Consider the following 57671-nt stretch of genomic DNA (forward strand, 5'->3'; position numbering starts at 1 on the left):
ACACGACGCTGCCGATACACGGACGCCACCAGATCCATGAAGGAAAAGAAGTCGTCGCGTTTCCGGCTTGTCGTACAGCGTCCGATAACCCTTCCCGTACCGATATTAAAGCAGCCAAACAGGCAGCGTGTTCCGTTGCGCCTATATTCAAACTCGAATCTTGCGTCCCTTTGTGCTTGCGCCGGCTGAAGATCTCGAGCACGCGATAAGGCCTGCATGCCGGTCTTCTCATCAATGCACAGCACCGGCTCTCCGTTGGGACGCCGCACATACAGTCTTACAATCGCCCACATCTTCTTCTCATAATCCGGGTCATTGCTGTGACACCACATCTTGACCCGGTGTGGCTTGATCTCCGCTTCATCCAGGACCGCTCCCAACGTCGTGGTACTGATCTCGCGCACAAGATCAGCTGAAATTAGAGCTTCCCTCAGAGTTTCATGGGTCCAAATTGTACGATCGATTCCGAACTCCCGGGGAGAGCGACAGGCGGTAGCAATCACCTGATGACGCTCCGGAGTAGAAATAGTCTTTGGACGACCGCACCTCTCATAATCCTGCAGCCCCTCTACGCCGTCCTGCTCGAAGCGGTATAACCATTCGCCGACCCGTGTTCTGTTCGTTCCGAGTTGCCGCGCGATCGACGATTTGCTCTCACCACTCGCCGCCAATAACACAATTCGCGCTCGTCTGTATAGTCGGGCCTCACCACATTGGTGCCGGATCATCGCTTCCAGTTCTTCTCGGGCTTTCCGTGTGAGTCGCAGTGCCATGGATTTCCCTCCCAAGGCACCTTATACCACAATTCGTTAGACTGTACCAATACTTTCAGGGCGTTGCACTAGTATGGAATGGGTGCCTTACGCGGCAATTATGCGGGTTGCATGCGGGCAGGCCCTTGACAAGCAGGAGCTATCATGACTACGATTCGCCACATGGCGAAATAACCACAAGAGGAGACCCCCATGCGTGAGTTTACCGACGTCGCGAAGGCGCTATCCGATCCCAACCGCGTGCGCATCCTGCTGGCGCTCAAGGGCCGGGAGCTTTGTGTCTGCCAACTTGTCGATCTGCTCGGTCTGGCCGCCTCAACGGTATCCAAGCACATGAGCGTGCTGCGCCAGGCTTATCTCGTGGAGTACCGCAAAGAGGGCCGCTGGGCCTATTACCGGCGGACCGGGCGCGGCGGACCTAAGCGGGCGCAGACGGCGCTTCGTTGGCTGGATGCGTCCGTTGTCGGAGAATCGATCGTCGCGAAGGACGCCAAGCGCCTTCAAGTGATATTGAAAAGACCGGTAGAGGACCTATGCAAGATCACAAATCAAAGCTGAGAGTGCTCTTTCTCTGCACCGGCAACTCGTGCCGCAGCCAGATGGCGGAGGGTTGGGCGCGCGCCCTCAAGGGTGACACGCTGGATCCCTATTCCGCGGGAACCAAGATCCACGGTCTGAATCCCAACGCCGTGAAGGTCATGGCCGAGGCCGGTGTGGATATTTCAAAGCATCACTCCAAGCACGTTGATGAGTACAAATGTATAATCTTTGATTACGTCATAACCGTTTGCGACAACGCCCGCGAGACATGTCCGATTCTTCCCGGATCCGGGAGCACGATTCACCGCGGCTTTGATGATCCCCCCGCTCTCGCCGGAACCGCTTCGACCGAGGAGGAGGCACTATCCCACTACCGCCGGGTGCGGGATGAGATTCGAGCTTTCGTGGAGACACTCCCCGATGCTCTATTGATTGAGGAGGATTGAACCATGGCCGGCGACGCCTGCATCACAAAGGAACCGAAAGGGCTTGGGAGTTTCGAGCGTTACCTGACCGTCTGGGTGCTGCTCTGCATCGCCGGAGGGATCCTCTTAGGCAAAGTCGCGCCGGGAATCGCGCGGACCCTTGACGGATTGGCGATTCGCGTCGACGGGGCGCCGATTGTCTCCATCCCAATCGCTATTTGTCTCTTCTTTATGATGTATCCCATCATGGTAAAGATTGATTTCGCCGATGTGCTCAAAGCGGGACAAAGCATCAAGCCCGTGGGGCTGACCCTCTTTATCAATTGGGCCGTCAAACCTTTCACAATGTACGCCATCAGTCTTTTCTTCCTCGGAGTTCTCTTTCTGAAATTCATCGGCCCCGAAGCGGTGGATCAGGTGAAGATGCCGCTTGGGCTCGACCTTCCGGTGGGAGAAACCTACGGAGCGGGAATCGTGATTTTGAGGGACGGCATCAAGATGCTCGAGGTGCCTCTCTGGCGAAGCTACCTCGCGGGTTGCATCCTACTCGGGATCGCCCCCTGCACGGCCATGGTCCTGGTCTGGGGCTATCTCGCGCGCGGGAATGACGGGCATACGCTGGTGATGGTCGCCATCAACTCACTCACCATGCTCTTTCTCTATGGCCCGCTCGGCGGATTCCTGCTCGGCGTTGGCAAACTGCCCGTCCCCTGGCAGGCGTTGCTACTGTCAATATCCGTCTATGTGGCGCTGCCACTGATCGCGGGCTATCTCACCCGCCGATGGATCGTGACCGTGAGAGGAGACACCTGGTTTCGAGAGAAGTTTTTGCATCTTTTGACACCGGTGACGATCAGCGCATTGCTCCTCACGCTTGTGCTTCTCTTTTCTTTCAAGGGGGAGGTCATTCTCTCGAATCCGCTGACGATCCTTTGGATCGCCGTGCCCCTTTTTGTCCAAACGCTACTCATCTTCGGACTGGCTTATGAGCTTGCCCGCCGGCTCCATCTCCCCTACCGGGACGCCGCTCCATCAGCCATGATCGGCGCCTCCAACCACTTCGAGGTCGCCATCGCCACGGCGGTGATGCTCTTCGGGCTCTCCTCCGGAGCCGCTTTGGCGACGGTCGTGGGGGTTCTCATTGAAGTTCCCGTGATGCTGATGCTCGTTCGCTTCTGCCTCCGAACGCAGGGGGCGTTTCGAGCGGAATGAAGTTTACGGTGTCAGCGGCCTGGCGGATCTGCCAATTGGGTATTCAGTCGTCGCGCAGCCGGTCAAATCTCCAGGGGGCTCTGCCGAGAGTTAATACCCCGTAATGTCCAAAAACTCGATCGAAGTCCAAATTCCTCTCCAGATACCCATTCCGTCTATCAACTCAGCTGATTTGTCGTCGAATTAAGCCCATTTTCTGGATAGGCAACGGTTTGAATCGACCGATTTGACTTATTGGACGTATTTATCCCAGCGTTTATAAGTGAAAGATTTGGTGTCCGCAGTCCTGATCCCGATCAAGCGGCATCGCGGTAGTAGTATTTCAAGATGCCACCGAGTCTCTCGCGGCAGCGCACCTTTCCCATCCGTCTGTTGAGCGATTCGGGTGGGTCGATCAGTCGGTTGTCGAGACCCTGATGATTTCGTTCGCGGTGATAATGTTCGAGGAATTGCTTTACGGCTCGGCGGACGGAGCCCTCGCCGAAGAAGATCAATTGATACAGGCATTCCTCTTTGAGGCTGCGCATGAAACGTTCGATATAGGCATTCAGGTTCGGTGATTGCGGTGGGAGCCGCACGGGTTTGACTTGGGTTTTTCTTAACATTGAGCGGAAGGAATCGCAGAACTTCGTATCGCGATCCATGATGAGATCGTTCGGACCGGGGAGGAATCCGTCATCGGGATCGGTGAGATTTCTTCCGACCTGCTTGATCCATCCTTCATGAGGGTTTGTTGTGCAGCCGGCGAAATGAACACGGCGTGTGGAAAGCTCGATGGCGAAGAGAAGATAGTATGTGACGAGACCGCCCTTGGTCCAAACTTCGATCGTCGTGAAGTCAATGGCGGCGAGGACTTCCCAATGAGCTTTGAGAAAGGTCGCCCAGGTCATTTGGCGTTTGCGTTCAGGGGCTGGATCGATGCCGTGTTCTTTGAGAATATTGCCGATCGTTGTATCGCCGATCAGGTAACCCAAGTTTTCCAAAACGCCTTGAATGCGATCGCATCCCCATGTTGGATTCTCGCGGGCTATGCGAAGAATCAGGTCGACCACTATTTTTATAATCCGAGGCCGACCATGCGATTGTCGGCAATCGACATAATCCCATTTCCGCGCGATCAGCATGCGATGCCAGCGCAGAATCGTATCCGGCGAGAAGGCGGCGCCGATCTCTTTGAGTATTTTACGGCCGAGCGCTTTGCCTTTAACGGCGAGGCGCCGCCGCTGGTTGTCGTTGAGTTTGATCCGGCGCTTGCCGTGCGCTTCTTTGAGCACCTGATTTTCAGCGCGCAGATAATCGATCACGGCTTGCTGCTCGCGATTAACCCATCCGGCAAAGGCGGCCAGGAGAAGATGCCAAGGCTGTAAGATGAATTCCACCGATCTCTCCATCCGTCATTTTTCGACGGCAAAATCGGCCAGGATGGGAGAGAGGGGGTGGGGTTGTCAATGGGGTGATGGGCCGGAAAGGGGAGGGATGGGGTGGGGAGCCTCGGCGACAATGGGAGGAGACCTCAATGTGGGTGGGCTCAGATTCGTCGTCCCGGGGCAACAGGACTTTATAACTTATTAATAGACAGAAGGATAAGGAAGCTAGAATCCTTGAAAAGATTTGACTTGACTGTCGATCATACTCGAATAATTATTCGAGTATGATTTCAAACGAATACAGGCTCAGCTATCACGAATGCCGGGACCTGCTTGCCAAGAGGCTTAGCGAACCGGCACCTGGACGCATCCAATTACTGTCCGGACCCCGCCAGGTGGGTAAGACAACTTTGCTCCTCGAGTTGGCCGAGGGCTTAGAGGGACAAACTGTTTATGCAGCGGCGGATGCTCCAGAGGCGGCGCTCCCAGGGTTTTGGGAGAGAATGTTCGTGAAAGCAGAAGAGATTGCGGCTGATCAAGAGAAAGCGGTCATCTTTCTTGACGAAGCACATTTGCTTCAGGATTGGGCAGCCAAATTAAAGAGTTACTTTGACCGTTACCGGCGAAAGAAAACACCCATACATATTGTTGCCACAGGTTCTTCAGCTCTAAGGTTGTTTTCCGGTTCCCGTGAGACGCTTGCTGGCCGATTTGAGCGTTTAACATTAACCCATTGGTCTGCATCTTCGTTTAGCCAGGTTCTCGATATTGAAGAAATTGAGGCCGCCGAATTCGTCGTGAGGAAGGGATCTTATCCAGGTGCTTATCAGTATCGAGATGATTTGGCTCGATGGTCGGCATATGTCAGAGATGCGATTCTCGAACCGGCAATAGGACGCGATATTCTCGCTCTATCATCGATCCGTAGACCCGCACTGCTCCGACAAGTTTTCGGTATTGCAGCGTCCTCGCCAACGCAAATTTTATCTCTTCAGAAAATCCAGGGGCAACTACAGGATCGGGGGGCGCTCGAGACGATTGCCAATTATCTCCGGTTGTTGGAAGAGGCGTATTTAGTCGCGCCGGTAATGAAATATGCTGAGAGGGAGACACGGCGCCGTTCATCACCACCCAAGCTGGTGGTTCTTAATAATGCGTTAGTCGCGATTGCTGATTCGGACGGGGCGAGTGAAATTGATAAGGATCCGCGACGTCTCGGAACTTGGATTGAAAATGCTTGTCTTGCTCATGCCTGGAATGCCGGCCAGAGACTCTATTACTGGCGTGAGGAGCCGCTCGAGGCCGACGGTATTATCGAAGGAAGTTGGGGCAAATGGGCTATTGAGGTAAAATCGGGCAAGTACCAGATAGCTGATCTTAAAGGTCTCTTGGAGTTTGTGCGCCGCCATCCAAAGTTTCGACCGTTGGTCATCTGCGTGAAAGAAAATGTAAACGCTGCTAAAAGAGCCGGGATCGACTCCATAACATGGCAAGAGTTTCTACTTAAGGGACCGCCAGGATTATCCGCATAACAGAGCAAAAGGTCCGGATCCGACCAAACTAATGAGTAACGTTAGATTGGTCAGAATTCAGTCAATTCGCTATAAGTCCCGCCGAGCATCCTCCGCTTCGAATCACGAGCTCTTGCGCCGGTTGACTATTACTTCGCCCCGCAGTCCTTATGGGATTGTCTGATGTGCTACCCCAAAATCCAAGGGTGGAGCTGATCTTAGCTGTACACCCCTGGATTTCCTGCGCGGACTGGCCCGTACTCCGCGAAAACTCCATCCGCGAAGATAATGGCGCAGCGGAAGGTGCTGATCCGGATCCCTGGATCCGGCCGCCTCCATAGCGGATCCGCCGATTAATGTAAATGTTCCTATTTCCAGGATCGTGCAGGATGCTGCCTGATCGGGATTTCCGGTTGGGTTCGGGGGAGAGGTATGTCTGGGGAGATCGATCGGAGGGTATTATTGTGCAGGGAAGACGCCATCATGGACCGGATGAGTGGGGATTCGCAGGGGGGACAGGTCAGGAAAGGCTCTCAGAGCAGTCTTTTCAATACTTTCGAGACCGGTTATCATTCTGGTGGCTGCTGCGCGAGGGCGGGCTGGGGTAAAAAGGGGCGTTGGAATTTCCTATTGGCCAACCTGTTTTTGAATGGGTATTTCAGATTCTGTACACTTTTCCTGGAAACATTGAGCAGGTAAGCAATTTCTTTTGTTGTCTTTGCTTCGTATAGACAGCTTGACAATATTCTGAATCTTAGGCCGAATAAAAACGTATCCAGCCTGAATAGTTTTCTTTGGACAAGTAATCTTTTGAATGCCATGCGGTAATCCGCTAATTCAATAACTCTGGGATCGTAAATTCTAGACAGTCGGCAGGTTCGGAATCCACCATGTTGCCGGAGCGATTAGCAAAGGATAGCCGGCGTTTGTGAGCCGCTTGAATCCCTTTGCCTTTTCGACAAGCTGCACTGCAGGGACGCTCAACGCCGCCTGATAACGCTTTAAGTTTAATGATGGCGAGTCATCCCCAAATTTCGTCTCAATTAAAAGAAATGGTTTGCGGTTTTCAGATAGGAGAAAGTCTACTTCGCGGCCCTCTTTGGTTCGAATGAAATGCAATCCAAAGTCCCCGTATCCCATGTCATTCCAATTGGAAATAGCGCGATGCAACTCAAGAGCAACCATATTCTCAAACTTCGCCGCCTCGTCTTCAATTTGAGCATAGTTGAAGAGATAAGATTTTCGGTCTTTGTGGATTGCGCGTGTTATCTGGTTTGTCCAAGGGGTTATGGTAAAAGTCAGATAGAAGCGCTCCAAAATGGCGAGCCAATTCTTTACCGTGTTATACGAGACCTTTAGATCTGTCACGAGGCTCGGAATTGATAAGGACGATCCCACCTTTGACGGCAACAAGGAGAAAAGGATTTCCAAATCTTCAATGTTTCTGATATCTGTCAGATCCCGGATATCCTCCCGGATCAATTGCCTGTGATAAGTGTTTGTCCAGCGGCGGTATGTCGTCATCTTTGCCGCCAAATAGGGTTCCGGGAAGCCGCTGTAGGCGGCCAGCCGCTTCCATGTTGAATCAAAGGATGATGGATGGCTTTCACAGACCTGGACAGGATTCTTTCTGAATTGAGCCAGTGTTCTATTCTGGCTGTGTAGCTCTGCAAGGGTGAGGGGCCACAGATGAAACAGGTAGTATCGACCTGCGAGCGAGTCGCCCCCCCTCTGGTAGAGATCCAGCCGGCCGCTTCCCGAAACGAGGAAAAGATATTCATCATTGAATTTGTCGTATGCGCCCTTGAGATAGTTTTTCCAATCTTTGTATTTATGGATTTCGTCGAGAAGGATGAGGGGCTTCGAGTCATCACTCCGAACGATATTTTGGAAGAAGAAAGGATCCTCAATGAGTTTTTGCTTGTCGGTTAGGATGTCCCAGTTGAAATAAATGCTGTTCGTAAACCTCTCAGCGATCAGTTGTGCCAAGGTGGTTTTCCCGCATTGTCGTGGACCGGCGAGAAAGACCAGGCTCTTCTCAGCGGAAAGCTCATCCCAGATACGGCTATAAGGCTCTCGTCTAAGCATGTGACAATAATGCAATGCACTGAAAAATAGTCAAGTCTATATTTCAGTAGTGTGAAAAATGGGCGCGTCCATTTTTCAATGGACTGAAAAATAGACAGCTTTCGAAATATTATTAAAAGCTAGTCTTATATAGAATTAATCCTACTTGATTCGCACGTCTCCTCCCAGTACTGCCATTTGGGCACCCCATATCCGGTGCCCAGATCGTCGGGCTCCAGGCCCAAGGTGTTGATGTGGGATGCGGTGGGAGAAGGTCCTCCACGCCCCAGGATCGTCGATCGAGAAATCCTCTGACGATGGCGTGGATTTACATTCCGGCAAACCCATACCCGCAAGCGCGGGAATTATAGCTGTCTTTCCTGAAGCTCTCCATCGGTCGCAATCTCCACCTTCGTTGCGGCACCAAACCTGCATTTTCACCAGCCCATGCATGTTGACGCGCTCGCGGGCCTGATGAAGGTGATGGTGATCTGTATCCCTGGGTCCGGCCGCCTCCGTAGGGAACCCACCTGATTAACGCCGATGTGCCTCTTTCCAGGTTCTTGCTGGATGCTGGCCTTACCGGGATTTCCGGTCGAGTTCGGGGAAGAGGTCTGCTCGGAAAGATGGTCGGAGGGCGTATTGTGTAAGGAAGACAGCCCTGGCGGAGCGTTTGAGATGGGGTTTGTGGCGGGGACGGATCAGGGAAGGCTTACAAGGCGAGCTATCCGGCACCTTCGAGATCGGGTATCATCCTCTTGGTGGCTGGCGGGGGACAGCTCGGGCGTGAGGGGTGTTGAATGCTTATTGGCGAGATCGTCCGCGGCACTTTTGTCAACTTAGGTTGCAGCCAGCAGACAGAGTTTGTTCAACTTGCAGACCAGACCCGGAGGATGGCCAAGGTGCGAAAGAAATGGTGACTACAAGGCTCCCAGCACCTTCTGACAAGCCATCAACGGGTCTGAAAAAACGCCGGGGCCACCCTCTCAACAACGTCGCCAGAGAATTCCAGGAACACTCGTTTGTTCTCCAACCGAATCAGGGCGCGGCGGGCACCGTTCTCCATCGCAAACTTCAGCAGCCCCCTTGGGTCTCCCTAGTCCTCGACTCTTCCATCTCCAGTAGAGCCGGAATCCCCGGCGATGCCACCGGATGACGGTTTCCGCTTCAACGAGCACTAGCGCCTTGCGCCAGTCGTTCCAGAAGCCCAAGGCTTCCGGATTTTTCAGGTGGCAATAGTATCAGCCGGCGGTTCCTCCCCCAAATCCGGAAGCAAACTTCGATACAAACTCTCCAGCTCTTCAGTGCTCTCGGCTGGATGCAGGGATTTGTTCTCAACGACGCCGATCTTGAACGAAGCCGCCGCACAATCCTTCCCCGCGCAGACCGTTGCATCCGCGCGGCGGATGCATTCCCGCTCCCAGCGCCGATAACGCCATCGGCCGAACAGCGAACGATCCTGCTTCAACTCAGACCCGAGCAACGAATGTACAAGTATAGGATCCGGCAACCGTTTGACAACGCGGTTTCCCAGCAGGCCGGCCTGGTGCCCGTGGGTGTGTATCATCTCCGGCTGAAGCTGCGCCAGCAATCGAACAAGAAGCACTCCCGCCCAGATGCCGCGGAACGGGTGGGCGCCGCCGCTGAGTTCCTTCATCCGAAAAAGCCGGTAGCCGCCCGATCGCGCCCGGGCCCACAGCGCGCTATCAGCATCACGATCCCCACCCGCGACCAGAACAATCTCGTGACCTCTTCCGTGCAGCTCCTCGCAGGTTTTCACGACCCGCTCCGCCGCCGCGCACGTCTCGAGATCTTTAACAATATGGCAGATCTTCACGGGCGATCCGCACCCTCTTCGGCGATTCTTAAAAACAACGGCATCAGCGCCGGATCGAGATTCCCGCCGGATAGAACGACGCCGATCTTTGAGCTCGCCGGCATCGGAACGGCGCCCGACATCAACGCCGCCACGCCGACACAGCCCGATGGCTCCACGACCAGCTTCGCCCGCTGAAACAAAAAGAGCAACGCGCGCGCTATGGCGACATCCGTCACTGTTAGAATTTGATCAACCCTTTCCCGGATCACTTCAAACGGTTTGACACCGAGACTATGCGGCCGCAATCCATCGGCGATCGTGTCAGGCTCAGCGATGGTGACACGCTCCCCTTTCTCCAACGATTGACGCGCGTCATCCGCCGCTTCCGGCTCAATCCCAAAGACACGGCATGCGGGTTTGAGGTGCTTGATCACCGTGGCGCATCCGGAGATCAATCCGCCGCCGCCGATCGGCACAAGTATGGCGTCCAACGCCGAAACCTGGTCTAGAAACTCGAGCGCGACGGTTCCCTGCCCCGCCATGATGCGCTCATCGTCAAAGGGCGGGAGCATGACGCGCCCCGTCTCATCGGCCAGTTTATAGGCGATGGCGGCCCGATCGCCGGAACGGCGGTCATACGGATAGATCTCGCCGCCGTAACCGAGCACCGCCTCCCGCTTCGGGATCGGCGCATCGGAAGGCATGACGATGAGGGCGGTCGATCCGACCGTCTGAGCGGCCAGGGCGACACCTTGTGCGTGGTTCCCCGAGGAGTGCGAAATGATCCCCCGTTTCCGCTCTTCTTCGCTGAGGGTCAGGGCGGCGTTTGTCGAACCGCGGACTTTAAATGACCCACCCCGCTGCAAACCCTCCACCTTCAGCGAAACCTGATAGCCGACAAGGTCATCCAGAGCGCGGCAGGTGACCACCGGCGTCTTATGGATATATTTCCGGATCCGCTGATGAGCCGTCACAACATCTTGATACGCGAGCATGCTGTCATCCCTCGAAGAGGTTTTGATCCCGATGGCGCGCAGAATTCCCAATCCGTCTTGGTGAACAGATTACACCAAGCCCAGCAGCGGGCCAAATGCCGGAGAATGGAATTTGCTGAGAAACAGCGCCGGGGGTGGAAATGATCCTTGAGGAAGACCGTTTCATGCTCTTTATTTGCCTAGTCACGAGGATCGACCGCGGCCGGAGGATCAGGATGAACCTTTCCACATTTAATGAGGAGAATCTCACGTTTGATTTAGGTCCCTATACCAAAGGGATCGGCGAGGTCCTCGATGATATGGCGGCGGAGGAGATACTTCCGAGGATCTGGTCTTTTGATCATACGGTTTGGAAACCCGATCCCAGGGAGATCACCAACCGTTTAGGCTGGCTCCTCTCCCCCGCGGGAATGCGGGAAGCGATTCCCGGGATCAAGGATACCATCGGGGATCTTCGGCGGGATGGGTGTACGCATGCCATCCTCATGGGGATGGGCGGCTCGTCGCTCGCCCCGGAAGTCTTCGGCAAGGTTTTTGGAAATCATTCCCCGCTCTCGACCGTTCTCACCGTTGTGGATACGACCGATCCCGACGCCATACACCATGAGACAAAGTTGTACGATCCGGCGACAACCCTCTATATCGTCTCCACAAAATCGGGATCGACGGTTGAGACATTTTCACTCTTTAAACATTTCTGGCGGCACGCCGTCAAAAAGATCGGAACCGTCGCGGCGGGTGGACATTTCATAGCCATCACTGATCAAGGATCGATGCTCGAGGAGATGGCGACCCGACTCAAATTCCGGAGAATCTTTTTGAACGACCCGAACATCGGCGGGCGCTTTTCCGTCCTTTCACATTTTGGACTCGTTCCCGCGGCGATGGTCGGGGCTGATCCGGCCAAGCTATTGGACCGCGCCATCGATATGGCCCGGCATTGCGGCGCCGACGGAGAGACGACGTTTAATCCAGGCGCCCGATTGGGCGCGGTCCTCGGTGAGCTGGCGCGCCTCGGCCGCGATAAGATGACCCTCCTCCTATCACCGGTTTTGGCGCCGTTCGGCGCCTGGGTTGAACAACTCATCGCTGAAAGCACCGGCAAAGACGGACGGGGAATCCTGCCGGTCGCCTGCGAACCGGCCGGACCGCCGGAAATGTATAGTGACGACCGTGTTTTTGTGGAAATGCGTCTCGAGCACGAGCTTTGTCCCGCCGGAGGGTATGAGAAAGCCCTGCGGGAAAAGCATCCCTGGATCCGCATCCTATTGAAGGATGAATATGATCTCGGCGCGCAGTTCTTTCTCTGGGAGATGGCGACGGCCGTCGCCGGACATTGCCTGGAGATTCAGCCATTCGATCAACCCGATGTGGAATCGGCGAAAATAGCGGCGCGGGAAATGGTCGACGCTTATATGAGGGAGGGCGCGCTGCCGCAATCGGAACCTCTTTTACAGGAAGAAGGCCTTCAGCTCTTTGGTGATGGTGAACCCTGCGGTGGATGGATCGAGCATCTGCGCGGGTTTTTGATGCAGAGTTCACCGCATAGCTATATCGCTTTGCAGGCCTATCTTGAGCCGACCGGCAAGACAACACAGTTTCTGACCGACATTGCCGCACGCATACGCTCAAAATTCAATATGACCGTTACGACCGGATACGGACCCCGCTATCTGCACTCCACCGGTCAGTTACACAAAGGAGACCGGGGAAACGGCCTTTTTGTGCAATTCACATCCGACCCCCGTAAAGATGTCCCGATACCCGACGAAATAGGATCCGACGCCTCCTCAATTTCCTTCGGCGTTCTCAAGGCGGCGCAGGCCCTCGGCGACGGGGAAGCTCTTCGCAGGGCCGGGCGCAAGGTATTGCGTATCCACTTGGGAGATCGCCTCTTCGCCGGATTGGAAACGATTTTAAAAGGCCTGAGTTGAGATAGCGCCGCGTTGAAAACCGAATGGAAGACCCGCGTTTGACGGCCTCACGGTTGACCGGCCGGCCGCCATGTGATATCCTCCTTGCGTCTTCAAGGATATAAAACTTTCCCATTTCGTATTCGCAAAATTGAAGCTTGTTCCGGTTTCACCTGCTGTGTTGTGCAAGACCATGTCGACATGGAGGATCCTATGAAAGCGGCAATCCCAATTTTGTTTCTCAGTATGCTGATTCCGGCGGCACTTACTATGGAAGCGGCCGGCGACGCCCTTGATTTGGGTTTCTCCACCAATACGATCCTTATCGAAAGCGAAACGGGCAGGGATTGTGAGCTTCCATTTGAGTATCTGATAAATGACGACGGGTCTTTCGAGAACGGATACGCCTGGTCCCATGACGGAGCCTTGGAGCCGTACTATGGGGCTTGGGCGGAGAGCTTCCCCCAGGGATGGGTCCGCAGTCTTGCCTTTTGGTTCACCCAGACCGGAGACTGGGCCGGCCAATCATTGGATGCCTACATTTGGGAATATGATGCCGGGAACCCCGGCAATGTCCGCTGCCTGATTCCCGATCAAATCATAGACATGCCGGCTTACTGGCCTACATTCTCAGCACATGAAGTTGAGGTTAATTGTGATACCGGCGATTTGCATTTCGCCGGATTTTGGGGAAACTGGCCGGATGAACAAAACGGGTGGTTTCTGGCGGCCGATGAAGACGGTCCCGGCGTAGGAGATCCAAGAACGAATATTTCCCCCCTTGCCACGGAATGGCCGCAGGGTTGGCACCACCCGAATATCCTGCCCCCCTTTGAAGAGTGTAAGAATCTCGGCATTCATGAGTGCTGGGTGGCGGGGGTCCACCCGACCGCCGCCAACCAAGCGACCTGGGGATCCATAAAATCGCTCTATCGTTGAGGTAAAACTCCTTGTTGGCCACTATTTGCCCATATTTGGGCAAATATACAGCGTAATACCCACTATTCCTCTCGAATCAATTGACGATACTCCTATATGGGAATAGGGTTGAGCTGTGAGTCCCCAGGGGGATCAGGCGTATCGATCTCAACCTCTGGGAAAGAGACCGTTATGAGGCCAAGCCAAAGGAACCGCCACCGGGACAATGGAAGAAGACCTGGATCATCTGGCTTCAGCCCTGGGATGGCCGCGGGAGAAAATCCCCCGCCTCCTCGACGAAGTCCGAGCTCTTTATAACCAAACTCTCGAGGAATTCATCCGCAGCCGGCACTTAAAATACCGCCGGACAATGGGGCTTCATAATGAAGAGATATTTTCCCGGATTCAGAAGGATCTTGAGAACTGGCGCTTTCGGGCGCCGGATGTCTCGATCCGCAAAATCCGCCGGATGATTTACGGATAACTGAATGACGGTTCAAGGCCGCGGCGGATCTCCTTCAGGCGGCCGGAAAGGAAGCAACAATGTGCGGCATCGTCGGATATGTCGGGAATCGCCCGGCCCTTGGAATCCTCATAGAAGGTCTGAAGCGTCTTGAATACCGCGGCTACGATTCGGCGGGTGTTGCGATTATCCACCGCAAGCGCCTGAAGATCACGAAGCGCGCCGGCCGTGTTCATCAATTGGAGCCTTTTCTGAAACCATTGACGGACGGAACCGGCATCGCGCATACCCGGTGGGCGACACACGGCAAACCGACCGACATCAACTCCCATCCGCATACCGATCCCGAAAAGATCGTTGCGATTGTACATAACGGGGTTATCGAGAATTATCATCTCCTGAAAGAGAAACTTCAGCGCCAAGGCGCTCATTTTGAAACCGAGACCGATACCGAAGTGATCGCGCATCTGATAGCCCACTTTTACAAAGCCTCGGGCCGCCGCGGCGACGCCGACGCGCTCGAGGAATCCGTTGGGAAGGCTCTCGCTCTTGTTGAAGGAACCTACGGCCTCGCCGTCATCGCGGCTGATTGCCCCGGACACATCATCGCGGCGCGGAACGGGAGTCCCTTGATTGTCGGTGTCGGCGAGCGCGGTATGTTCGTCGCCTCCGATGTCGGCGCGCTTGTCTCCTATACACGCCAGGTCTTTTTCCTCGAAGACCGCGAGATGGCTCATCTGACGCCCTCGACCTATCAGACACGGCACCTGGACCGGGGCAAGGTTGAAAAACCGATCGAGGAGATTCCCTGGGATCTCGAAGCGATCGAGAAGAAGGATTTTCCCGATTTTATGTTAAAGGAGATTTTCGAGCAGCCCGAATCGATCACACGGTGTTTCCTGGGCCGCCTCGTTCCCGAATTCGGCACGGTGAAACTGGGCGGATTGTCCTGGTCGCGCGAAGAGGCATTAAATGTCAAACGCATACAAATCATTGGCTGCGGGACATCGTTTAATGCCGGCCTTGCCGCTTCCTATATTTTTGAGAACCTGTCGCGAATTCCCTGCCGGGTCGATATCGCCAGCGAATACCGCTACCGGAATCCCGTGGTCGATCGAGAAACCTTTTACCTGGCCGTAAGCCAATCGGGTGAAACAGCCGACACACTCGCCGCTCTTCGCGAAATCAAGATCCGCGGCGGCAATGTCAGCGGGATCTGCAACGGCGTCGGCTCTTCCCTGGCCAGAGAGAGTGATGGCGGTGTCTATATCCATGCCGGACCGGAGGTGGCCGTCGCCTCAACAAAATGCTTTACCTCGGAATTGCTGGCCCTCGAGATGATCGCTATCGATTTGGGCCGGATGCGGCACCTATCGCCCGAAGTCGGACGGAATCTCATCAATGAGATCAAAATCCTTCCCGACAAGATCCGCGGCTGTTTTGAACAAGCGGGCCGGATCGCCGCCCTTGCCAAACATCTCAGCAACACACACCATTTTCTCTTCCTGGGCAGGGGGCCGCACTATGCCGTCGCCCTTGAAGGCGCTCTTAAAATGAAAGAGCTGACCTATATCCCTTCCGAGGGATACTCGGCCGCAGAGATGAAACATGGTCCGAACGCCCTGATTGAAGAGGGCGTACCTGTCGTGGTGATCGCCGTGCGGGACGCTCTTTATGAAAAGGTGCTGGCAAATATACAAGAAGTGCGCGCGCGCGGCGGTACGGTGATCGCCATTGCCACCGCCGGCGACCAAGAGATTACCAAATACGCGGAAGAGGTTTTCTTCGTTCCCGAAACGATGGAGCCGTTCACTCCGATCCTGACCGTCATCCCGCTCCAACTGCTTGCCTACTATCTTGCCGTGGCGCTGGGACGCGATGTGGACAAGCCGCGCAATCTCGCAAAGAGTGTTACGGTGGAGTAGTCAACCGGAGCCGTCGCCTGGAGTAGTAAACCGCAGGCGCCAATCGAGGAGGGATCGGTGAATTTGCCAAAACTCAGCCTGCTCATGCTGCCGGTGTGTCTCTTGGCCCTGTCCGCCTGTGGCGGATCGAGGGAAAATTCGGCGAACCGGCCGGAAAAAAGCGGGCCGATTGAGCAGGCCCATACCGCCCCCATACTTATCTTCACATGGACCGGGGGCGTGGCCGGATTCCAGAGATCGCTCGAGCTTTACACCGATGGACAAGCACGCGCCGGCGACAAAGTGATGGAGAGCTCCGGGCGCATGCAGATGGAGACCAAGGTTCTCACCTCTTTCATCGATTCGGTGAGCGCCGTTGTGAAACCTGCAAATGGACCATTCAACTCAAAGGCTTTCGATGATTTTCATTTTGTGATCGACTTCCATCCCGATAAGGATCGCGGGAACATTCATGTCGAGGGCGACGGATCGGCGTTTCCCGAAAATTACCAGCCGATTCTGCGCCGGCTCATGGAATGGACCTATCAAGCCTTGGAGAATGCGAAGAAGTAGAAAGATCTACTGGGATTCAGAGAAGCCCACGGTTATGGCTGCGTGGGCGCCCACAATGACTCGCGCCGGTAGAGCTGGCGCAGCGCCCCTTCACCCAGGCACCGCAGGGACGTCGCCCGCAATAGCCGGCGGACTTCCCCGCGCCCTATTTTGACCTTCGCTTCCAACACCTCGGGATTGTCCCAAGCCCGTTTGAGTGTTGAGAGGGCGAGAAAAAGGGGCCAAAGGCAGAAAAGACGGATGCGGGGAGCCGAGCGCGGAATGAGAAGAGTGAATTCCAGCGCACCCTCAAGATGATCCAGCGATTTCCTGATCAAATCTTTCACAATTTCCAAAGAGGATTCCCGCGCCGCGGGATCGAGCAGGCACTCCACGGCCAAGCCGTGAAAAGAGGCCAGGGAGCGGGGCACATAGGACCACCCCCGTGCCCGGTCGGCGACAATATCTTGGACAATATTTGTATACTGGAGGCCGAGGCTGAAGTGAAAGGCCGTCCGCTCCAACCCCCGGCGCCGATCCCCATCCGTCAAACCCAATTGCGCACAGAAGAGCTGCTGTAAGAAACGGCCGACCGTTCCCGCAACACAATCTGCATATTGTACAAGCTCGTTCTCGTTGTCCAGCGCGCCGATCAGAGGCCGGCAGACGACCGGCATCGCGGGGTCGATCACCATAACTTCGCGGGAGATAGTGGCCGCCATGCCGCGCGACATCTCACCGACACATCCGGCGATGAGTTTCTTTTGTTCCGAAGGCAGCCGGTTGACGGACAGAATCACGCGGGCTGATTCGACGGCAAGCGACCAACTCTGACGGGTCTCTTCGTCCGCCTCAACAAATCGGGATTGTGAAGCGAGAGCCCGCAGCTTCTCATCCAACAAAGCGCTCACCTCGGGATCCCACGACCCGCAGAGCGCCTCCACCGCATCGGCGTATTGTTTAAGCGCCTCAACTCGAAGCGGGGCGGGAATCGATGTATCGTCTTCGATCGTGTCGGCGATCCGGCAGAGGAGATAGGCCAGCAGTACCGGGCGACCCAGGGCAGGCGGCAGAACACGGATCGCCATGGCAAAGGTCCGCGAGACCCGGGGCAGCATCCGCTTGCAGAATTTTAAATCGCTCACGTCGCCGCTCCGCTTCCGCGCGTTTCCGCTCGTTTCCGGCCGCGCTCATAGAGAATCAATGCGGAAATGATAAAGAGCGCTGTTCCGCCGGCAACTTTAATAAGGTGCAAGCTCGGATTCGCGCTTCCTCCCGGCGGAAGAATCGCCAGGATCATGGCGAGGGTTACGGCGGCGAAACCCAGCAATCCGCAAAACCAGACACCGAGACGACCGCCGGGCAAATCCAGAACCTTTGAACTTCCCCCCATCCCGCGGATCCCTTTATCCAAGCGGATCAGCGCGATAAACATGTATAAGTAGGGGATGAAGTAGACAAGGAGCGTTGTGTCGACGAGCACCATATAGATTTCCTGCGGACCGGCGCCGAGAGATCCGGCAATGATAAAGAAGGAGGCGAGGATACCCTGAAAGAGCAGGGCGACATGCGGGGAACCCCAGCGGGGGTGCACACGTCCCAGGGATTCCGGGAGATACTTCTCAAGCCCGGCGACAAAGAGGATACGGGCTGAACCGCCCAGCCAGGCGCCGACGCCACCGATGCCGCCCAAAGTCATGAGAAGGGCGACCGCTCCGCCGAGCCCCGGCGCGCCGACTTTGGCGCCGACCGAGGCGATCGCCTGCAGCACACCGGTGATGATACTGATTTCTGAACCGGGGACGGCAACCAGGATCGCCGCTGTTCCGAGAATGTAGATCAGGGTAATAATGATCCCCGAAACAATCATAGCCCGGTGCAGATTGCGGCGGGGATTTTTGATTTCTCCCCCAAGGACCGCGGCCAGCTCCAATCCGGCAAAGGCAAAGCAGATCTCGGCAAAGAAGGAGATTGTATCGCGGCTACCCAAATCCGGTAGAACATTCTTGAGGGTGATCGTATTCGCCGGGCCATATTTCACCCAGGCGAGAAATCCGAGCACGACCAGCAGCAGGGCGGGGATCCATGCCGCCAACCCGCCCAAATTGTGTATCCAGCGCCCCGTCTTCAGGCCGAGAATGTTCGCCCCCAGGGCGATCCAGAGAACGGCGAGTGAGAAGAGAACAACATAGAGTGTGCTGCCCTCGAGCGGCCGGGTCGCATCCCCCCCGATAAATGAAGCGAAGCCGGCGAGGGCGACCAGCAGGGTCGGATAATAGATAATGTTGTTGGCCCAATAGCACCATCCGGCGATAAACCCATGGCGCGGGCCGAAGGCCCGCTGCGACCAAACATAGACGCCGCCTTCTTCGGGTATCGCGGAGCCGAGACGCGCAACGGCCATTCCCTGCGGAATAAAGAAAGCGATCAGCGCCAAAACCCAAAGAGAGAGAGAGGAAGGTCCTCCGGCGGCGGCGAGGGCGACCCATCGTAATCCGACAATCGCAACGATGTTGAAGAGGACCAGATCTCTAAAGCCCATGACACGACGGAGTTCACCCATCCTGACCTCTCCCGGTTTCATTATCTGGCCTCTGGCGGTCCGCACAGATTTGGATGCCCCGATACTAGGTCAAGAAATGATCCCGCGAAACAGCCGCGGGACCGCCCCGAAACGATTTTCACCTCATCGGCGGCGCCATTATCCGCAACAAGAAAATCACCTCTTCAGCGATGGGCAAACCGACCGAAAGGTTCTTGTGGAGACCCTAGAAAACCGTCTATTATGGTGGCGCAGATGCGCCCTCAGGGGCCAGACATGACAGCGGCTAAACGCCAGCTGGAGCCGGGTATCCCCTTTCACTTCCGGCAAGTAGCTGGAGCCAATCGGTATTGCACCTGGAGGTCCCCATGAGGATTCCCACCCATCTGAGGCCATTCTACGCCGCCCTGATCTTGATACTCCTCTTTCTCTTCCCACCCTCTCACGCCACCGCCGATGGAGACGCCCGGGGGAAAATCGCCGTTATCGAAGATGCTGCGATGCTGCATGCCTTCAGCACGGAGACGGGACATTGGTCATCCCTCAACTACAGCGGAAGCGTGATGACCCATCTTCTCAGCGACTATCTGGGTCTCTTCATAACGGATGAGAATGTTTATGCCTACAATCCGATCAGTAATAACTGGGTGCCCCACCACTATCTTGGAAACCTCCTGGGATGGGATCTCAAGTCGGCCACCGCGGTCTGCTGGACGGCGAACAACTGCTTTGCCGTCGCAACGATTTGGGCTCAATGGAATGTCGAGCCGATGTCCTATCGAGAGCGGGTGATCGGAGCCGGTTCGGCCGGCAATTTCGCTCTTGTGTGGACAAATGTGCGCGCCTTGGCCTACAGCTCGGGAACAGGCGCTTGGGTTACGATCCAACTGCCGGAAAGAGCGGTTGGCGGGCTTGCCTCCGACGGATTGGGGCTTGTTTGGACCGATGCCAGTGTCTATGCCTTTGACGCGACGCCCCCCGGCGCTTGGATACCGCTTGGTCTGGAGGGGGTTCAAGGGATCAGCGCCGCGGGATCGGGGGAAATCGGTTTGATCTGGGGTGACAATGAGGCCCTGGCCTACAGCGGCGTCCTGAACGATTGGTTTAACATAAATAGCGATCAGTCGTTTCTTGGAGGCGTCGCCGGCGGCGAGGTCGGGTTGATCTGGACCGAGACAAAGGCTTTCGGCTTCAATGCATGGACCGGTCAATGGGTGAGTCTCTCTCTGCAACCAGAGACATCCGGCGTGGAGGAGCCATCGCAAAGCTCATCGGACCAATTCAGGATCTCTCCGAACCCCTGCGCGGGCCCCACCATGAGCTTCCAGCTTCCCGGTGATTCATCCTGGAGATTGGATATTGTTGATGTCACCGGACGCCGTGTTCGACGGTTTGATTCTTCAGAACTCTCTCCGGGCGCCTCGTTGGAATGGAATCGCACCGATGAAGAGGGCCGGTCGTTGCAAGCCGGTGTCTACTGGGTTCAGGCGAGATCAGAGAACCGCGAGGAAGTCCGGCGGATTGTTCTTCTGCCGCCGCAATAGCCTGCATTCTTGCATGCCAAACGCCCGGACTCACAGAACCCGGGCGCCGGCTTGACATCTTTGTTGTCGCACTCTTTTTTGTTAAACGCTCCCCAGATGCTTATTCGTAGAGTCTCTTGATCTGACCCCACGTGCTTTCCCGTGTGGGCGTCGGCTCGTTACAAAGGGCGTTAAAGAAGGTCACGGTTTCGGTCTCCCCCCATTCGAGATTGATAATCTGTGATTCGGGGTAGATCGGCTCCCAATCCGGCGGCATGATTTCCGATACTATATATTCACCGAGAAGGAGACCCTCCCAGCAGAAGCGACCGGAGTTGTCCGTCATCCGGCAAAATTGATCGCCATAGGGAGTCTCGATACAGACCCACCAGCCGGGAATAGGAAGATCCACATCGGTCAGGATTTCATTGCAATCGGTATCTTCATACTTCTCGGCGCAGATCGTTCCCGTGCCATTACAAACATAAAAGGTCACTTCGGCAATCGCCTCATCGCCCGCCTCAAATGACCAGTATTCCAGACGGATCCAATATTTCCCGTCGAGGAGACTGTTTGGAACCGTCCAATACCGAGTGATGCTCATGCCGGTGGCGCCTGGATAGGTTTCCGTATCGAGGAGAATTGTCTGTGTGGGATCCCACAATTCAAAGAGCACATAGTTCGGAGTCGTGGAATAGGTTATCTCCCATGAAATCTCAACCTGGCCGCCCGGATTCTCGACGCAAAAGGGTGGTTCCGGCTCTCGTCCCAGATTGATCGTTGCCTCGGATATGTCCGCCAGAAGCGGTGTCGCCATGATGGCCGCGAGGACCAAAACCAAGAGAACCTTCAATGCTATCATGTTGCCGTTCAATTTCATCGATGCTCCTCCCTTCATATAGATTAGGTATCGACGCTGCTTCATCGTCCCTGCATCAAATCCATGCTTCGAAATATACTTATTTATGAAATAACTAATAATAATATCACTAATTGAGATCGGATATCAAGTCTATTTGGAGGGCCCGGCGAGTTTAATGCGGATCAGGTTAAGGCTTAAAAAAAGGACGGAAAACGCCCGGGTTCTCACCAAACCCGGGCGCAATCTCATGCCAGCTGCGGATAAAACCTATTCGTAGATTCTCTTGATCTGGCCCCATGTGCTTTCACGAGTTGGTGTTGGCTCAGGGCACATGCTGTTGAAGAAGGTGATGGTGATCGACTCACCCCACTCAAGATCAACAAGCTGAGATATGGGATAAATAGGCACCCAGTCGGGCTGCATGACCTCAAAAACCGTGTATTGACCGAGCTGGAGACCATCCCAACAGGCGATTCCGTATTGATCGGTTTGCTGACAGTACTGATCGCCATAGGGGGTTTCCAAGCAAACCCACCAACCCTGGATGGGGAGATCGGCCCTATTCAGAATGCCGTCGCAATCGGTATCATCCCACTTCTCAGCGCAGATGCTGCCGGTACCATTACAAACGTAGAAAGAGACTTCGGCATTGGCTTCATTGCCGGCCTCGTATGACCAAAACTCGATTCGGATCCAATATTTCCCATCAACAAGCCCATTCGGGACAACCCAACTCCGCATGATGTTCACACCCGTTGCGCCGGGATAGGTTTCGGTTTCAAGCAGAACCGTCATGGTGGGATCCCAAAGCTCATAGAGGACAAAATTCGGTGTCGTCTCGTATGTGACGAACCAGTTGATATCGAGTGTTCCCCCTGGATTTTCAACGCAGTACGGCGGTTCAGGCTCCCGTCCCAGGTTGATTGTGGCTTCCATCGGATCAGCCAGGACTGGAACGATCAAAGTGATGGCTAATGTTAAAGCCAAACAAACGGTGAGGATTGAACGGCTGGCGTGAGTCTTCATCGATGCCCCTCCCACTGTGGCCGGATGCCGACCAAAGTATGTCTTCCCTGCATCACGTTGCGGGTCCTAAATAGACCCATTCCTACAATCACACTGGATGATATCAGCCAATGGAGCGAATTACAAGTGTATTTTTGCTTGAGACGCCCAGAAAAAGAAGACTCGCAATTCCTTGTCCACGTTGGAGTTGGAATTCATGGCCGAGGAGAAACCCTTGATTTGAATGTTTACGGCCTGTTCTCTGGGGGCGGCGGGCCGATTTGGGTGCCAATGCCGACACCGGGAAATCCGGTGTCTCTCACGATATCGAGTATCCAGACAACCTCTCCATGGCGGACCCCCGCCTCGGCCTTAATCATCACCCGGCTCTGGGGATCGGCCGCCAGGATCTCGAGCAAGCGTCCCTTGAGTTGGGGCATGGGCGTCTCCTCGCCATCGAGAATAAGACGGCCGCTTTCGGTCATGATGACCTCGACCTCATGCGCCAGCTCCCCCTCCAACGCCGGCGTCGACGTGGTCGAGCGCGGCAATTGAAGTTCGAGCTCACCCACCCGTTTGAAGGTCCCGGTCACAGCAAAGAAAATGATCAATAGGAAAAGAACATCGATCAATGGTGTCACATTGAGGGTGATCTGCTTGCGCTCTTTTCCGATCCGGAAGGAGATGGCGCTCATCGGTCCACCTCCCTTGATGAGGTCGCGGATGACGTCATCGATGCGGCCGCCGGTGAGGCCGGGTGGTTCAAACGAAGTTGAGCCACCAGATGCCCGGCATAGGCTTCTATTTCGGCGACGAGGGTTTCGGATTTTGAGGCGAGGACATTGTAAGTGATAAGGGAGGGAATGCCGATTCCCAGCCCGATGGCCGTCGTGACAATCGCCTCGCTGATGCCGCCGGAAAGGGCCTGCGGATCACCCAGACCGGAGAGAGAGATCGAGGCGAACATCTTTATCATTCCCAGCACCGTTCCAAGCAGGCCGAGCAACGGCGCCGCCTGCGCGATTGTTTGTAACCAGACAAGATGCCGTTCCAACACGGCTGTCTTTTGACGGCCCATATCGACCAGCATGTCGCGCATGATTTCCCATGGTTCATGGGCGTATTCGAGTCCGACGAGGATCACATCCGAAAAGACACCCGGGTTACGCCGGCAGACTTCAATCGCAAGATCCAGCTCACGGTTGGGACGAACCGCTTCAACCACCTCGATGATTTCGCGGGGCAGCACGCGGCTCCGTCTCAGGGCCAGTATCCGCTCGATCGCAATCGTGGTCGCAACAATGCTGCAGAGCGCCAGCGGGTAAATGAGGGGTCCGGCCTTTTGCAGGAACTCAAACATGAACAGGGTCTCCTTCCGGGTTCTTCTAACGCCGAGAGCGCGGGCGCCCCGTCTCTTGGCGCTGAGTCTCTGGTGGTAGCGCCTTGTAACTCATACGAATTTGAAGGATCAGGGTCTTCTCTGGAAAATGGCTGGGAAGGGGGTCATAGGGGGCCGCCTTCCGGAGCGCGTCGACACTGGCCTCCCGAAGCGCTTGGTGGCCGTCCGCCGCGATGACATCACACCGGAGAAGCTCGCCGGTCAGCGCGATCTCAAGCTCGCAATCAGTATAACCATGTATCAAGCCGAGATGGTATCCGAGCGGGGCAATCCATTTTTGTATAACTTTGCGCCGAAACTGCTGCATCCAGTAACCATAGGCCCATTCAGTCGTATTGAGACTGATAATCCCCGAGAGATCGGTATTCCCGCCGGGGCTCGACATCGCCTCTTGCGCGATATCGCTCATTCCAAGGGGCTGGATACGCCGTTGCGCTGAGTCGGAGGCGAGACCCTGCTCCAGGAAAGATTTCATGGGATGCTCCAGTCCCGCGCCTTTGGGAATCAGAAAAGAGCTTCCCGTTTCAGATGGTTCAGGCGTTTCTTTTATTTCCGGTGATTCTATATTTTCAGCGGTAACCTCGGGTTCCGCGCCCTTATCTTCGGGCTTTTCCTCGGGCTTGACCGCCTCAGGCGCCGTGGCATCTTCCGGCCTTTCCGTCTCAGCCGTCATTCCCTGCGCCGTCCCCTGGTCCATCCTGATCTGCGGGGCGTCGGAGTAACCCTCCTGGCGCGGCAGCGCCCCGGCCTCTCCTCCGGGCAGGTCGTCCCGCGTGCGGCTCGTGACGTTGCTGAGATAATCGGCCCGCTCGGGAGGATCATCCGCCCGATCGGGTGGGAGTTCGGTGAAAAAGGTCGGCTCTTCCGGCGTCGGGGGTTGGGGGTCCGGTTCCGGCGCAAAGACGACCTGAATCGGCTCCGGCGCTTCCTTTTGTGCCAAGGCCGGTTCCACAAGATGCAGGAATTGAGCCGCGAGGAGAACTCCAAAATGGAGCATCAGCGTGAGGATAAAGGCAAAGATCCAGACACCCCGTCTTGACCGATGTTGCCCGAGTATCGGGGTTTGCGGCCCCGGTCCACCCGGCCTGGTCATCAGTGTCGCTTGGTGGGAAATATTCATCGAGTGTCTCGGTTTGCGGATCATCGGCACTTTCTACATTAGCCCGAGCGGCAGGTTCCCCTCAGGCATCCTACGATCAACATTCAAACCTAAAACAAGAGAGACTTTGCGGGGATAAAAGACGCTTCGTTCCTTAAACCACCCTGTATCCCACACTCAGACCATCCCTAAATAGAGGCTTTCGTCCTCTCAGGGAATCTCCTCTGCTTGAGGCTTTCTCTCTATAGTGTTATTTTGACGTTGTCGTGGTGTGTTCCCCCCAAAAAAATGCCGATATTCTTTATGGGTGCCGGTCAATCCCATGAGGAGATGGAAATATCTGTGCTGCAACAATATGATGTAAAACATCTTACACACATCATCCCCATCCGGGTGATGAGGGTGCGGGTCACCATCGGCATGTGCCTGCTTGTCATCCTCGCGTCCCTTCTTCCCCTACCCGTCTTCGCCGGCCCCTCCTGGAAGGTCCCGCGTGATTTCGTTTCCGCCTTCCTCATTGAGGCGGAAACGGGAAAAATCTTATTCGAATCGAATGCCTATGCCTCGCGGGCGCCCGCCAGCACGACCAAACTGATGACGGCGCTCATCGTGATGGATGCGATCAAGGCGGGAAGGGTGGCGCTGACCGACTCGGTCACTATATCCCGCCGGTCCCGGCGTATGGGCGGATCACAGGTCTATCTTACCGAGGGAGAGGTCTTCACTCTCGAAGAGCTGATGCAGGCTCTTATGATCGCATCGGCCAACGATGCCTCGGTGGCGATTGCGGAGTATGTCGGTGGCGGCTATGAGCATTTTGTCGAGATGATGAACCGCCGCGCCGATCAGATGGGCTTGAAAGAAACGATCTTTTACAATACCCACGGACTCGATGACCTCCCGTCGCAACGAAACTTGACCTGCGCCTATGATCTCGCCCAGATCGCGCGCGAGCTTGTGAAATATCCCAAGATCCTCGAATGGACCAGCACCCGCTCCGCGCCCTTTCGCAATAACCAATTCACGCTCAATGCCACAAACAAACTCCTGGGACGGATCGAAGGATTGGATGGATTGAAAACCGGCTTCACCTGGCGGGCCGGATTTTGCCTCGTGGGCACGGCGCAGCAGGATGGGATGCGTCTCATCTCCGTCATTTTGGGTTCGCAAACGAGCCGGGGCCGCTTCCTGTCGACCAAACATCTGATCGAGACAGGTTTCATGAGATTTGAGAAGGTTCTGCTGTGCCGTGAGGGCCAGTCGTTGGGACTGACCATTCCCATTTCAGGCGGTGACTCCGAACAATTGTCCCTTGTCGCCGGCCGCTCGGTCAGCATCATTCTTCCGAAGGAAGACAGATACAGGATCCGGGAAACCTACAAGACGGTCAACGCGGCCGAAGCGCCGGTTCGAGAGGGAACACCCCTGGGATACCGGGAGGTTTGGGTGGGTGATCAGGTGTTGGCCCGGATTCCGGCTGTCGCCTCTCAATCGATATCCAGGGCGGGATTCTTCCGCCAGCTCTGGCGCGGGCTAGGACTTAGCCGCTAAAACCCTCCAACCCCTTGCGTCAAGAAGAAGTACCTGCCAAAGTTCAGTGAAGATTCAATGCCCGGCTTTGTCGGGGAATCCGGCGTTTTATCGAGCACATTCGAAGGGGTATGACACCGTGAGTGCCATCCTGCTGGATCATGACCAGGTTCCAGGCCTCTCCGCCGAGGATGTCATCCTCGCGCAATGGGCCATTGAAGAAGCTCGTCGTTTGGGTGCGACCTATGCCGAGGCCCGCTGGGGATTATTGGAAACCCGCCGCATCCGCATCAAAGATCAACATGTCGCTCTTCTCGCCCACACCAATCATCGCGGCCTCGGTCTCAGGGTATTGGTTGACGGCGCATGGGGATTTGTCTCCCACCCCCTGCAGCCCCCGACCGGGGAGACCCTCGTAACACCGGCCGGTGAGGATCTTCTGAGAGGTGAGATTCAGCCGGATGAGACCCATCCGCCCATCTCCGCGATCGATGATATCTTCGATGTCGATCTTTCCGCAAGAGGGCCGATCCAGCCCCATACCGCCGCGTTCGCCTATGCCAGACTGAAAGGAACGATCATCAGCTTGGCGGAAGCTGCCGTCGCCATGGCGCGCGCCGCCGCCGCACACAACCGCCGCCCGATTCAATTGGCCCCGGCCGCGCCTCAAAGCGGCGTCTGGCGCACTGATCGCGAGCGCGATCCCTTCGAAGTCCCCCTCGAAGAAATGGTCGAGTACCTGATGACCGCCGAGAAAGTGTCGCGGCAAGCTGAAAAAGATCTTGTTTCCACAGAGACATGGCTGACGGCCTGGCGGAAAGCCCATTGGCTTTGTACAAGCGAGGGAACTCTTATCCTTCAAGAGATTCTTGAGTGCGGCGGCGGTTTGAAATGCCTCGCTCATACCGATGGCGTGACCCAGGAGCGCACCTACCCCGGCTTGAGGGGATGCGATTGTGAAACCGGCGGGTATGAGAGGCTTCTTGCACACGAGCTTCAAAAAAACGCGCCCAGGGTCGCCGCGGAGGCGGTCGCTCTGACCACGGCGCCTCCCTGCCCATCTAAAGTCAGCGATCTTGTCATCGATGGATCGCTCGCCGCCATACAGATCCATGAGACGATCGGCCACGCGGTGGAGCTGGATCGCGTCTTTGGCAGCGAGGAAAGCCTGGCCGGCGGCAGTCATCTCACCCCCGACAAACTCGACTGGTTCCGCTTCGGCTCTGATCTGATTAATGTCTCGGCCGATGCCACGGCCGCACTGGGCTTGGGGAGCTTCGGTTACGATGATGAGGGAACACCGGCCCAGCGGGTTCCCATCATAAAGAACGGCGTCTTCAGCGGGTATTTAACAAATCGCGAAACGGCCGGCAAATTGGGGATTTTAAGCGGCGGTGCCGCCAGGGCGCAGGACTGGAGCCATATGCCGTTAATTCGTATGACAAATGTCAACCTGGCGCCCGGCGGTTGGACTTTTGATAAACTCATCGAAGACACGGAAAATGGTTTTTATTTTGAGACCTCGAAGAATCCCAGTATTGATCATCTTCGCTTGAACTTCTTCGTCGCCGCGGAGATGGCTTGGGAAATACGGGATGGCAAGAAGATCCGGATGTACAGGGATCCGGCCTACGGAGGAATCTCGTATCAGCTCTGGCGCGCTTGCGATGCGATCACAGATTACCGCCATTGGCGGATATGGGGCATCCCCAACTGCGGGAAGGGAGATCCCAAACAGATCGGCCATGTCGGACATGGGGCTTCGCCCCTGAGAATGCGAAATGTCCGGATCGGATCGCGATCATGAGATGCATCTGGCCGACACCTGAAATCGAAGACATCATCGTTGATGTTATGGATGACGCGGTGGAGCATGTCCCGGGAGACGGCTTGCATCTCCTTTTAGAAGCGACACGGGAGCGCGTTTTTAGACTGGCTGATGGAGAGATCCACCAAACCGCAGACAGAAAAGACCTCCGTCTTATCGTGACGGCTATCGAAGGTAACCGGCAAGGGGTTGTCTCCACCGGACTTCTCGTTCCCGACGAGATACACACCGCCATAGGCCGGGCGCGGCGGATCTGCAGTTTTCTTCCGCCCGATCCGCAATTCCCCGGTCTGCCGGGTCCGGTGAAGGCAGCGCAGGACGGCGGCGATCATCATGACCGGGAGACGGCCAATGCCACATCCGAGGAGCTGGCGCGTATCGCATCCGTCGGGCTTGAAACGGCGCGCGCCGAGGGCGCCATCGCGGCCGGAGCGCTGAGTGTGCGGGAGAATCTGTTCCTGGCTCGCGACAGCGAGGGGCTGGCTTCGCGCAGCATTTCTACAAAAGCTGATCTATCCCTTACCTGTTTCGCGGGATCGGGCGGCAAGCAGAGCTCGGGTTACTCAAATCGATTCGCCTGGAGACTATCCGATCTGAATCCCGAAGAAACGGCGATCAAGGCCGCGCGCAAAGCAAAATACGGCATTGTCCGCCGTTCTCTGAATCCGGGTTTTTATACGGCGATTCTCGGACCGACCGCGGTCGCGGATTTGGTCGGTATTCTGGCGCACATCGGATTCGGCGCAACAGAAGTGAACGAATACCGCAGTTTCGCCAGCGGGCGGTTGGGCGAAAAAGTTTTGGATGAAAAGTTCACTCTCCGGGATGACCCGCAGCATCCCCAGACCGCGGCGCCGGGAATCGACTATGAGGGTATTCCCACAAAACCCCTGACTTTTGTGGAGAGGGGTGTGCTGAAAGACATCGCCACGAATCACCGCACGGCCCATCTCGGCAATAAACCATCCAATGGGCGGGGCGCCGATCCTTTATCAAGGTGGACCGATATCTTGATGAATCATCTTGTCATGGAGCCGGGCGCCACATCGCGCGAAAAGATGATACGTTCGGTTCATAGGGGCATCCTGATCAACCGCCTCTGGTACGCCAGAGTTGTACAACCGCGCGAAACGCGGATCACGGCGCTGACACGGAACGGACTGCTGACGATCGACGGAGGAGAAATCACGGGCGCGGCCGGCAACTTCAGGACAAACCTATCGCTCGTGGAACTCCTCTCGCATCTCAAGGCCGTATCCGACACAACAGTGCCGACCCATGGCGTTGTTGCGCCGACTCTTCTTGTTGAAGGATTCCCACTGACCAGTCCCAGCGCTTAGGTGGAGCAGGGAGGTATTCTTTAGATGTCATTCAGATTCTGGGTGCCGATCTTTACGGCGGTTTTTTCAATTTTCGCCGTATCGTTCATACCCGGTTCCGCCCACGCCGTCTCCAAGCGCCCGCTGGCCGTTCATGACGTCGTGATGATGGCCACTCCTCAGCAGGCCGACTTCAGTCCGGATGGCGATTGGATCGCCTATGTCCTGCGCACCGCCGACCTGGATAAGAACCAGATGCGGCGGCAAATTTATCTTGCCTCGCGCCGCGGCGGCAAGCCGCGCGCTGTCACCCGCGGGAATGAATCGGCTCAGCGTCCCGACTGGTCACCGAATGGCAGCTATCTCGCTTTCCTCAGGAAACCTGATGCACCCGGCGCGAAGGAAACAGATGACGAACAGCTCTGGCTCTTGCCAATGGGCGGTGGAGAGCCCTTCCCTTTGACGAACCTCGGCGGTGGTATTTTAGACTATGCCTGGACACCGGATGGACGGTCGATCCTCGTCCTGACCCCCGAGGATCAGGCGGCCGGAATGAAGGAATATGCCGGGAATCGGGAGGAGAAAGGTTATGACGCTGACGCGAAGGACAAAAATATTCCTCGGAAGATCCTTTGGCGTTATCCCGTTCCCGAGGGAGATCCCAAGCTTCTCTTCCGCGGTGATCGCGGGATGGAGGAATTCGAGCTAAGCCCCGACGGGCAATGGGTCGCCTATTTGTCAAACCTCACCGGTGTTCTCGCGGATGAGAACGAGACGGAAATTTATCTCCTGGGGCTCAACGAAGAACGCATCCGCCGGCTCACACATCGCTACGGCGCCGAAGGCAACATTCATTGGACTCACGATGGAGAGGGTGTCATTTGCACCGCCGTGAAGACCGACTCGCTCATGTTTTCCCAGATGGAAGTGTATGTCCTTCCCGTGGGCAGCCGGCGCCTGGACAATCGAGATCATGTTCCTTTCTCGCGGTGGATCCCCTGGACAAATCTCCTCGATCGCGAGGTCGACGCTTTTCTATGGCCCGCCAAGAGCGGCGCCGGCTTTGTCATCGCGCAGGATCATTTTTCCGCGCGGCTGGCGACACTCGACGGCGAGGGTACGGCGCGCTGGCTGACCGATCCGCGTAAAGTTATACAATATGGCGCCGTCTCAGACGACGGGAAATATCTTGCCCTCACCATCGAGACGCCTGAATCGCCCGCGCAACTTGTTCTCGTAAACTACGAAGGGCGGATTGCGCGGGTGCTGGATGAACCGAACAAAGACCGCTTTAAAGATATTCAACCGGCGTGGCAGAGCGTTTATAGCTGGAACAGTTTCGACGGCCAGGAAATCGAGGGCCTGCTCATTCAACCCTGGTGGACCGAGGTTCTTCCGCCCTATCCGCTGATTGTAGATATCCACGGCGGTCCGTCTTGGCATGTGACGCATGAGCTAAGCCAGACGATTCAGACCTGGGCCGGCGAAGGGTATCTGGTGCTGGCGCCCAATTACAGGGGAAGCACAGGGTATGGAAATGAATTCTCCATTTCAAACGTGCGCGATCTCGGCGGCGGCGATTATCGGGATATCATGGCCGGTGTGGATCAGTTGATTGCGGACGGCATCGCCGATCCCTACCGAATCGCCATTATGGGCGGGTCGTATGGCGGCTACATGGCGAATTGGGCTATTACACAATCGAGCCGGTTCGCCGCGGCGGTATCTGAGTACGGCATTTTCAGCCTGATCACTGACTTCTCGATGAGCGATTATCCCATGTGGGAGAAATCATATCTCCGAAAATATTATTGGGATGATCTCGGCGCCTACCTGCAAATGTCGCCGGTTTTCCACGCCGAAAATGTCACAACCCCCGTATTGATCATGCATGGCGAAGCAGACAATAACACCTTCATCTCCAACTCGATGGAAATGTATAGGATGCTTCGAACGCTCGGCAAGACCGTCGAGTTCCATCAATTCCCTCGTGAAGGGCACGGCTTTGCCGAACCGGCGCACAAACTCGAGGAAATGCGCCTCGCCCGCTCTTGGTTCGACCGTTTCGTGACGCATGGAGCCATCTGGCCCCCTGAATACAACGAGCTTCGAAAAACACCGCGCGAGCATCTTCCGCCGTTTCTCGCCGATCAGATCCGGTCAATCGATGATCTCCCCCGCCTCTACCGGCCGGGCGATACGCTGAGCGTCAATCGCGGGACCCCATTACAAGCGATCGTGGGTGAGATCAGCACACCGAGCAGCTACGGCGATGAGAGGCCGGGTGGACGTTTTGTAGAAGTAGAGATACTTCTCTCCCATCAAGGCTGGGGGATGCGTTCGTATCCGCTGCAAATGAATGATGTCGTGATGCTGGGGCCCTCCGGCCGGAATCATCCTCCGGCGGGAATCCCCTTTTCCGCTCATGGCCAGACAACATTAATCCACGGCGAAAATCTCATGGTGCGCCTATCACCCGAACCGACGGGAATAGGTCAATGGCAGCCGGTTCGCGTCACCTTCGATATTCCAAGAGATCTACATCATGTGCCCCTCGTGATCGGTCCCTTCCCACCGGTTCTGATCAATGTGGGTGAATCAGTGGCTAATTAACAACATGGAAGGCGGATTAACGTGCCGAACCCGGAAATCTTCACTCGGGAAGAACGCCGGCTGTTGGAGCCCTACTTCACAAATCTCGACGAACGGGTCTTTGCTTTAACAAATCTGCCCGAGGTGGTCAAAGGCGCCCTCTTCGCACGCTACTCCCGATCACCGAAATCCCTCCGCCGCCTTTTTCTTGATGAATTCATTGATACCGATCACGGCGCCGCGTTCGATACCGGCGCCGGCCTCCGCCGCGCCCGGGAACTGTACGACCGCGTCTTTATCGAGTTCGGGGATGATTCGGTCGCTCAACTCGGCGGCGCGCATCTCGCCGTCGAGGGCGCATCGAATATCCTCACCAAGATTCTCGAGCGCGGCCGCCTCATGTCTTACCTTGAACAATCAACCCGCTATATCCCCTTCACCAGCAGGCTGGACGGACGCTGGCGTTATTGCATTCCGCCGGAACTCGAGAATCATCCCGCGCGGAAGGTCTATATCGAAGTGTTGGATGAGATCTTCGAGACTTATACAGAGTGGGTAAAGCCTTTGCAGGAGCTTCTTTCAACCCGGTTTCCGCAGGGAACGGAATCGGTTGCGGTCCATCATCGAACACTTCAAGCAAAGGCATTGGATATTCTGAGGGGATTGTTGCCGGCGGCGACAACGTCCAATTTGGGACTCTTCGGCTCCGGGCAGGCCTTTGAATCCCTTCTATTGCGAATGCGGGCTCATCCATCAGCGGAAGCGAGAGAAACAGCACGCTTAATGCTCCATGAATTACGAAAGGTGATTCCAGAGTTTCTTAAACGCGTGGACCAGGAAGAGCGGGGTGTTGTATGGAGCCGCTATCTATCGGAAACCAGGGAAGAAACAGAACGGATGGCGTCTGAGTTTTTTGGAGAGGATTCCCCGTTATCGAAGGAGGAAAAGGGACCTGCGGAAAAATCGCAGACGGTGCAGCTGACCGATTTTGATCCTGAGGGTGAAATCAAAGTCATCGCCGCGGCGCTTTACTCCACTTCAAATCTGCCGGATGGGGAATTGCTGGCGCGCGTGCGCCGGATGCCTCACGAAGACCGAGTGCGGGTTCTCAAGGCCTATGTCGGATCCCGTCGCAATCGGCGGCACAGGCCGGGGCGCGCCTTTGAGCGCACATCGTATCGCTTCGATATCCTCTCCGATTACGGCGCTTTCCGCGATCTGCAACGCCATCGGATCCTCAGCATTGAATGGCAGCAGCTGACGACCCATCATGGTTATCATTTTCCGCAGGAATTGGAAGCCTCCCCACTGGGCGACCGCTGGCATCAGATCATGACCCGCTCTTCGGAGCTGTTCCATCGATTGGCGGTTGAGGGTTTGGAGCGTGTCGCTTCGTATGCCGTCTGCATGGCTTACCGTATCCGCTACTACATGGAAATGAACGCCCGTGAGGCAATGCATCTGATCGAATTGCGGACGGCCCCGCAGGGACACACCTCCTATCGCCTTATCGGGCAGGAGATGCACCGATTAATCGCTGAGACGGCCGGTCATCGAGCGATCGCCGAGGCGATCTCTTTCGCCGATCACACATCCGGTGAAGAAGGTCGTTTGAGCGCGGAGATGTCATTGGAAACGCGTCGGACGGATCATGGAAGCATATTGAGGCTCGAAGAATAGCGCCGCGGCGCCGGATAGAGAAACGCCCTGCCGGGACAAGAAACTCCGGATGAACAGATGCATCTTGCCGGCCGGGCGCCCCTTTTCAATCCGCCTACGCCGTTGTGTTTATCTTATGCGAAGCCACCTTGAATTGACTGAGCAATTTCTGCAGTTCAGATGCCATCTCCGTCAATTTCTCGGAGTTGGCCCGTGTCTCCACCGCACCCGCCGCTGCATCGCCCGCCGAGTTGTTGACACCTTGAATGTTTGAGGAGATTTCATTGGCGCCTTGCGCGGCTTGACTTGCATTATTGGCAATCTCACCGGCTGCCGTCGAGGCGCCGCTAATGTTACTGGCAATCTCATTTATCGTCGCGGATTGCTCTTCAACAGCGCTGGCAATGGTTTGTGTGATTGAATTGACTTCCGTAATGACGTCGGAAATCTCCTTTATCGCTTCGACCGCATTGCCGGTGTTTGATTGCATCTCCTGAATCTGCCGCCCGATTTCTTCGGTCGCCACGGCGGTCTGCTTCGCTAATTCCTTGACTTCATTGGCGACAACGGCAAATCCCTTGCCGGCCTCCCCGGCCGAGGCCGCCTCGATGGTGGCATTCAGAGCCAGGAGATTTGTCTGATCGGCGATATCGCTGATTGCATCGAGCACTTTGCCGATTTCTGCGGAGGAGCTGTTCAAGCGTTCCATTGTTTCCCTTGTTTGTTTTGTTTTGGAATCGGCCGATATCGCAATAGACGCCGCCTGCCCACAGTTCCCCGCCACTTCGCTCAATGATGAACTCATCTCCTCAATCGAGGAGGCCACGGTATTTACCGAAGTGGACATTTCATTAGCGCCGGAAGCCATGTTCACAATATTTGTCGAAAGTTGCTCTGTCGCCGCTGCAACATTGCTTGCCTGGCCTCGCATAACTTCGGAGCTCGACGCCAAGTTGTTGGATGTCACGGTCATTTCTTCAACCGAGTCCAGCACAGTGCGAGTGTGCTCCAGGACTTGAGAGATAACGGTTTGGATCTTTTCCGCAAAGATATTGAACTGACCGGCCATCCGGCCGATTTCATTGTCAACCGAATCATCCAATCGGGCGGTTAGATCGCCATCCCCCATTGCAATTTCCTGCATCGCGCGGCCCGCCGCACAAATCGGCTTTATAATAATGGCGCTTAGCATAAGGGATGAGGCAACAAGCGCGATTGTCACGAGAAGCAGGATTCCCTGAATCTTGAACTGGAGATCCCGCGCTTCCTTTCGGATGGCGGTACCTTGAGCTTGCACTTCGGCGTCGATGAAGTCGATATACTCACCGGTGCCAAAAACCCAATTCTTCTGCGGATATAGTTTCACATAAGAGAGTTTCGCGTATCCTTCGTCTGTTGTTCCGCCGCCCGATTTTGGTTTGGGCCAGTAATAGGTGACCGTTCCCGCGCCCTTTGCTTTCACAACGGCATTCATATCGACAAAGAGGTTCGTCTCTTTGATATGCGACACCTCTGCCGCGTTTTTGTTGAAGATCCTTCCATCATGAGCGATTTTCTCGAATTTCTTCTTATCTCTGAAATCGGAGATGTCGGTGCCATCGAGTTTTGGAACCGTTGGGTGCATGACCATTTTCGGTTTCGTGGGATCTACGGGATCATACGAGTGAATCCATATATAGGCGGATCCATACTGCAGATTTTTCACGAGATTCAGACACTCCGCTTCGGACCCTCCCGCCATCTCACACTTCGTTACGGCGGCAATCGCCAGATCAACCTGCGCACTCAATCTTGAGGCAACCGCCTCTTCATATTGCGCCCGCAACCCCTGCAATCTACCATCCGTCTTACTTTCCATACCGGTCATGATAACAATCTGGACGACGGTCATTCCCAAAATGACAGGGACAACGACCCCGATAAGCATCTTTGCACGAATACTGGAAAACAGCTTCCCGGAAAGGATGGCAGGCATGGCGCAACTCCTTATTTTTAAACTCCTTGCACGGTTCTTGTCGCCGGCGACAGACAGGCCGGTGTCCACATCGGAGTTAAAACAGTGATGTTCATTAAATCGGTGACGCGGGAGGGGATCTGTAATTTTCGTTGCGGGTGTGGGCCGGAGAGAAACTATCTCTATATCGCCCTTTCAGACCCCCTTGGGCCCCCTTGGAAGACTGGGATTTCGACCCAAATTCGTGTGGATCCCCAATCCCCTGAGGCCCTACGATCAGGATATGACCCTCGGTGACACGACATATTCGAGACCAAAGATCGCCGTGCTGATCCTTTGCGCCGGCGCCTCACGGCGCATGCGATTTCCAAAATTTCTTTTGGAGATTCAGCGAAAATCAGCGGTGTCTCTGATTTCCTCCATCGCATTGGAACAGCTGGAGGGACCAGTGGCGATTGTGGCGCGGCCGGAGGAGCGAGAGATTATTGAAACATTATCCGGATTGCCGGATTCTCAACGCTTGTACATCATCGAAAACTCAGATCCGGATGCGGGCCGGACGGGTTCGATCCAGGCGGGATTGCAACACTTTTCAAGACTCAGTAGTGAATCACCATCCGGCTGTTTAATTTGGCCGGTTGATCTTCCGCTGGTTCGCCCGCAAACTGTGCGGCGCCTGGGTTATAAGTTGGAATGGTCCGGTCCCTCGGCGGTCATCATCCCGACTTGGGAGAGCCGAGGTGGACATCCCGTCGCCGTCGGCAAGAACCATTGGCCCGCTTTGTTTGAGATGGGCCCGGATACTCCTCTCCGGGAACTTTGGAAAGATCCAAAATGCTGTATTGAAATGTTGCCGGTTGAAGATCCTGGTATCCGGGTTGATCTCAACACGCCGGAAGAGGCGGAGCGCTGGCTAGGGGCTCCCGCACGACCTTGGTCGCCCTAATCTTATGCACTCGAGTTTCATACGCTTGAGTCGTTACACTCTTGGGCTATTATGAACCTGGTTTCATGAAACCGAAAAGATGGAGATATGATTGAAATCTTGAACAAAATGATCGAACTCCTGCAGCGTGGGGAAACCTTTGCTGTGGCCTCGGTGCTCCGCGCTAAAGGATCCCCGGGACGGATCGGTCACAAAATGATAGTTCGATTCGATGGCTCCACGATCGGGACCGTCGGGGGCGGTTCAGTGGAAGAGCAAGTTAAAGCCGACGCCATGAATGCGCTGAAAAAGGGCGAAGGGATTTTCAAAGCCTACGACCTCTCTCAAAAATCACCCACCGGCATCGACAGTCTATGCGGAGGAAGACAAGACATGGCCATCGAGATTGTTCCCGGAAGGCCTCATCTTTTAATCATGGGCGCGGGTCATATGGGCCGCAGTATCAGCGACCTCTGCCGGCTTCTCGATTATGGCTACTCGGTCGTAGACGATCGAGCGGAGTTGACGAATCGAGATGACTGGGATAACGCGCAGGGTGTTTTTTGTTCTGATCCGGCTGAGTTCTTGCGTACCGCCGATGTGACACCCTATACGCATTTGCTGATCATGAATTATACACATCAGCTGGACGGCGAGTCGTTGCAAGCGGCGCTGGAGCGTTTCCCCGGCATTATCGGCATGATCGGCTCCACTCGGAAGCGGGACGCCATTTACAAGTCACTATCGGATAAATTGCGGGAAAAAACCTCATCCGTCAGATGCCCGGTCGGGTTGACATCGATCCCGGCAAGATCCCCCGCCGAGATCGCCGTGGCGATTCTTGGTGAGATCATAGGAGACCGGTACGGAGCCTAACGCCCGGGAGGACTCCGCTTAATATGTTTAGGAGATTCGCGGTATGCCTTTTTCATATTCCATTGATCTTGAGAAGGGTGTTGTAAATGTCAGAGGCTGGGGTGAAATATCATGGGATAATCTCAGCGAACACCTTGGCCACCTTCTCTCGGATCCGGCCCTGCCGCATCCTTATCGGCATCTTGTGGACCTGCGCGAAGCTGAAAATTTCACTTTGACTTCCGATGACGCCCGGAAGACGGCCGCTCTTTTTGCACAAAGGCCGGCACTCATAGACGGCAGGCTCGCCTTCATTGCAACCGAACCGCTCGTGTACGGCATGGTCCGGGTTTTGCAGGCCGTGTCCAGGAAAACTATCAATATCGGTGTCTTCTCAAACCGGGCTGAAGCGGAAGCCTTCCTTGAATTGTAATACCAGAAATTCATTGAATTATAAATCCACAAGTTTTCTGTTTGTATATGCATGGAGACCGCAATGACAGGAAGAACAAAAACCGCCCCTGCATTTTCGCTTCCCGACAAGGATGGCCGGATTGTCAATCTGTCTGATTTTTCCGGCAAATGGATTATACTTTATTTTTACCCAAAAGACAACACCTCGGGCTGTACGCTGGAGGCCATCGACTTCACAGCTATAAAAAAGGATCTGGCAAGGAGAAATGCTATTGTCATCGGTGTGAGCCCCGATCGCCCCGACTCGCACAAGAACTTCATCCAGAAACACAGGCTGGATGTCCTGCTGCTGTGTGATGAAGAGAAGAAGGTGCTGAAGAAATATGGAGCCTGGGGACTCAAGAAGAATTATGGCAAAGAATACGAAGGCGTCATCAGAACAACAGTTCTGATTTCACCTGACGGCAAGATCGCCGATATCTGGCCTAATGTCAAAGTCAGGATCAAAAGATCCGGCGGCGAAGTGAAACACGCCGATGCCGTCCTGCAGAGGCTGGATGAACTGAATTAGCCCGGGAAATTCAGGGGGGTTGGAAATCATGACGTCACAAGACAATTCGAGCAAAATGAACGAGACAATCCGTCTCCTCCACGAACGGGCGAGTCTGCGAAGTTATGATGACCGGGCAATCGAGCCGGAGGTTATGTCGGCAATCCTTGAAGCGGGCATGCATGCCCCTACCGGGGGAAATCTGCAGCCGTACTCGATTATTCAGATAAATAAACCGGAGACACTGGAGAAGCTCGGAGAGATGTGCGAGCAGAAATTCATCGGTACGGCCCCGGTCAATCTGGTCTTCTGTCTCGACTTGCGACGGAATAGGCGCTTGGCCGAAATCGGCGTCGCTCCTTATACAGCCCAGCACTCCTTCCGGCATTTTTGGGTGGCGTTCCAGGACACATTGATTGCCGCGCAAAATATCTGTACCGCGGCCGACGCCTTAGGTCTCGGCTCATGCTATGTCGCGACAATATTGGAGCATATTGAGGAGATCTGCCGCATGTGCCGTCTTCCGGAGGGTGTCTTTCCCATCGTATTGCTCACTCTGGGATATCCCAAAACCAAGCCCACGATCAGAAAGAAGTTCAGCACCGATATCATGGTTCATAAAGAGACCTACAAGGATATCCCCGATGACGTACTCTATAGCGCCTATATTGAGAGAGAAGACAACAAACAACTCATCCTCAATGAGGATCGCCTGGAAAAGATAAAGCGGGTCTGTCAGCGCACGCACGGCGAAGACTATGCGGAGAAATGTGAAGAAGCGATTAAGAAGGCCGGCTATATCAACCCTGTTCAAAACAGATTCGGCCTGCACTACAAAGCCGATGAGATGCCGCAGGGGAATTTGGATTTTCTTGCTCAGCTCGAGAACCAGGGTTTTGATTGGTTCAAGGAGTGGGTCCCCAGGTCAGATTGAGCGTGGAGGCATCTTCCTAAAAAATTTCCAGAATAATCATCCTACCCTAGACTGAACCTGACGTCCCATCGCATCGTCTAATAGCTGAACTCATTGACAGATCCAAGAGGAGCGCTTGACCGCGAATGGCTCTTGAGAATGAAAACGCCGTTATCCGGCGCTGCCAACGCGGCGAAATCGACGCCTTTGAGACCATCTATCATTATTACGAGGAACAACTTATGGCGGTGGCGTTCCGCCTGCTGAGCAACCGCGAGGAGGCCGAAGAGGCCCTTCATGATGCGATGTTCAAGGCCTACCGCAAAATAGGACAATTCCGCCATCAGGCCTCGTTCTCAAGCTGGCTGCACCGGATCGTCATCAATATCTGCTATGACCGGTTGCGCAAAATGAAACGCCGCGGGGCACAGAAGCCCTTGGAGGAGCTCGGGGAGATCGGCAGGGAGGACAATATGGAACTGCGGCGGCGCCTGCATGAAGCGATTGCCGGGTTGCCTCCAAAGATGAAGACCTGCTTTGTGCTGTTCGTGCAGCAGGGGTACAAGCAACAGGAGATCGCCGACATGCTGGATATCAAGTTGGGAACGGTCAAGCTCCATGTTTACGAAGCCCGGACCCGTCTGCGCGAGACTCTGGCCGATCAAATGTGAAAGGGGTCGGCTGAAGTCTATGATGGAAGTATCTGAAAGAAGAGTCCGACAAAGATGATTCATAGAAGTGTTTCATAGAGGTGTCCACCCGATGAATTGCGACAAGTATCGACAGCGCGAGATTGGTGAAATCACACCGGACGAATTCGCCCGACACGCAGAGACGTGTCGGATCTGCGGAGACGCCCTCCGCATCGATCGCCGTATCGAATCCGAGGCGGCCGGCCTCCCGATTCCGGATCCCACTCCCGGCCTCTGGTGGAAAATCGCCGTCGATCTCGAAAGGGAACAGATCCGCGACCGATTGCTTTGGCGTGATCTGTCGGCTCATCTCAAGAAATGGATCCGTCCACAACACCATCCGGTGTTGAAAATCGCCGCTGTATCCGTTCTTGCGATCGGCCTGGCTTTCATCTTATACCCGCGCTCCTCTCCAACCATCAGGAGAAATCTGTTAACAGAACAGGCGCTCGATCGGGCTGAAGCGCTTGAAAACGAATATGTACAAGCGATCGAGGAACTGGAGTTGCTTGCCCAACCGCTGATCGCCGACATTGATACCGAGTTGCGGCTGCACTATCGTTCACGCCTCGAGACGATCGATACGCAAATTAGACGCTGCCGCGCCGCGCTGGAAAGCGATCGCGGCAACGCTCATATTCGGCGCTATCTGCTCACCGCCTATCAGGATAAACAGGAAACAATAGCCAACCTTATTAGACTATCCGAACAATCAAAGAAATCTCCAAGGATGAGAAAGGAGCTTGAGATATGACAACTCGAACACGACCGACGATGGGATTTCTCGCACAGTCTATTATAGCATCCGCCTTTTTAATCGCGTCGCCATTTCTCGTCGCATCCCCGGCATCAGCCGGCAAAACCGAGAATTTTACATGGAGTACCGAGATGATCAGCGATGAGGTTGTGCCGACGCATACACTTATTATATCCAGTCCCGGTGGATCCATTACGATCGAACCGAGCGATCAGAACATTATCTCATTGAAAGCGACACTCGAGATGGTCAATGTCGACAAAAGAAATATGGACCGCTTTGCACAAGAAACGAAAGTCACTCTGGAACCGCGTAAGGACAGCTATCAGGTTATTGTTAAAACTCCCGAATCGATTGGGATAACATTGAAAAATCTACCCAGAATCGTCAGGGGTTGTATTGAAGAACTCAAAGGCGGCGGGTGGAACTATTTTCCGTCGGCGGAAGTCGATTTGGAAATAAAAATTCCTCGTGACATGCCGGCGCAAATCGAAACCAGCTACGGCAACGTCTCGGTGACCGGTATCAGCGGAGAGATTGAGATTGTTAATGAAAGCGGCGAGGTCACGCTTCAAGACATTGGGGGCGGCGCCAAGATACGAAACAGCTATGGCAAAGTCAGCGTCTTACACTGCTCCGGCGATATCGCCGTCATTAATAGCAGCGGCGAAGTCGATATCGAGGGCGCCGGCGGCACCGTCGATGTTCAATCCTCCTATGAAGACATCTCCGTTCGGCAGGTCTCAGGAGCCGTCATCCTTCGCAATGAGAGCGGCCGGGTGACAGCGATCGATATCGGTGGTGATGTGCAAATTGAGAGTTCCTATGAGCCGGTGCGGGTCGCGCACGTAACCGGCGGGGCGACGATCACTTGCGAGAGCGGCGCGATCAACGTTCTGGACATCGGCGGCGACGCCCACATCAAAACCTCCTATGAACCGGTCGAGCTGAGCGATGTCAAAGGAAGCGCCGGGATCGACGCCTCGAATTCCGAGATCTCGGTCGAGGGGGTTTTGGGATCCGTCGATATTAAGTCCAGCTATGAGCGCGTTCACGTTTTGAAGGTCGGCGGATATTGCACTGTCCGAACCGAATCAGCGCAAGTGATATTGGGTGAAATCACGGGAGAGGTGAACGTCCGATCGAGCTACGAATCTATCGAAGCCCGCAATATCGGCGGCGCCCTCTCGATCGACGGAGATTCCAGCCCCGTCATCGTCGATAGGGTCGACGGACCCCTCAAGATCCAGAACAGCTATGAATACGTCATCGTGAAGGGCACGAAATCCTCGGTGCAGATCACCGGGAGCAGCAGCCCGGTTGAGATTTCTGAGATCCGCGCCTTCCCCAGCGATGGCCTGATCGATGTCGCCACATCATATGAACGAATCACCCTCTACCTCCCCGCGGATCCTTCGGCCCGCATCCGGGCTGCGACCAGCGACGGCGAGATCGAATCCGACTTCCCCATGACCTACCAGAAGAATGGGGAGTGGAGAGCGGAGATGGAGCTGGGTTCGGGAGGGTGTGAGATCACCCTTGAGACCTCAGGCGACATCTATATAAAGAAGGCTCATTGATCCGGCCTTCCGTCAAAGACCGGATCAGCAGCTTGGGTTGCAACCGCTGGCCGCATTGAAGACCGCCACAATGAAGCTTGCCGTCGTGAATATTTTCATACTATCATAGGTTAGTACTAAATTTTGAAGTTCTCCGGAGGGAAAATGGACTTCGAACGCAGCGTCCAAGTCTTTGAAGATCTTGGGCTTAGTCGACTCGAGGCCGAAATCTATCTTTATCTCGTCCAGAATGCCCCCGCGACCGGGTATCGGGTGGCCAAAGGGCTCAACCGGCCGAACTCCAACACCTATAAGTCCATCGAGACACTGGCTTCAATGGGAATGCTGCTCGCTGAGGACGCCCATCGCCGGCAATGGCGGGCGATTCCCGTAAAGGACCTCCTCGACCGGATGGAGCGCCGGTTCCAGGAAAGAAAAATCTGGGCTGAAAAGAATATCCGTCCCCATGAACCCGTCGAAACCGATGACAGAATCTATCACCTCACAACAACTGACCAGGTTTTCGAACGGGCCGAGTGGATGCTGGAGAGATCCAAACGAGATGCCTTCATCGCCCCATTTCCAAAAGTTTACACCCGCCTATGCGAACCGATTCGCCGGGCGATCTCATGCGGCATTAAGGTCGCCCTCCTTGTTTATGAACCGACTCAGATGCCGGGGGCCCAGGTCGCCCTGCATAAAGACGCCCGTTCTCTCCTCGAGCGCCGGCCGGGACAGTGGCTGACAATGGCAACCGATGCTTCGCAATGGCTGCTGGCCACCATCGCCCCCGACGGCGATACGGTCCAGCAAGGGGTCTGGACCGCCAATCCGATGGTCGCCCGGGCTTACCACCATTGCGCCCACTCGGAATTCCTCATTTCGGCCATGCTGGCCGATCCCGCCGCCCACCATCCGGCACCGGCGCTCTATGACCGGTGGATCCATAAACTGCCCTACCCCAGGGAAAACCCAACGAGAGCAGAGTGAAGCGCAAAGGACGCACCATGAAATCCGGTTCATTCTGGAGACAGAAACCTCTCTGGTGGGCTTATCGGATCGCCATGGGTTTGGCGGTCTTGCTTGTCGTCATGCCGAGTCTCTATCTCGGCATTCATCGATGGATACCCATACCCATGACCTCTTTCATGATCCAGGATCGTCTCCATGCCAGATTCGCCGGAGAGCAGGATTATATATTTCGTTATGAATGGACCCCGTGGCATCAGATCTCCCCACATGCAGGTATCGCCGTTGTGGCGGCGGAAGACCAAAAGTTTCCATGGCATTCCGGCTTCGATGTCGAGGCGATCGAAGAGGCCTGGGAAGATCATCAGAAGGGCGGGCGCCTGCGCGGGGCGAGCACGATTTCGCAGCAGGTCGCCAAAAATCTCTTTCTATGGCCAGGGCGCAACTTTGTTCGCAAGGGTTTTGAAGCCACCTTCACTATCCTGATCGAATTCTTCTGGCCAAAGAAACGCATCCTTGAGGTTTATCTCAATACGGCGGAAATGGGCCGCGGCGTCTTCGGTGTCGGGGCGGCCGCCCGGCTTTACTTCAACAAATCACCCGGAAATCTCACAGCGCATGAATCCGCCCTGCTCGCCGCCGTCCTGCCGAATCCCATCCGTCTTCGCGCTGATAGACCCTCGGCCTACGTCAACCGGCGCGCGGAATGGATTCAAAAGCAGATGCGGCAACTCGGTGGGGCCTATTACCTCAGCGGGATTTGACCGGCGGATCCCTCAACGACAACCTCAACCGGCGTTGATCGGCCGGAGTTCCCAAACCTCCCCTGGACATCCGGCCGCGGCTGCTCCATCATTAGCCGGTCATGACTCCATTACATAAACATAAGCATGGTCACAGCCATGGACACCGACCGGCACCGTCCCAGGCCGGTGACTATCACCGCACCTTTATCATTGGGATCTGTCTCAATGCCGGTTTCGTATTCATTGAGGCCTTGTCTGGAATTATTTCCGGGTCGCTGGCCCTGCTGGCCGACGCGGGGCACAATCTCAGCGATGTCTTGGGCCTTATCCTTGCATGGGGCGCCACCCGGCTCGCAACCCGGGCGCCAACACCTTATCATACCTATGGTTTTCGCCGTTCGACGATCTTCGCCGCCCTGCTCAACGCGATTATCCTGCTGTTCGCCATCGGCGGCATCGCCTGGGAATCGATGCGCCGGTTGAACAATCCCCCACCCGTAGCGGGCGGCACCATAATGATTGTGGCGGCGGCCGGCATTGTCATCAATGGACTGACCGCCTGGCTCTTCTGGTCGGGCCGGCGGCATGATCTCAATATCCGCGGAGCTTTCCTCCATATGGCGGCCGACACATTGGTTTCGGCCGGCGTCGTCCTCGCCGGGCTGGCCATCACACTGACACATCTGCTCTGGATCGATCCTCTCATCAGTTTCATTATTGTGGTGGTCATTTTTGCCGGAACATGGGGATTGTTAAAGGAATCGGTTCTCATGGCGATGGATGCCGTCCCAAAGGGAATCGATCCTGTCGCCGTTCGCGCTTATCTGACGGATCTCCCTGGCGTCACAGCCGTGCATGACCTTCACATTTGGGCGACAAGCACTACGCAAACAGCCCTTACCGTACATTTGGTAAAGCCCGATCCCACAGATGATGACGCGGTGCTCACTCACATTTGCATCGCTCTCAAAAATGATTTCGGTATCAGCCATCCCACAATACAGTGGGAGCGGAACGATTGCGCAGCGCCCTGCGCTCCCCGGTCTTCATGATAAATACACTTTATTATTTCTCTGTAATATAAATATTTCCGTTTGTTGTGCGAATCTCCACGGGAATTTTCCCCCCGCGAATGTCTCCGGTTCCATATAAATACTTCTTCGGGCTGCCCTCCGATGTATCCCAATCCCGACTGCCTTCCGTTTCAATATCAAGTTCTGTGACGAATTGAAAATCCTGACTGCTGTTGCGTGTAAAGGCAATTCTGAGATCGAGGTCCATGGAAAAGCCTTTTGGAACGACCAATCTAATATCGCCATACCCGGAAGCCAGTCTGACACCTTTCCCTTTTCCGTCACCCTCTCCGGTAATCGTGACGTCGATGTCCCCTGCCCCCGTACCGGCCGTCACTGAACCGCCTTCCAACTCGATTTCAATATCACCGCCGCCCGTTTTGGCATGAACGAATTTCGCCGCATTCTCTATATGAATATCACCGCCACCGGTCGTGACATCGGCCCCTTCCGGCGCCTCATCGACATTAATTTCTCCTCCTGCGGTCAAAATCAAAATGGTTTCCGGATCATAATCGTCTGCCGAACCCCCACCGGGCCCTCGTGAATGCCCGGTACGATCGCGCACATTGCGATATTGGACATTCCCACCGCCGGATGTGGCCTTCAGATCTCCAATAACATTTTCGACAAGCACCGGGCCGCCGCCCGTCGTGATTTTTCCGTCCATTTCGCAATCGATGACTTCGATTTCGCCGCCGCCGCTGGTCAAATGCGCCTCGCCTTTACATCTCTTTATTGAAATGCTCCCACCCGCAGTTCTCCCGGAAAAGCGTCCTTCAAGATTGATCAACTCCAATCCGCCGCCATTCGATCGGAATTCGATATCACACATCCTTGGGACTTTAACTCTGAAATGTAACGAACTCGTTTGACGATGCCTGCCCTTCACCCACTCGGCAACTACCTCGCAGCCATCTTGATCTTCTTCAATCGAAATGTTATGATCCTCCACATCGCCGCTATTGTCGTACCAGGCAATGCGGATCACTGATTTGTCCCAGCCCTCAGCGAGTACGGATCCGCCCTCATTTATATCGAGCCTGAGCAACTGACCCGGTTTAAAGACCAGCTCTTCCACCTTCTCGTCCTGCCCGGAGGCCATACCCGTTATAAACAAAAGGCTTATTGAAACCAGAGTAACCCAAAGATTTTCGCGAGCGGTAAGCATATCAATCCCTCCTTATATGGGCGGGCCGCGAACCCGCCTCAGATTCACCATAAACCACTAATACTGATTGGTTGAATATTACATATACAATTCAACACCGCACAGCCGGATTACAAACCCTTGACGTGCTCAGCAGCATACTGCACGACAGCCGGATTTCCTTCCTGATCGGAAGATCGGATCGCCTGCCAAATTGCATCCGCCTCGACCGCCTGGCTGGACAATGCCTCCAGCGCCTTCAATCGCAATTGAACCGCCGGATCATTCTTCAACGTTATAAGCAGCGCATCCTTAACGGTGGAGTCAAATGTTTGTTGCTCCAGAGCCGTCATCGCTTTTAAACGAACCACCTGATTCGGATCATTGTGCAATGTATAAACTAGAGCTTCTTCAAGCCGCGGATCCCGTAATTGCGGGACCACCGCCATCGCTTTCAGCCGCCCTCCCAAGGTGTGTGAATCTAGGCTGCTAATTGTTCAAGACCTCGAAGGAAGGGGTCGCCGGCGCGTCCCCCCAAGCCCATGCTCCATCGCCCCATGAATATTGCAGCCACAAGCAGAACCATCACTCCGGCAGGAATTGCAAGCGGATGAATTCGCAGAAGATCCCGCAAATCCCTCCAGTATCCCCGGCCGCCGAAGGAACCGGCCGGCGGCCGCCGATTCAAAATTTCTTCCAATACGCGTCCCCGGACCGCATCACATACAGATGCCGTCGGTTCCGGAACCATAGCCTCTCCGGCCCCATCCAGATCCTCATGCCACTTGACCCGCTCCCGGCATTCACCGCATTGGCGGCAGTGTTCATTGAGTTTCTCCCGGTCGCTCACCTCAATCACGCCGGCAACAAGATCCTCAATCATCCTTTGGAAGAGTCCGCAATCCTTCATCTCACAATCTCCCTCTGGGAAGCCAGACTGCGGCGCATTTTGTCCACGCCGCGAAAGAGCAGGTTCTTGGCGGTCCCTTCGCTGCATTCCAGAACAGCGGCGATCTCCCGGCTGGGGAGTCTTTCAAAATACCTCAATGTCACGGCAACCCGATGAACTTGACGATCCCGCTGCCGCCGCCGGCTCCGCAACCAGTTGGCGCTGACACTGTGCGTCACACGCAGCAACCAGGAGCGGAATTCACCCTCGCCTCTGTAACTTCCCAGTTTTTCATAGGTTCGGATGAAGGCATCCTGCGTCAGATCCAGCGCGTCTTCCGGATTTCGGGCATAGGTGTAGACGAAGCGATAGACAAGCCTCTCGTAACGCTGCATCAGAATGGCGAATGCGGCATGCGAACCCTTCAATGTTTCAAAAACAAGATCGTGATCGTCGAGTGGCAAGGCTCTCTCCTGCGTTCACTACTTAGCCTGCCGGCGCCTGCCGGTAATTCCTATATAGATACAGACACCGGAACGGCGGATAGGTTAGCATCCACCGCTGATTTTTTACCAAAGTCTCCGGCCGAGGTGGCGGATATCCGGGATCCCAGATTCTCAGGGTCTTAGAGTCTCAATGATTTCAGTACTGACCCAATACAGATCATCATGCAGCGAATAGAACAGGTATTTCCCATCGGGTGTCACGGTCGCCTGGCCGACCAGTGGGGGGATATCATAGTGATCATGAAGATAGAGGGCATCGCCCCAAGAACCGTCGGCGTTCCTGAAACAAATGTATAGACCGTTTTTTCCGGGAATGTATCTATCAAATACCATATAGCTCTCGTCAGGTGCGATATAGGGATGCGCACTGGGTTCAGCACCCACGCCGCCACCGACTCTTTCAGGCTCTAAATACACTCCGCCTTCAAACTCGACTTTGCCGATACCGCCATCCTGTGGTCCGCCGGGCATTGTATAATAGATGGATCCATCAAGGGCGGCGGTGGCATACATCCCCATGAATAGTTTTTCAGGATCCCGCCATCCATTGTCGACACGCTTGGCCCTGCATATTTGGCGCGGCTGCCGAATTGTAGGTCTTGCATTAAAGAGAATCGACTTCCCATCCGGCGCGACATTCGCTTCTTCGCATTCAAGGGTGTCGCCAAAAAGCTCGATCTTAGCGGGCGCGGTCCATCCATCCGCTTCCCACCGGCACATCATGGTGCCCTGGTTGGCGCGAGAGAAATAGATCTCCCTGCCATCAGGTGTAAATGTTATTGAATATTCATTGGAAGTAGAACAAATCAGGCCGTTGGCGAAGATCTTGGGTTCTAAATCCGGCGGATCTTCCCCCAGATACGGACCCTGGCGCCCGGTCTTTTCTCCCGGGGCATACCTTCCTTGTTCAGCAATCTGGACCCGGGACTTTTCTATCTGCTCATCGATGTTCTCAAGGATCCATGCCGGAAGTGGAAACTCGCCATTCAATTCGGCCGCTCGGCGAAGATAACTCTCTGCCGCCTCCTTATCGCCGGTCACTACATAGAGACAGCCCAAATCCATTAGAGGCCAGGGAGATTCAGGGTAAAGTTCCTCAAGCAGTTTTGTTAGGGCGATGCTTTCCTCATATTGCCAATTTTGCGCCATCCCCCGGGCGCAATAAATCAACTCGCGGCCGTCAATAGCATAGAGATCCGAGGAATCGGCCGTCATTTCATGGAATTTTGTGACTGCAGCTTCGAGCCCCTGGTCCGCCAATATTCTCTCAAAGATTACCGCCGCTGATTCTCCCTGCTGTTCCTCCTGCGAGAACACGACACTCGCGGAAAAAACCAGAGACAACAGAGACACAACCACCCAAAATATTGGGCTGTGAGTTTCGATAAATTTCTTCATAATGTCCCTCCGCAGAATGGACTCACCGGATAGATATAACCAAGAAATTCCAACAGACTCAAGAAAATAGGAGGGTCGGCAACCGGCAGGTCGGTAGGTGAAGAACCGGAATCAGGCCGCTTTTCGTTTGCAGACGAAACGTTCAATCACTGTTCTAAGATCATGAATGTTTATCGGTTTTGGAAGATAGTCATCCATGTCGGCGGCGATGCAGCGATCCCGATCCTCCTTGAATGCGTGTGCCGTCAGTGCAATGATTGGGATTCTCAGATCTGTGATCGATTCGAGGGCCCGAATCTCGGCCGTCATCTCAAACCCATCCATTTCCGGCATTTGAATATCAGCTAGGATGATATCGAAAGCATGTCTTCGGAAAATGGCCAATCCCTCGCGACCATTAGACGCGATCATGACCTCGCAACCCAATTTGCGCAAGAGGGCCCGTGCAAATATCTGATTCACCTTGTTGTCCTCGACAAGAAGGACACGCGTTCCGGCAAGAAGGCCGATCACGGGCATGTCCTGATCGACATCAGCCGATAATGCCGATATCTCATCGATTGAAGATATCGCATCCTTGCCGGCCAAAAGAGCCATAAGGGGAATCGGTTTCACAGGTAGCACCAAGGTTTCATATCCACCCTCAGCATCAATGTTAATTCCACTTGGTGTTTCCCCGAGAGGGATCATGACACACAGTCTGGATTGCTTTTGTTCATGAATTTCAGTCAATAGATCATTGATTGGCGATGTGCCCGATTGATCAAGATCGCCATTATAAATAATGCAATAGTAATAACCGGGACGTTTCTTGGCGGCGGATAAAAATTCCATGAATTCCCCCGCTGTTTCCGCTTGATCAACGGCAAAACCAAGATGACCCAACTGCCGGGACAACGCCATGCATGTCACCGGCCTGTGGCTCGCCAGAAGGATCCTCCGCCCCTCTCCCTTGGTCCAAGAAAGATCCAGCGCCCGATCCTCAAAGATCGATTCCTCAATTGGGAGATGAATCGTAAAGTAGAAACGACTCCCTTTCCCCGGCGCGCTGTCAACTTTCAGCTGCCCGCCCATCAACTCAACCAACCGGCTCGAAATGGCAAGTCCGAGTCCTGTGCCTCCATAACGGCGCGTTGTCGATGAATCGGCCTGTGCAAATGCCGCGAACACACGATCCTGTGCATCGTTGTCGATACCGATCCCCGTATCAATGACGCTGAATGTCAAAGGAACCATTTCGGGAGATACCGATCCATTGAGCGCGGCCGGCGCCAGCTCAACGGCTATCTGTATGGATCCGGTCTCCGTGAATTTCAAAGAATTGCCGATCAGATTGACCAAAACCTGTCGCAGCCGGCCGGGATCGCACGACACATATCTTGGCACCCTTGGATCCATGTAGCATATATATTCTAAATCCTGCTGTGCTATTTGAACACTGAAGGTGCTGACAATCGTTTCAACCGTCGCATATAGATCCACCGGTATCGCTTCAAGCTGAAGCCGGCCTGCTTCGACTTTTGAGAAATCGAGAATGTCATTAATGATACTAAGAAGAGCATTGGCGCTGCTTTTTACAATGCCCAAGAAATTTTGCTGCTCCTCATCCAATCGAGTCGCCAGAGTAAGATCCGTCATGCCGATAATGCCGTTCATCGGAGTTCTGATTTCATGGGACATATTCGCCAGGAATTGGCTTTTGGCGCTATTTGCTCTTTCAGCGGCATCCTTTGCCTCCACCAAAGCCTGTGTTCGCTCTTCTACCTTCGCTTCGAGGTTCTTACTGTAGTCCTCGATTTCCTTTCTCGAATAGCGCAAGCTCTGGGTCATGGCATTGAATACGTTGGCCAACCGGCCCAATTCATCCGTCCCTCTCACGGATACAGAGACATCGAGGTTGCCCCGGGACATTTCCTCGGCGGCCTTGGCCAATGCTTCAACAGGTCGTGTGATCCGGCGGGAAATGAGAATACCAACGAGCAAACCGATCACGGCGACAGCCAGACTCACTAACAATGTCCAGAATTGGTTCCGCCGGATCTCGGCCTTTCCTTCCGCCCTCGATAAACCGAGAACCAGGGTTCCGTAGCGCCCACTCGATGTCTTTATCGGGGACAGCACCAATAGCCGATCTTCTTCAAACAGGACCCGTGTCCCCTCTGTGCTTGACCAGTCTTCGATAACAGATTGTTCCGGCAACGGTGTTTGCGTTAACGAGTTCCCGAATGCATCGAGAACTTGGACAAAAACAATTTCCGGATCCCGCACAAGGCTGGCGATCGCCTCATTAAGAGAACGTCTATCCTCAAACTCGAGAGGGGCGCTGAGGTTATAGGCCAGCATCTCTGTAATACCGACCCCCTTCGATACCAGCGCGGCGCCGGCAAGCCGCTCCAGTCGCGGCGGGAAGAAGACGGCAATGGATATCGCGCCCACAAGCGAGACGGCGACGAGGGCCAGAATGACCCGGGCGCGAATTGAAAGTTGTGGAAGCCGTCTACTCATCACTCTTATTCCCGATGGCTCTGAATTTTTTTACAAATTCGAAGAACCTGAGATTCGAGATCGTGGCCTTCAGCGCGCACCGCATCGAGATTGACCATGATCCGGGGATGATCCTCCTCGAGACCCACTCCGACGCCGAGACCGCCGGAAACATAGTCGACCACACCCGTCAGACTTAAAATATTCAATTCTCTTGTTAATGCCGTGATCTGGCTCAGCCTGCCTTTATGCGCCCGGGTGACATAGAGAATGTCAACCTCGGCCGAGCGCAAACCCTCGTCGATCGATTCCTTCCTGTCCCAGGGAATGGGCACCACTTCAAAGGTTTTGCCCTTGATCGTCTTTTCCGCCATTGAGGAGAGCACCTCCATGAGGGCCTCCATATTTTGTTCCGAAGCTCCATCGCCCCGCCGGTATAATACACCCACACGCAGGAACTCCGACGATTTCTCCATCAATGTTCGATCATAGGTTAGAAGTTTGAAGAGGATTGGAACTTGAAGATTTTCCGGAATCTCTTGTTCTTCTGAAGCAATGACGGATCCTCCCGCAAGCATCAAGAGCGCGGCCAAGATCAGACAAATCCAACGCCCTTTTGCTGTGTCAAAAGTCAAGTTTCTAGAACTCCACACATAGACTTGTATAGATTCTCCGTCTAAATTCAATCGTCCAGGGATGATCTCTGTATCTTCGATCCAAAATATTATCAACACCGACTATGGCCTGAACACCTCGACTCCGGGGCCTGATCCGCCAGCGGGCGTCCATAACAAAATATTCATCCCCCGGCCCTTCCGTCTCCATGGTGTTGAAATTTGTCAGATCCCACTCCGTCGCTGATCGGTAGCGGCCCATCAAGCTGATGGAGTGAATTGCGTGAGGCATCAATATAAGTTCGCCGACCAATGTATGACGCGGGGTGCTTATCTTCCGGTCGCCGGTATCCTTATCCTCAGCCCAGATATAGGAATATCCAAATCGTGTTTTCATCCATTCGGTAATAAGGGCGTCAAGGCTGGTTTCCACACCGGCAATATCCCAGCCGCCCTTGTTTGTGAATCCAAATTCAGAAGGGATTCCCTCTGGAAAGGGTGGAGCGGGAAAATATGCCAGTGAGCTCAGCTGAACGACTTCCCTGATCCGATTGCGATACAATGCCACTGATCCAAGGACATTTTTTGTGAGAAGACCTTGATATCCAAGCTCGAGAGAACGAATTTCTTCGGAATTGAGCGCCTCATTCCCATGAACCAGGATATTCACTGTTGGAATCAATTCTATCTCGGCACGCCCATAACTCTCAAGGAATGTTGGATCCCGATAGGCTTCACCATATGTCAGGCGCAAAGCATGGTTTTCATGTGGTTTGTAGACAATTCCCCCGCGTGGTGCGATATGTTCTCCGACCAGTGGATGGTCATCATAGCGGACTCCAAGGGAAAAGAGGAGATTTCCGCGAGGCCGCCATTCATCATAAAGAAAGGCTGAATGGAGATTCTGCTCTTCTGAATTTTGAAACAATGTCCATTTTACCTCCTTGCGACGGAAGTTGCCTCCCCAGAGCACGAAGTTGCTGGGTTCAACAGAAAATGAATGCTGAAATTCAACATCATGGATTCCGTTATCCAAAGTCCCAATATCGTTGATGGAAATAAGATCCAAGAAATTGCCATCCAGATGCCACTCGGTCCAGAAGTACCGCAAGCTTACATTCTTCCATCTTAAATCCGCACCGGCGAGTTGGTATTGTCCATCCATATTGATAATTGTACTACCGGTACTCATGTTCATGAAGCCATTGCTGTTTCCTGTAAAGAGAGATATTGACGCCTCGTCATTGAGTCGATAGATTGCTTCGCCGTTGAATCGGGACATCTCTTCTTCTTGATATTCAGTTTCCCAATTTTGAGTCGTTTCCCAACCACCGCTTAGTTTCCAACTCAATGGGCCGTAACTGTTCCCGTGAACGAACGAACTCAACTCCTCGCCGACATGCGATGCCTTTACATTCAAGATGGTGGCGTCATTCTCGCCTGGCTTGTAAGTGATGATGTTGATCACTCCAGCAAAAGCGTTGGCGCCGTAGAGGGCTGATCCGGGTCCCTTTATAATCTCGATACTCCTAATTTCCTCCAACGAAACCGGCAGGAACTCCCAAAGTGTCATGCCATAGAAATCCGCATAGACGGACCGGCCGTCGATCATGACCAACATGTTGTTGGATGGAATCGTATTGAGACCGCGAGCGCTGACATCGAAGCATGAAGCCGTATTGGTAATGACTTCAAGCCCTGGTGTACTGAGCAGGAGTTCGGGTATGCTGCGGGCACCGGAGGCGGCGATTTGCTCGGCGGTTATGATAGAGACCGAGACCGGCGATTCGCTGCTCTTCTGAGCATATTTTGAGGCGGTTATGACCGTGCTATTTAGCAGGGCATCTAGATCAAGCTCACTGAAATCATCAAACTCGGAATGAGGTTCTCCGGCCCAAAGGGGTTCAGTCCCGACTCCCAGGGCGCTGATAAGGATGGTCAAAAGAAATCCGCCGATGACCCCAAAGCTTCTGATACTCAAGGTGCCTTCCTTTTTCTTGATCATCCGAAGACCTAAAATCCTAAGATTCTGGACCAGAAAAATTACATCGTAAATATCGGAAATATATAGGGATATATTGAGGAATCATCCTTCGGAATCTGCAGAAAGCCCGGAGAATCTCTGTGGAGGCTCCCCGGGCTTCCAGGTCGGGTGGATTCATGTAACGTCTTGCTAGTTCTCCGGATAGAAAGGCGCCCAGTCGGGAGCTCCATATCCATGAGCAACGCCGTTGGCGCTGACCTGGGTCGATGACACCACGCTGACCGAAGAACCCGCCGCATTCAGAACGGCAATAAAAAGCGGGCTTTCGCCAGCGTATCGGCGGTCGAAGGCGATGGCCATCGAGGCCGGTGACGCTGTCAAATCCTCAGGCCAGTAGGGCTGCGTCCCCAAACCCGCCAAAATATCGGTCGTTGCTAACGAAGAAAGATGAATCGCCTTGATGGCATCGGATTGATGAATAAAGAGAAACTCCCCGTCGTGAGACCATCCGGCATCACGATAATGGGCGGTCGAAACAAAAACATAGACGACCTCTTTGCCGCTGCCATCGGCATTCATCGTAACCCAAACATTATGCGGGGGTGAACCCGCGTCAATATTCGTCGCCACCGCATAGTAGGCGATCTTGGTGCCATCCGGCGACCAGATCGGATTGTGTTCGCCGTCGGTACACTTAATATGTGTACCATCCGACTCCTGTAGAATTTCATCGAGGAATGAAATTTGCGTCAGGCCTGTGCCGGTCTCATTCATTGTATAAATATGGGCAAAGGTTGTTCCATCGTTCAGGTCGATGGCCGAGAGAACAAGTTTTTCCTCGATCGGCGATCCATCGAGATCTCTAACATCAAGATTATTATGATTTGTCAGAGTTGTGAGGTTGGTTCCATCAAAGGTATCGCATCCCCAAACGGCGCTCGCACCGGAAGCACTCACCCGGCTCAAGAAATAGACACGCCGGCTTCCATAGCCAAATGTGAAATCTGTCGGCAAGTAATCAAGATCCGGCGTCACGGTGACCGAATCCACCCCAGTGGTCGGTATGATAACGACATAAGAATCATTACCAGACTCGGCAACAATCAGTGTTCTCATTCCGGTCGTTGTATCCACCGCGACATTGGACAATCCAGACCAGTTGGGAACCTCATCGGCTGTCTTCATTGCAAAGAAATATTCCGTACCGGGCTCGAGCCCATCAACGGTCATCCCCTGAGCTGATGGGGCCGCCTGTGGGCCGGGCTCTCCCGTCACAGGAATCGCCTGGCTCCAGTTGCCGGCGGTGATTGTAGCCGTAGAATATCGAATATCATAAGCCGTGGCTGTTCCCGTAACGCCATCGTCGCCGGGTGAAGTCCAATCCAATTGAATCGATGTGTCGGTCGGATCCGATGCCGCCAGATCCGATACCTCCGCAGGCGGGGTCACATCACCTGGATCGGTTGTTCCGCCGTCGTCATTGCAGGCGGCGGCAAAAAGGGTTAAAAGAAACGAACAGAAGAGAAGGTAGAAAATCTTCAAGGTAAGACCTCCTTATTTGTGGCCAACGGCAGGTCTCAAAATTCATCGAAACCCGGCCGCACATTTGCATTGAGGCACAGTAGCGATTCGATGGTAATACCCAGGCCGGGCGATTGTCCACAGCCGAATCGACAAAAAGACGATTCCCCGGGCCCTGGATCGGTAACATAAGCTCCACGTATATTCATCATGGCCATATCTAATTTGCATTGTACATTTTGGATTCGCCTCACTGTCGATCATCGCCGCAAGACAGCAGATAAAAGTTTGGTTGGATACGATTTGGGGTAGGAAAAAGGGAATGGGCCCATTATAAATCTGGATAAGTCCCGGTAGGAATCCCGCCGGCAAAATCACAAGCAAGGAAGCATCCAAAACATCCCATTGCAGCGGAACCAGAGGAAGCCCATGGCTGACATTAGACCCTTCTGCGCCCTCCGGCCTCGCCCGGAGCTCGCGGAAAAGGTGGCAAGTCCACCCTACGACGTCCTCAATAGCGAAGAGGCACGGGAGATGGCCGGCGATAATCCGATCTCCTTCCTGCATGTCACCAAACCGGAAATCGATCTTCGGCCCGAAGTATCCCCATATGCCCCAGAGGTTTACGCAAAAGGGGTCGAGAACCTTCAGCGGTTGATTCAGGAGGAGGTTCTAATCCGCGATCCGCACCCTTGCTTCTACCTTTATCAGCAGCGGATGGGCGGACATGTCCAGGCCGGTCTCGTCGCCGGCGCTTCGGTCGATGAGTATGACCAAAATCTCATCCGCAAACACGAGCACACACGGCCGGATAAAGAGGAAGACCGAACCCGGCATATCGAGGCTTTGAATGCCAATACCGGCCCTGTTTTCCTAACCTACAAGAGACGGGACACCGTCGACCAGATCACCGAACAGATCCGCGCGCGGAAGCCTGATGTCGATTTCACCTCGTCGGATGGCGTACAGCACACCTTGTGGGTTGTGGCGGATGGATCCACGATTCAAGCTCTGAAAGACAGCTTCGCCGCGATCAGCATCCTCTATGTGGCGGATGGACATCACCGAAGCGCATCGGCCTCAAATGTCGCCGCCACACGCCGGGCCGCCAACCGCGGCCACACGGGCCGGGAGCCTTACAACTATTTCCTATCCGTCATCTTCCCCGACGATCAGATGATGATTCTCGATTACAATCGAGTCGTGTTCGATCTTAAAAACCTTAATGAACAAACATTTCTGGAGAAAATCCGCCGCTCTTTTGATATATCTCCGGCGGATGACCCAAAACCGAGCCGTCCGCTTGAATTCGGCATGTACCTCAAAGATAGATGGTACCGGCTCACGGCACGGGACGGCACCTATCCGGCGAATGATCCGGTGAACAGCCTGGATGTCGCCGTTTTACAAAACAATCTTCTCGCCCCTATCTTGGGGATTGAAGATCCACGGTCGGATTCTAGAATCGATTTCGTGGGAGGGATTCGCGGTTTGAAGGAGTTGGAGAAGAGAGTGGCCGGCGGTGCTGCCGTCGCCTTCGCTCTTTATCCAACAAGTATTTCCCAGCTGATGGCCATAGCGGATGCGGGAGAAGTCATGCCTCCCAAGTCAACTTGGTTTGAACCCAAGCTACGATCAGGCCTCATCATTCGTCCGCTGGACGATCGTTCTTAAGGAGAGCAGTTATGAAGATCCTAATTTCTGATGCCTTTGACGCATCTCTACCGGGCAAGTTGGCGCGTTTTGGGGAAACTTTCGATGACAAGAGCCGTTTGTCTGAAGCTGATGTTGTGCTTATACGTTCCAAGACAACGTGCACGCGGGAATATATCGACAAGGCCGCAAGCCTCAAGCTGATCATCCGCGGCGGCGTCGGACTCGATAATGTTGATCAGGATTAC

51 protein-coding genes (1 of these 51 running past the window's edge) are annotated in these 57671 nt (G+C 54.6%); 29 read left to right on the top strand and 22 right to left on the bottom strand.

Annotated features, from left to right (window positions below):
- A partial coding sequence (locus tag KJ970_05630) for an IS630 family transposase (protein MBU2690389.1) occupies positions 1-773 on the bottom strand: 773 nt, incomplete at its 3' end.
- 192 nt (positions 774-965) lie between these two features.
- Between KJ970_05630 and KJ970_05635 the strand changes: the two genes are divergently transcribed.
- From KJ970_05635 to arsB, 3 genes are read left to right on the top strand one after another with little or no spacing between them, the layout of a single operon-like run.
- On the top strand, positions 966-1331 hold the full coding sequence (locus tag KJ970_05635; protein ID MBU2690390.1) for a metalloregulator ArsR/SmtB family transcription factor: 366 nt from the start codon (positions 966-968) through the stop codon (positions 1329-1331).
- Positions 1307-1759, top strand: a complete 453-nt coding sequence (locus KJ970_05640; GenBank protein ID MBU2690391.1) for an arsenate reductase ArsC — start codon at positions 1307-1309, stop codon at positions 1757-1759. Before KJ970_05635 ends, KJ970_05640 begins: the two co-directional genes overlap by 25 nt.
- Before the next feature lie 3 nt (positions 1760-1762).
- Entirely contained in the window at positions 1763-2950 is a 1188-nt protein-coding gene (gene arsB / locus KJ970_05645) for an ACR3 family arsenite efflux transporter (protein MBU2690392.1), read from the top strand.
- 296 nt (positions 2951-3246) lie between these two features.
- Here the strand turns inward: arsB and KJ970_05650 are convergent, their stop codons facing one another.
- Positions 3247-4341, bottom strand: a complete 1095-nt coding sequence (locus KJ970_05650; protein ID MBU2690393.1) for a DDE-type integrase/transposase/recombinase — start codon at positions 4339-4341, stop codon at positions 3247-3249.
- A gap of 260 nt (positions 4342-4601) precedes the next feature.
- Here KJ970_05650 and KJ970_05655 point away from each other — a divergent pair, with 260 nt between their 5' ends.
- Both KJ970_05655 and KJ970_05660 read left to right on the top strand, forming a co-directional pair.
- A complete protein-coding gene (locus KJ970_05655; GenBank protein MBU2690394.1) occupies positions 4602-5849 on the top strand; it encodes an AAA family ATPase in 1248 nt (415 codons plus the stop codon).
- A 368-nt stretch (positions 5850-6217) separates the two neighbouring features.
- Positions 6218-6436 carry a hypothetical protein gene (locus tag KJ970_05660; protein MBU2690395.1) on the top strand — a complete coding sequence of 73 codons (219 nt, stop codon included), beginning with the start codon at positions 6218-6220 and terminating at the stop codon, positions 6434-6436.
- Positions 6437-6689: 253 nt separating this feature from the next.
- Here KJ970_05660 and KJ970_05665 read toward each other — a convergent pair whose 3' ends face one another.
- From KJ970_05665 to KJ970_05675, 3 genes are all read right to left on the bottom strand, one after another.
- On the bottom strand, positions 6690-7916 hold the full coding sequence (locus tag KJ970_05665; protein MBU2690396.1) for an ATP-binding protein: 1227 nt from the start codon (positions 7914-7916) through the stop codon (positions 6690-6692).
- A 1204-nt stretch (positions 7917-9120) separates the two neighbouring features.
- The gene (locus KJ970_05670) at positions 9121-9732 is read right to left on the bottom strand and encodes a glycosyltransferase (protein ID MBU2690397.1); all 612 of its coding nucleotides are present in this window, start codon (positions 9730-9732) and stop codon (positions 9121-9123) included.
- On the bottom strand, positions 9729-10709 hold the full coding sequence (locus KJ970_05675; protein MBU2690398.1) for a threonine/serine dehydratase: 981 nt from the start codon (positions 10707-10709) through the stop codon (positions 9729-9731). The genes KJ970_05670 and KJ970_05675 overlap by 4 nt, the downstream gene beginning before the upstream one ends.
- 215 nt (positions 10710-10924) lie before the next feature.
- Here KJ970_05675 and KJ970_05680 point away from each other — a divergent pair, with 215 nt between their 5' ends.
- The 5 genes from KJ970_05680 to KJ970_05700 all read left to right on the top strand — a co-directional run bounded on the left by KJ970_05680 (position 10925) and on the right by KJ970_05700 (position 16480).
- Complete coding sequence (locus tag KJ970_05680) at positions 10925-12643, top strand: glucose-6-phosphate isomerase (protein MBU2690399.1); 1719 nt, start codon at positions 10925-10927, stop codon at positions 12641-12643.
- A 192-nt stretch (positions 12644-12835) separates the two neighbouring features.
- Positions 12836-13561 (top strand): hypothetical protein, encoded by a 726-nt coding sequence (locus tag KJ970_05685; protein ID MBU2690400.1) that lies wholly within the window; start codon positions 12836-12838, stop codon positions 13559-13561.
- A 205-nt stretch (positions 13562-13766) separates the two neighbouring features.
- Positions 13767-14024 carry a hypothetical protein gene (locus KJ970_05690; GenBank protein MBU2690401.1) on the top strand — a complete coding sequence of 86 codons (258 nt, stop codon included), beginning with the start codon at positions 13767-13769 and terminating at the stop codon, positions 14022-14024.
- A gap of 59 nt (positions 14025-14083) precedes the next feature.
- On the top strand, positions 14084-15928 hold the full coding sequence (gene glmS / locus KJ970_05695; protein ID MBU2690402.1) for a glutamine--fructose-6-phosphate transaminase (isomerizing): 1845 nt from the start codon (positions 14084-14086) through the stop codon (positions 15926-15928).
- Between the two features lie 57 nt (positions 15929-15985).
- Complete coding sequence (locus tag KJ970_05700; protein ID MBU2690403.1) at positions 15986-16480, top strand: hypothetical protein; 495 nt, start codon at positions 15986-15988, stop codon at positions 16478-16480.
- Between the two features lie 32 nt (positions 16481-16512).
- Here KJ970_05700 and KJ970_05705 read toward each other — a convergent pair whose 3' ends face one another.
- Complete coding sequence (locus tag KJ970_05705; protein ID MBU2690404.1) at positions 16513-17604, bottom strand: squalene/phytoene synthase family protein; 1092 nt, start codon at positions 17602-17604, stop codon at positions 16513-16515.
- Positions 17601-19022 (bottom strand): APC family permease, encoded by a 1422-nt coding sequence (locus tag KJ970_05710; protein ID MBU2690405.1) that lies wholly within the window; start codon positions 19020-19022, stop codon positions 17601-17603. The genes KJ970_05705 and KJ970_05710 overlap by 4 nt, the downstream gene beginning before the upstream one ends.
- Positions 19023-19369: 347 nt before the next feature.
- On the opposite strand from KJ970_05710, the gene KJ970_05715 reads away from it, so the two are divergent.
- Positions 19370-20545 carry a hypothetical protein gene (locus KJ970_05715; GenBank protein MBU2690406.1) on the top strand — a complete coding sequence of 392 codons (1176 nt, stop codon included), beginning with the start codon at positions 19370-19372 and terminating at the stop codon, positions 20543-20545.
- Positions 20546-20645: 100 nt separating this feature from the next.
- Here KJ970_05715 and KJ970_05720 read toward each other — a convergent pair whose 3' ends face one another.
- From KJ970_05720 to KJ970_05740, 5 genes are all read right to left on the bottom strand, one after another.
- Positions 20646-21404, bottom strand: a complete 759-nt coding sequence (locus KJ970_05720) for a hypothetical protein (GenBank protein MBU2690407.1) — start codon at positions 21402-21404, stop codon at positions 20646-20648.
- Positions 21405-21653: 249 nt separating this feature from the next.
- Positions 21654-22412, bottom strand: coding sequence for a hypothetical protein (locus KJ970_05725; protein ID MBU2690408.1), 759 nt, complete (start codon positions 22410-22412; stop codon positions 21654-21656).
- 227 nt (positions 22413-22639) lie between these two features.
- Complete coding sequence (locus tag KJ970_05730) at positions 22640-23086, bottom strand: biopolymer transporter ExbD (protein MBU2690409.1); 447 nt, start codon at positions 23084-23086, stop codon at positions 22640-22642.
- Entirely contained in the window at positions 23083-23751 is a 669-nt protein-coding gene (locus tag KJ970_05735; protein MBU2690410.1) for a MotA/TolQ/ExbB proton channel family protein, read from the bottom strand. The genes KJ970_05730 and KJ970_05735 overlap by 4 nt, the downstream gene beginning before the upstream one ends.
- Positions 23752-23776: 25 nt before the next feature.
- Complete coding sequence (locus tag KJ970_05740; protein MBU2690411.1) at positions 23777-24910, bottom strand: hypothetical protein; 1134 nt, start codon at positions 24908-24910, stop codon at positions 23777-23779.
- 309 nt (positions 24911-25219) lie between these two features.
- On the opposite strand from KJ970_05740, the gene KJ970_05745 reads away from it, so the two are divergent.
- The 5 genes from KJ970_05745 to KJ970_05765 all read left to right on the top strand — a co-directional run bounded on the left by KJ970_05745 (position 25220) and on the right by KJ970_05765 (position 33838).
- Positions 25220-26440: a D-alanyl-D-alanine carboxypeptidase gene (locus KJ970_05745; GenBank protein ID MBU2690412.1), complete on the top strand. Its 1221-nt coding sequence runs from the start codon at positions 25220-25222 to the stop codon at positions 26438-26440.
- A gap of 118 nt (positions 26441-26558) precedes the next feature.
- Positions 26559-28226 carry a TldD/PmbA family protein gene (locus KJ970_05750; protein MBU2690413.1) on the top strand — a complete coding sequence of 556 codons (1668 nt, stop codon included), beginning with the start codon at positions 26559-26561 and terminating at the stop codon, positions 28224-28226.
- Positions 28223-29587: a TldD/PmbA family protein gene (locus KJ970_05755; GenBank protein MBU2690414.1), complete on the top strand. Its 1365-nt coding sequence runs from the start codon at positions 28223-28225 to the stop codon at positions 29585-29587. Before KJ970_05750 ends, KJ970_05755 begins: the two co-directional genes overlap by 4 nt.
- 24 nt (positions 29588-29611) lie before the next feature.
- Entirely contained in the window at positions 29612-32179 is a 2568-nt protein-coding gene (locus tag KJ970_05760; GenBank protein MBU2690415.1) for a S9 family peptidase, read from the top strand.
- A gap of 15 nt (positions 32180-32194) precedes the next feature.
- Complete coding sequence (locus KJ970_05765; protein MBU2690416.1) at positions 32195-33838, top strand: FAD-dependent thymidylate synthase; 1644 nt, start codon at positions 32195-32197, stop codon at positions 33836-33838.
- 94 nt (positions 33839-33932) lie between these two features.
- Here KJ970_05765 and KJ970_05770 read toward each other — a convergent pair whose 3' ends face one another.
- Entirely contained in the window at positions 33933-35792 is a 1860-nt protein-coding gene (locus KJ970_05770; protein ID MBU2690417.1) for a methyl-accepting chemotaxis protein, read from the bottom strand.
- Between the two features lie 262 nt (positions 35793-36054).
- On the opposite strand from KJ970_05770, the gene KJ970_05775 reads away from it, so the two are divergent.
- The 11 genes from KJ970_05775 to KJ970_05825 all read left to right on the top strand — a co-directional run bounded on the left by KJ970_05775 (position 36055) and on the right by KJ970_05825 (position 45203).
- Positions 36055-36717, top strand: a complete 663-nt coding sequence (locus KJ970_05775; GenBank protein ID MBU2690418.1) for a nucleotidyltransferase family protein — start codon at positions 36055-36057, stop codon at positions 36715-36717.
- Between the two features lie 87 nt (positions 36718-36804).
- The gene (locus tag KJ970_05780; protein ID MBU2690419.1) at positions 36805-37572 is read left to right on the top strand and encodes an XdhC family protein; all 768 of its coding nucleotides are present in this window, start codon (positions 36805-36807) and stop codon (positions 37570-37572) included.
- Positions 37573-37615: 43 nt separating this feature from the next.
- Positions 37616-37984: a hypothetical protein gene (locus KJ970_05785; GenBank protein MBU2690420.1), complete on the top strand. Its 369-nt coding sequence runs from the start codon at positions 37616-37618 to the stop codon at positions 37982-37984.
- Positions 37985-38047: 63 nt separating this feature from the next.
- On the top strand, positions 38048-38536 hold the full coding sequence (locus tag KJ970_05790; protein MBU2690421.1) for a peroxiredoxin: 489 nt from the start codon (positions 38048-38050) through the stop codon (positions 38534-38536).
- A 28-nt stretch (positions 38537-38564) separates the two neighbouring features.
- The gene (locus KJ970_05795) at positions 38565-39449 is read left to right on the top strand and encodes a nitroreductase family protein (GenBank protein MBU2690422.1); all 885 of its coding nucleotides are present in this window, start codon (positions 38565-38567) and stop codon (positions 39447-39449) included.
- Between the two features lie 125 nt (positions 39450-39574).
- Positions 39575-40099 (top strand): sigma-70 family RNA polymerase sigma factor, encoded by a 525-nt coding sequence (locus tag KJ970_05800; GenBank protein MBU2690423.1) that lies wholly within the window; start codon positions 39575-39577, stop codon positions 40097-40099.
- Between the two features lie 91 nt (positions 40100-40190).
- Positions 40191-40874, top strand: coding sequence for a hypothetical protein (locus tag KJ970_05805; GenBank protein ID MBU2690424.1), 684 nt, complete (start codon positions 40191-40193; stop codon positions 40872-40874).
- Positions 40871-42457: a DUF4097 domain-containing protein gene (locus KJ970_05810; protein MBU2690425.1), complete on the top strand. Its 1587-nt coding sequence runs from the start codon at positions 40871-40873 to the stop codon at positions 42455-42457. Before KJ970_05805 ends, KJ970_05810 begins: the two co-directional genes overlap by 4 nt.
- A gap of 144 nt (positions 42458-42601) precedes the next feature.
- Positions 42602-43426: a hypothetical protein gene (locus KJ970_05815; protein ID MBU2690426.1), complete on the top strand. Its 825-nt coding sequence runs from the start codon at positions 42602-42604 to the stop codon at positions 43424-43426.
- A 17-nt stretch (positions 43427-43443) separates the two neighbouring features.
- On the top strand, positions 43444-44169 hold the full coding sequence (mtgA, locus tag KJ970_05820; protein MBU2690427.1) for a monofunctional biosynthetic peptidoglycan transglycosylase: 726 nt from the start codon (positions 43444-43446) through the stop codon (positions 44167-44169).
- A 101-nt stretch (positions 44170-44270) separates the two neighbouring features.
- Positions 44271-45203 carry a cation diffusion facilitator family transporter gene (locus KJ970_05825; GenBank protein ID MBU2690428.1) on the top strand — a complete coding sequence of 311 codons (933 nt, stop codon included), beginning with the start codon at positions 44271-44273 and terminating at the stop codon, positions 45201-45203.
- A gap of 13 nt (positions 45204-45216) precedes the next feature.
- On the opposite strand, the gene KJ970_05830 is transcribed toward KJ970_05825, so the two are convergent.
- From KJ970_05830 to KJ970_05870, 9 genes are all read right to left on the bottom strand, one after another.
- A complete protein-coding gene (locus KJ970_05830; GenBank protein MBU2690429.1) occupies positions 45217-46395 on the bottom strand; it encodes a DUF4097 domain-containing protein in 1179 nt (392 codons plus the stop codon).
- Positions 46396-46505: 110 nt separating this feature from the next.
- Positions 46506-46823 carry a hypothetical protein gene (locus KJ970_05835; protein MBU2690430.1) on the bottom strand — a complete coding sequence of 106 codons (318 nt, stop codon included), beginning with the start codon at positions 46821-46823 and terminating at the stop codon, positions 46506-46508.
- Between the two features lie 32 nt (positions 46824-46855).
- On the bottom strand, positions 46856-47284 hold the full coding sequence (locus KJ970_05840) for a hypothetical protein (protein MBU2690431.1): 429 nt from the start codon (positions 47282-47284) through the stop codon (positions 46856-46858).
- Complete coding sequence (locus KJ970_05845) at positions 47281-47727, bottom strand: RNA polymerase sigma factor (GenBank protein ID MBU2690432.1); 447 nt, start codon at positions 47725-47727, stop codon at positions 47281-47283. Before KJ970_05845 ends, KJ970_05840 begins: the two co-directional genes overlap by 4 nt.
- A gap of 153 nt (positions 47728-47880) precedes the next feature.
- On the bottom strand, positions 47881-49167 hold the full coding sequence (locus tag KJ970_05850; protein MBU2690433.1) for a hypothetical protein: 1287 nt from the start codon (positions 49165-49167) through the stop codon (positions 47881-47883).
- 111 nt (positions 49168-49278) lie between these two features.
- Positions 49279-51672, bottom strand: coding sequence for a response regulator (locus tag KJ970_05855; GenBank protein MBU2690434.1), 2394 nt, complete (start codon positions 51670-51672; stop codon positions 49279-49281).
- A gap of 5 nt (positions 51673-51677) precedes the next feature.
- Positions 51678-52244: a YfiR family protein gene (locus tag KJ970_05860; GenBank protein MBU2690435.1), complete on the bottom strand. Its 567-nt coding sequence runs from the start codon at positions 52242-52244 to the stop codon at positions 51678-51680.
- A gap of 46 nt (positions 52245-52290) precedes the next feature.
- A complete protein-coding gene (locus KJ970_05865) occupies positions 52291-54270 on the bottom strand; it encodes a TonB-dependent receptor (protein ID MBU2690436.1) in 1980 nt (659 codons plus the stop codon).
- A 168-nt stretch (positions 54271-54438) separates the two neighbouring features.
- Positions 54439-55791 (bottom strand): fibronectin type III domain-containing protein, encoded by a 1353-nt coding sequence (locus KJ970_05870; GenBank protein ID MBU2690437.1) that lies wholly within the window; start codon positions 55789-55791, stop codon positions 54439-54441.
- A 408-nt stretch (positions 55792-56199) separates the two neighbouring features.
- Here KJ970_05870 and KJ970_05875 point away from each other — a divergent pair, with 408 nt between their 5' ends.
- Together KJ970_05875 and KJ970_05880 are read left to right on the top strand one after the other, a co-directional pair.
- The gene (locus tag KJ970_05875; GenBank protein MBU2690438.1) at positions 56200-57444 is read left to right on the top strand and encodes a DUF1015 family protein; all 1245 of its coding nucleotides are present in this window, start codon (positions 56200-56202) and stop codon (positions 57442-57444) included.
- A gap of 11 nt (positions 57445-57455) precedes the next feature.
- Positions 57456-57671 carry the 5' portion of a hydroxyacid dehydrogenase gene (locus KJ970_05880; protein MBU2690439.1) on the top strand. It continues 672 nt past the right edge of the window, so only the first 216 of its 888 coding nucleotides appear in the window; its start codon is at positions 57456-57458; the stop codon falls past the right edge of the window.

Source organism: Candidatus Eisenbacteria bacterium (assembly GCA_018831195.1).
In the GTDB taxonomy this organism is placed as follows: domain Bacteria; phylum Eisenbacteria; class RBG-16-71-46; order CAIMUX01; family JAHJDP01; genus JAHJDP01.

What these genes read in the sequence shown, in the direction of transcription:
- KJ970_05720 (MBU2690407.1), bottom strand. Translation starts at nt 21,404, where the DNA reads ATGAAATTGAACGGCAACATGATAGCATTGAAGGTTCTCTTGGTTTTG.
- KJ970_05780 (MBU2690419.1), top strand. Translation starts at nt 36,805, where the DNA reads ATGATTGAAATCTTGAACAAAATGATCGAACTCCTGCAGCGTGGGGAA.
- KJ970_05800 (MBU2690423.1), top strand. Translation starts at nt 39,575, where the DNA reads ATGGCTCTTGAGAATGAAAACGCCGTTATCCGGCGCTGCCAACGCGGC.
- KJ970_05655 (MBU2690394.1), top strand. Translation starts at nt 4,602, where the DNA reads ATGATTTCAAACGAATACAGGCTCAGCTATCACGAATGCCGGGACCTG.
- KJ970_05795 (MBU2690422.1), top strand. Translation starts at nt 38,565, where the DNA reads ATGACGTCACAAGACAATTCGAGCAAAATGAACGAGACAATCCGTCTC.
- KJ970_05745 (MBU2690412.1), top strand. Translation starts at nt 25,220, where the DNA reads ATGGAAATATCTGTGCTGCAACAATATGATGTAAAACATCTTACACAC.
- KJ970_05830 (MBU2690429.1), bottom strand. Translation starts at nt 46,395, where the DNA reads ATGCTTACCGCTCGCGAAAATCTTTGGGTTACTCTGGTTTCAATAAGC.
- KJ970_05790 (MBU2690421.1), top strand. Translation starts at nt 38,048, where the DNA reads ATGACAGGAAGAACAAAAACCGCCCCTGCATTTTCGCTTCCCGACAAG.
- KJ970_05785 (MBU2690420.1), top strand. Translation starts at nt 37,616, where the DNA reads ATGCCTTTTTCATATTCCATTGATCTTGAGAAGGGTGTTGTAAATGTC.
- KJ970_05665 (MBU2690396.1), bottom strand. Translation starts at nt 7,916, where the DNA reads ATGCTTAGACGAGAGCCTTATAGCCGTATCTGGGATGAGCTTTCCGCT.
- KJ970_05740 (MBU2690411.1), bottom strand. Translation starts at nt 24,910, where the DNA reads ATGAATATTTCCCACCAAGCGACACTGATGACCAGGCCGGGTGGACCG.
- KJ970_05690 (MBU2690401.1), top strand. Translation starts at nt 13,767, where the DNA reads ATGGAAGAAGACCTGGATCATCTGGCTTCAGCCCTGGGATGGCCGCGG.
- KJ970_05760 (MBU2690415.1), top strand. Translation starts at nt 29,612, where the DNA reads ATGTCATTCAGATTCTGGGTGCCGATCTTTACGGCGGTTTTTTCAATT.
- KJ970_05755 (MBU2690414.1), top strand. Translation starts at nt 28,223, where the DNA reads ATGAGATGCATCTGGCCGACACCTGAAATCGAAGACATCATCGTTGAT.
- KJ970_05815 (MBU2690426.1), top strand. Translation starts at nt 42,602, where the DNA reads ATGGACTTCGAACGCAGCGTCCAAGTCTTTGAAGATCTTGGGCTTAGT.
- glmS (MBU2690402.1), top strand. Translation starts at nt 14,084, where the DNA reads ATGTGCGGCATCGTCGGATATGTCGGGAATCGCCCGGCCCTTGGAATC.
- KJ970_05770 (MBU2690417.1), bottom strand. Translation starts at nt 35,792, where the DNA reads ATGCCTGCCATCCTTTCCGGGAAGCTGTTTTCCAGTATTCGTGCAAAG.
- KJ970_05680 (MBU2690399.1), top strand. Translation starts at nt 10,925, where the DNA reads ATGAACCTTTCCACATTTAATGAGGAGAATCTCACGTTTGATTTAGGT.
- mtgA (MBU2690427.1), top strand. Translation starts at nt 43,444, where the DNA reads ATGAAATCCGGTTCATTCTGGAGACAGAAACCTCTCTGGTGGGCTTAT.
- KJ970_05710 (MBU2690405.1), bottom strand. Translation starts at nt 19,022, where the DNA reads ATGGGTGAACTCCGTCGTGTCATGGGCTTTAGAGATCTGGTCCTCTTC.
- KJ970_05640 (MBU2690391.1), top strand. Translation starts at nt 1,307, where the DNA reads ATGCAAGATCACAAATCAAAGCTGAGAGTGCTCTTTCTCTGCACCGGC.
- KJ970_05650 (MBU2690393.1), bottom strand. Translation starts at nt 4,341, where the DNA reads ATGGAGAGATCGGTGGAATTCATCTTACAGCCTTGGCATCTTCTCCTG.
- KJ970_05855 (MBU2690434.1), bottom strand. Translation starts at nt 51,672, where the DNA reads ATGAGTAGACGGCTTCCACAACTTTCAATTCGCGCCCGGGTCATTCTG.
- KJ970_05715 (MBU2690406.1), top strand. Translation starts at nt 19,370, where the DNA reads ATGAGGATTCCCACCCATCTGAGGCCATTCTACGCCGCCCTGATCTTG.
- KJ970_05635 (MBU2690390.1), top strand. Translation starts at nt 966, where the DNA reads ATGCGTGAGTTTACCGACGTCGCGAAGGCGCTATCCGATCCCAACCGC.
- KJ970_05730 (MBU2690409.1), bottom strand. Translation starts at nt 23,086, where the DNA reads ATGAGCGCCATCTCCTTCCGGATCGGAAAAGAGCGCAAGCAGATCACC.
- KJ970_05840 (MBU2690431.1), bottom strand. Translation starts at nt 47,284, where the DNA reads ATGAAGGATTGCGGACTCTTCCAAAGGATGATTGAGGATCTTGTTGCC.
- KJ970_05735 (MBU2690410.1), bottom strand. Translation starts at nt 23,751, where the DNA reads ATGTTTGAGTTCCTGCAAAAGGCCGGACCCCTCATTTACCCGCTGGCG.
- KJ970_05660 (MBU2690395.1), top strand. Translation starts at nt 6,218, where the DNA reads ATGCTGCCTGATCGGGATTTCCGGTTGGGTTCGGGGGAGAGGTATGTC.
- KJ970_05675 (MBU2690398.1), bottom strand. Translation starts at nt 10,709, where the DNA reads ATGCTCGCGTATCAAGATGTTGTGACGGCTCATCAGCGGATCCGGAAA.
- KJ970_05825 (MBU2690428.1), top strand. Translation starts at nt 44,271, where the DNA reads ATGACTCCATTACATAAACATAAGCATGGTCACAGCCATGGACACCGA.
- KJ970_05775 (MBU2690418.1), top strand. Translation starts at nt 36,055, where the DNA reads ATGACCCTCGGTGACACGACATATTCGAGACCAAAGATCGCCGTGCTG.
- KJ970_05725 (MBU2690408.1), bottom strand. Translation starts at nt 22,412, where the DNA reads ATGAAGACTCACGCCAGCCGTTCAATCCTCACCGTTTGTTTGGCTTTA.
- arsB (MBU2690392.1), top strand. Translation starts at nt 1,763, where the DNA reads ATGGCCGGCGACGCCTGCATCACAAAGGAACCGAAAGGGCTTGGGAGT.
- KJ970_05850 (MBU2690433.1), bottom strand. Translation starts at nt 49,167, where the DNA reads ATGAAGAAATTTATCGAAACTCACAGCCCAATATTTTGGGTGGTTGTG.
- KJ970_05835 (MBU2690430.1), bottom strand. Translation starts at nt 46,823, where the DNA reads ATGGCGGTGGTCCCGCAATTACGGGATCCGCGGCTTGAAGAAGCTCTA.
- KJ970_05875 (MBU2690438.1), top strand. Translation starts at nt 56,200, where the DNA reads ATGGCTGACATTAGACCCTTCTGCGCCCTCCGGCCTCGCCCGGAGCTC.
- KJ970_05810 (MBU2690425.1), top strand. Translation starts at nt 40,871, where the DNA reads ATGACAACTCGAACACGACCGACGATGGGATTTCTCGCACAGTCTATT.
- KJ970_05805 (MBU2690424.1), top strand. Translation starts at nt 40,191, where the DNA reads ATGAATTGCGACAAGTATCGACAGCGCGAGATTGGTGAAATCACACCG.
- KJ970_05865 (MBU2690436.1), bottom strand. Translation starts at nt 54,270, where the DNA reads ATGATCAAGAAAAAGGAAGGCACCTTGAGTATCAGAAGCTTTGGGGTC.
- KJ970_05685 (MBU2690400.1), top strand. Translation starts at nt 12,836, where the DNA reads ATGAAAGCGGCAATCCCAATTTTGTTTCTCAGTATGCTGATTCCGGCG.